57 protein-coding genes and 1 pseudogene (1 of these 58 only partly in view) are annotated in these 55,161 nt (G+C 65.2%); 22 read left to right on the top strand and 36 right to left on the bottom strand.

Annotation, left to right across the window (positions count from 1 at the left end; all coding sequences use genetic code 11):
* On the bottom strand, positions 1-70 hold the start of the coding sequence (locus tag H7A76_RS20465; protein ID WP_185700174.1) for a hypothetical protein. 260 nt of this gene lie to the left of the window's left edge; only the first 70 of its 330 coding nucleotides appear in the window; its start codon is at positions 68-70; the stop codon falls past the left edge of the window.
* Between the two features lie 170 nt (positions 71-240).
* Positions 241-1,125: a transcriptional regulator GcvA gene (gene gcvA / locus H7A76_RS20460; protein ID WP_185700173.1), complete on the bottom strand. Its 885-nt coding sequence runs from the start codon at positions 1,123-1,125 to the stop codon at positions 241-243.
* A 155-nt stretch (positions 1,126-1,280) separates the two neighbouring features.
* Between gcvA and H7A76_RS20455 the strand changes: the two genes are divergently transcribed.
* Positions 1,281-2,240 (top strand): DMT family transporter, encoded by a 960-nt coding sequence (locus tag H7A76_RS20455; protein WP_185700172.1) that lies wholly within the window; start codon positions 1,281-1,283, stop codon positions 2,238-2,240.
* Between the two features lie 11 nt (positions 2,241-2,251).
* Here H7A76_RS20455 and H7A76_RS20450 read toward each other — a convergent pair whose 3' ends face one another.
* Positions 2,252-3,727, bottom strand: coding sequence for a hypothetical protein (locus H7A76_RS20450; RefSeq protein ID WP_185700171.1), 1,476 nt, complete (start codon positions 3,725-3,727; stop codon positions 2,252-2,254).
* A 219-nt stretch (positions 3,728-3,946) separates the two neighbouring features.
* Between H7A76_RS20450 and yfcF the strand changes: the two genes are divergently transcribed.
* On the top strand, positions 3,947-4,579 hold the full coding sequence (yfcF, locus tag H7A76_RS20445; protein ID WP_185700170.1) for a glutathione transferase: 633 nt from the start codon (positions 3,947-3,949) through the stop codon (positions 4,577-4,579).
* A 20-nt stretch (positions 4,580-4,599) separates the two neighbouring features.
* Here the strand turns inward: yfcF and H7A76_RS20440 are convergent, their stop codons facing one another.
* Entirely contained in the window at positions 4,600-5,133 is a 534-nt protein-coding gene (locus tag H7A76_RS20440; protein WP_185700169.1) for a DUF1993 family protein, read from the bottom strand.
* Positions 5,134-5,305: 172 nt separating this feature from the next.
* Here H7A76_RS20440 and H7A76_RS20435 point away from each other — a divergent pair, with 172 nt between their 5' ends.
* Entirely contained in the window at positions 5,306-5,740 is a 435-nt protein-coding gene (locus H7A76_RS20435; protein ID WP_185700168.1) for a hypothetical protein, read from the top strand.
* Positions 5,741-5,759: 19 nt separating this feature from the next.
* Here the strand turns inward: H7A76_RS20435 and H7A76_RS20430 are convergent, their stop codons facing one another.
* The gene (locus H7A76_RS20430) at positions 5,760-6,221 is read right to left on the bottom strand and encodes a methyltransferase family protein (RefSeq protein ID WP_185700167.1); all 462 of its coding nucleotides are present in this window, start codon (positions 6,219-6,221) and stop codon (positions 5,760-5,762) included.
* 274 nt (positions 6,222-6,495) lie between these two features.
* Between H7A76_RS20430 and H7A76_RS20425 the strand changes: the two genes are divergently transcribed.
* Together H7A76_RS20425 and H7A76_RS20420 are read left to right on the top strand one after the other, a co-directional pair.
* Positions 6,496-6,897 (top strand): GFA family protein, encoded by a 402-nt coding sequence (locus H7A76_RS20425; RefSeq protein ID WP_185700166.1) that lies wholly within the window; start codon positions 6,496-6,498, stop codon positions 6,895-6,897.
* A complete protein-coding gene (locus H7A76_RS20420; RefSeq protein ID WP_185700165.1) occupies positions 6,894-7,235 on the top strand; it encodes a hypothetical protein in 342 nt (113 codons plus the stop codon). Before H7A76_RS20425 ends, H7A76_RS20420 begins: the two co-directional genes overlap by 4 nt.
* A gap of 9 nt (positions 7,236-7,244) precedes the next feature.
* Here the strand turns inward: H7A76_RS20420 and H7A76_RS20415 are convergent, their stop codons facing one another.
* The 8 genes from H7A76_RS20415 to H7A76_RS20380 all read right to left on the bottom strand — a co-directional run bounded on the left by H7A76_RS20415 (position 7,245) and on the right by H7A76_RS20380 (position 14,467).
* Complete coding sequence (locus H7A76_RS20415) at positions 7,245-7,865, bottom strand: cell wall hydrolase (protein ID WP_185700164.1); 621 nt, start codon at positions 7,863-7,865, stop codon at positions 7,245-7,247.
* Positions 7,866-7,997: 132 nt separating this feature from the next.
* Positions 7,998-8,444: an NUDIX hydrolase gene (locus H7A76_RS20410; RefSeq protein ID WP_185700163.1), complete on the bottom strand. Its 447-nt coding sequence runs from the start codon at positions 8,442-8,444 to the stop codon at positions 7,998-8,000.
* Positions 8,445-8,479: 35 nt separating this feature from the next.
* The gene (locus H7A76_RS20405; protein ID WP_185700162.1) at positions 8,480-8,878 is read right to left on the bottom strand and encodes a hypothetical protein; all 399 of its coding nucleotides are present in this window, start codon (positions 8,876-8,878) and stop codon (positions 8,480-8,482) included.
* An 8-nt stretch (positions 8,879-8,886) separates the two neighbouring features.
* Positions 8,887-9,528: a DUF4375 domain-containing protein gene (locus tag H7A76_RS20400; RefSeq protein ID WP_185700161.1), complete on the bottom strand. Its 642-nt coding sequence runs from the start codon at positions 9,526-9,528 to the stop codon at positions 8,887-8,889.
* 174 nt (positions 9,529-9,702) lie between these two features.
* Positions 9,703-10,542 (bottom strand): EcsC family protein, encoded by an 840-nt coding sequence (locus H7A76_RS20395; protein WP_185700160.1) that lies wholly within the window; start codon positions 10,540-10,542, stop codon positions 9,703-9,705.
* A gap of 118 nt (positions 10,543-10,660) precedes the next feature.
* The gene (valS, locus tag H7A76_RS20390; RefSeq protein ID WP_185700159.1) at positions 10,661-13,216 is read right to left on the bottom strand and encodes a valine--tRNA ligase; all 2,556 of its coding nucleotides are present in this window, start codon (positions 13,214-13,216) and stop codon (positions 10,661-10,663) included.
* 75 nt (positions 13,217-13,291) lie between these two features.
* Positions 13,292-13,561, bottom strand: coding sequence for a barstar family protein (locus tag H7A76_RS20385; protein ID WP_260498031.1), 270 nt, complete (start codon positions 13,559-13,561; stop codon positions 13,292-13,294).
* Between the two features lie 54 nt (positions 13,562-13,615).
* Positions 13,616-14,467: a hypothetical protein gene (locus H7A76_RS20380; RefSeq protein ID WP_185700157.1), complete on the bottom strand. Its 852-nt coding sequence runs from the start codon at positions 14,465-14,467 to the stop codon at positions 13,616-13,618.
* Positions 14,468-14,581: 114 nt separating this feature from the next.
* Between H7A76_RS20380 and H7A76_RS20375 the strand changes: the two genes are divergently transcribed.
* Positions 14,582-14,842 carry an AraC family transcriptional regulator gene (locus H7A76_RS20375; protein ID WP_260498030.1) on the top strand — a complete coding sequence of 87 codons (261 nt, stop codon included), beginning with the start codon at positions 14,582-14,584 and terminating at the stop codon, positions 14,840-14,842.
* A gap of 4 nt (positions 14,843-14,846) precedes the next feature.
* Here H7A76_RS20375 and H7A76_RS20370 read toward each other — a convergent pair whose 3' ends face one another.
* Positions 14,847-16,043, bottom strand: coding sequence for an MFS transporter (locus tag H7A76_RS20370; RefSeq protein ID WP_185700156.1), 1,197 nt, complete (start codon positions 16,041-16,043; stop codon positions 14,847-14,849).
* A gap of 245 nt (positions 16,044-16,288) precedes the next feature.
* Here H7A76_RS20370 and H7A76_RS20365 point away from each other — a divergent pair, with 245 nt between their 5' ends.
* The 4 genes from H7A76_RS20365 to H7A76_RS20350 all read left to right on the top strand — a co-directional run bounded on the left by H7A76_RS20365 (position 16,289) and on the right by H7A76_RS20350 (position 21,188).
* Entirely contained in the window at positions 16,289-17,179 is an 891-nt protein-coding gene (locus H7A76_RS20365) for a LysR family transcriptional regulator (RefSeq protein WP_185700155.1), read from the top strand.
* Positions 17,180-17,240: 61 nt separating this feature from the next.
* Positions 17,241-17,768 (top strand): AAA family ATPase, encoded by a 528-nt coding sequence (locus H7A76_RS20360; RefSeq protein ID WP_185700154.1) that lies wholly within the window; start codon positions 17,241-17,243, stop codon positions 17,766-17,768.
* 110 nt (positions 17,769-17,878) lie between these two features.
* Positions 17,879-20,083, top strand: a complete 2,205-nt coding sequence (locus H7A76_RS20355; protein ID WP_185700153.1) for an OsmC domain/YcaO domain-containing protein — start codon at positions 17,879-17,881, stop codon at positions 20,081-20,083.
* 382 nt (positions 20,084-20,465) lie between these two features.
* Positions 20,466-21,188 (top strand): FadR/GntR family transcriptional regulator, encoded by a 723-nt coding sequence (locus H7A76_RS20350; protein ID WP_185700152.1) that lies wholly within the window; start codon positions 20,466-20,468, stop codon positions 21,186-21,188.
* Positions 21,189-21,235: 47 nt separating this feature from the next.
* Here H7A76_RS20350 and H7A76_RS20345 read toward each other — a convergent pair whose 3' ends face one another.
* Genes H7A76_RS20345 through H7A76_RS20315 form a run of 7 tightly spaced genes read right to left on the bottom strand, consistent with a single transcriptional unit; the run spans position 21,236 to position 26,498 of the window.
* Complete coding sequence (locus H7A76_RS20345) at positions 21,236-22,060, bottom strand: transporter substrate-binding domain-containing protein (protein WP_185700151.1); 825 nt, start codon at positions 22,058-22,060, stop codon at positions 21,236-21,238.
* A gap of 60 nt (positions 22,061-22,120) precedes the next feature.
* The gene (gene lhpH, locus H7A76_RS20340; protein ID WP_185700150.1) at positions 22,121-23,128 is read right to left on the bottom strand and encodes a trans-3-hydroxy-L-proline dehydratase; all 1,008 of its coding nucleotides are present in this window, start codon (positions 23,126-23,128) and stop codon (positions 22,121-22,123) included.
* Between the two features lie 26 nt (positions 23,129-23,154).
* Positions 23,155-24,108, bottom strand: a complete 954-nt coding sequence (gene lhpI / locus H7A76_RS20335; protein ID WP_185700149.1) for a bifunctional Delta(1)-pyrroline-2-carboxylate/Delta(1)-piperideine-2-carboxylate reductase — start codon at positions 24,106-24,108, stop codon at positions 23,155-23,157.
* Between the two features lie 23 nt (positions 24,109-24,131).
* Positions 24,132-24,860: an amino acid ABC transporter ATP-binding protein gene (locus H7A76_RS20330; RefSeq protein ID WP_312026266.1), complete on the bottom strand. Its 729-nt coding sequence runs from the start codon at positions 24,858-24,860 to the stop codon at positions 24,132-24,134.
* A 41-nt stretch (positions 24,861-24,901) separates the two neighbouring features.
* Positions 24,902-25,636 (bottom strand): amino acid ABC transporter permease, encoded by a 735-nt coding sequence (locus H7A76_RS20325; RefSeq protein WP_185700147.1) that lies wholly within the window; start codon positions 25,634-25,636, stop codon positions 24,902-24,904.
* A 2-nt stretch (positions 25,637-25,638) separates the two neighbouring features.
* Positions 25,639-26,313, bottom strand: a complete 675-nt coding sequence (locus H7A76_RS20320) for an amino acid ABC transporter permease (RefSeq protein ID WP_185700146.1) — start codon at positions 26,311-26,313, stop codon at positions 25,639-25,641.
* Entirely contained in the window at positions 26,301-26,498 is a 198-nt protein-coding gene (locus H7A76_RS20315) for a hypothetical protein (protein ID WP_185700145.1), read from the bottom strand. The genes H7A76_RS20320 and H7A76_RS20315 overlap by 13 nt, the downstream gene beginning before the upstream one ends.
* A gap of 442 nt (positions 26,499-26,940) precedes the next feature.
* Between H7A76_RS20315 and H7A76_RS20310 the strand changes: the two genes are divergently transcribed.
* Both H7A76_RS20310 and H7A76_RS20305 read left to right on the top strand, forming a co-directional pair.
* Positions 26,941-27,636 (top strand): tRNA (adenine(22)-N(1))-methyltransferase TrmK, encoded by a 696-nt coding sequence (locus H7A76_RS20310; protein WP_312026265.1) that lies wholly within the window; start codon positions 26,941-26,943, stop codon positions 27,634-27,636.
* 183 nt (positions 27,637-27,819) lie between these two features.
* Positions 27,820-28,347 carry a glyoxalase superfamily protein gene (locus tag H7A76_RS20305; RefSeq protein WP_185700144.1) on the top strand — a complete coding sequence of 176 codons (528 nt, stop codon included), beginning with the start codon at positions 27,820-27,822 and terminating at the stop codon, positions 28,345-28,347.
* Positions 28,348-28,431: 84 nt separating this feature from the next.
* On the opposite strand, the gene H7A76_RS20300 is transcribed toward H7A76_RS20305, so the two are convergent.
* From H7A76_RS20300 to H7A76_RS20270, 7 genes are all read right to left on the bottom strand, one after another.
* A complete protein-coding gene (locus H7A76_RS20300) occupies positions 28,432-30,660 on the bottom strand; it encodes a TonB-dependent receptor (RefSeq protein WP_409519198.1) in 2,229 nt (742 codons plus the stop codon).
* 128 nt (positions 30,661-30,788) lie between these two features.
* Positions 30,789-31,784, bottom strand: coding sequence for a siderophore ABC transporter substrate-binding protein (locus H7A76_RS20295; RefSeq protein WP_185700143.1), 996 nt, complete (start codon positions 31,782-31,784; stop codon positions 30,789-30,791).
* On the bottom strand, positions 31,781-32,557 hold the full coding sequence (locus tag H7A76_RS20290; RefSeq protein WP_185700142.1) for an ABC transporter ATP-binding protein: 777 nt from the start codon (positions 32,555-32,557) through the stop codon (positions 31,781-31,783). The genes H7A76_RS20295 and H7A76_RS20290 overlap by 4 nt, the downstream gene beginning before the upstream one ends.
* Positions 32,554-33,498 (bottom strand): iron chelate uptake ABC transporter family permease subunit, encoded by a 945-nt coding sequence (locus tag H7A76_RS20285; RefSeq protein ID WP_185700141.1) that lies wholly within the window; start codon positions 33,496-33,498, stop codon positions 32,554-32,556. Before H7A76_RS20285 ends, H7A76_RS20290 begins: the two co-directional genes overlap by 4 nt.
* The gene (locus tag H7A76_RS20280; RefSeq protein ID WP_185700140.1) at positions 33,495-34,436 is read right to left on the bottom strand and encodes an ABC transporter permease; all 942 of its coding nucleotides are present in this window, start codon (positions 34,434-34,436) and stop codon (positions 33,495-33,497) included. Before H7A76_RS20280 ends, H7A76_RS20285 begins: the two co-directional genes overlap by 4 nt.
* On the bottom strand, positions 34,436-36,187 hold the full coding sequence (locus tag H7A76_RS20275; RefSeq protein ID WP_185700139.1) for an ABC transporter ATP-binding protein: 1,752 nt from the start codon (positions 36,185-36,187) through the stop codon (positions 34,436-34,438). The genes H7A76_RS20280 and H7A76_RS20275 overlap by 1 nt, the downstream gene beginning before the upstream one ends.
* Positions 36,181-37,971, bottom strand: a complete 1,791-nt coding sequence (locus H7A76_RS20270) for an ABC transporter ATP-binding protein (RefSeq protein WP_185700138.1) — start codon at positions 37,969-37,971, stop codon at positions 36,181-36,183. The genes H7A76_RS20275 and H7A76_RS20270 overlap by 7 nt, the downstream gene beginning before the upstream one ends.
* Before the next feature lie 187 nt (positions 37,972-38,158).
* On the opposite strand from H7A76_RS20270, the gene H7A76_RS20265 reads away from it, so the two are divergent.
* The 3 genes from H7A76_RS20265 (at position 38,159) to H7A76_RS20255 (ending at position 39,812) form a co-directional block, all read left to right on the top strand.
* Positions 38,159-38,782: a TetR/AcrR family transcriptional regulator gene (locus H7A76_RS20265; RefSeq protein ID WP_185700137.1), complete on the top strand. Its 624-nt coding sequence runs from the start codon at positions 38,159-38,161 to the stop codon at positions 38,780-38,782.
* Between the two features lie 46 nt (positions 38,783-38,828).
* Positions 38,829-39,242 carry a hypothetical protein gene (locus tag H7A76_RS20260; protein ID WP_185700136.1) on the top strand — a complete coding sequence of 138 codons (414 nt, stop codon included), beginning with the start codon at positions 38,829-38,831 and terminating at the stop codon, positions 39,240-39,242.
* A 75-nt stretch (positions 39,243-39,317) separates the two neighbouring features.
* Positions 39,318-39,812 (top strand): OsmC family protein, encoded by a 495-nt coding sequence (locus tag H7A76_RS20255; RefSeq protein ID WP_185700135.1) that lies wholly within the window; start codon positions 39,318-39,320, stop codon positions 39,810-39,812.
* Between the two features lie 83 nt (positions 39,813-39,895).
* Here H7A76_RS20255 and H7A76_RS20250 read toward each other — a convergent pair whose 3' ends face one another.
* From H7A76_RS20250 to H7A76_RS20235, 4 genes are all read right to left on the bottom strand, one after another.
* Positions 39,896-42,730, bottom strand: a complete 2,835-nt coding sequence (locus H7A76_RS20250) for a TonB-dependent receptor (RefSeq protein WP_185700134.1) — start codon at positions 42,728-42,730, stop codon at positions 39,896-39,898.
* Between the two features lie 98 nt (positions 42,731-42,828).
* Positions 42,829-43,794, bottom strand: coding sequence for a FecR domain-containing protein (locus tag H7A76_RS20245; protein WP_185700133.1), 966 nt, complete (start codon positions 43,792-43,794; stop codon positions 42,829-42,831).
* Entirely contained in the window at positions 43,791-44,297 is a 507-nt protein-coding gene (locus tag H7A76_RS20240; protein ID WP_185700132.1) for a sigma-70 family RNA polymerase sigma factor, read from the bottom strand. Before H7A76_RS20240 ends, H7A76_RS20245 begins: the two co-directional genes overlap by 4 nt.
* Positions 44,298-44,467: 170 nt before the next feature.
* Entirely contained in the window at positions 44,468-44,908 is a 441-nt protein-coding gene (locus tag H7A76_RS20235) for an Lrp/AsnC family transcriptional regulator (protein WP_185700131.1), read from the bottom strand.
* Positions 44,909-45,047: 139 nt separating this feature from the next.
* Here H7A76_RS20235 and H7A76_RS20230 point away from each other — a divergent pair, with 139 nt between their 5' ends.
* The 7 genes from H7A76_RS20230 to H7A76_RS20200 all read left to right on the top strand — a co-directional run bounded on the left by H7A76_RS20230 (position 45,048) and on the right by H7A76_RS20200 (position 52,400).
* Positions 45,048-48,095: an aminotransferase class III-fold pyridoxal phosphate-dependent enzyme gene (locus tag H7A76_RS20230; protein WP_185700130.1), complete on the top strand. Its 3,048-nt coding sequence runs from the start codon at positions 45,048-45,050 to the stop codon at positions 48,093-48,095.
* Between the two features lie 208 nt (positions 48,096-48,303).
* Positions 48,304-49,092, top strand: coding sequence for an ABC transporter substrate-binding protein (locus H7A76_RS20225; RefSeq protein WP_185700129.1), 789 nt, complete (start codon positions 48,304-48,306; stop codon positions 49,090-49,092).
* Positions 49,093-49,155: 63 nt separating this feature from the next.
* Positions 49,156-49,803, top strand: a complete 648-nt coding sequence (locus H7A76_RS20220) for an amino acid ABC transporter permease (protein ID WP_185700128.1) — start codon at positions 49,156-49,158, stop codon at positions 49,801-49,803.
* Positions 49,804-49,812: 9 nt separating this feature from the next.
* Positions 49,813-50,472, top strand: coding sequence for an amino acid ABC transporter permease (locus H7A76_RS20215; RefSeq protein WP_185700127.1), 660 nt, complete (start codon positions 49,813-49,815; stop codon positions 50,470-50,472).
* Positions 50,473-50,486: 14 nt separating this feature from the next.
* Positions 50,487-51,236, top strand: a complete 750-nt coding sequence (locus tag H7A76_RS20210; protein ID WP_185700126.1) for an amino acid ABC transporter ATP-binding protein — start codon at positions 50,487-50,489, stop codon at positions 51,234-51,236.
* A gap of 259 nt (positions 51,237-51,495) precedes the next feature.
* Positions 51,496-52,155 carry a hypothetical protein gene (locus H7A76_RS20205; protein WP_185700125.1) on the top strand — a complete coding sequence of 220 codons (660 nt, stop codon included), beginning with the start codon at positions 51,496-51,498 and terminating at the stop codon, positions 52,153-52,155.
* An 83-nt stretch (positions 52,156-52,238) separates the two neighbouring features.
* A complete protein-coding gene (locus H7A76_RS20200) occupies positions 52,239-52,400 on the top strand; it encodes a DUF2986 domain-containing protein (protein WP_185700124.1) in 162 nt (53 codons plus the stop codon).
* 34 nt (positions 52,401-52,434) lie between these two features.
* Here the strand turns inward: H7A76_RS20200 and H7A76_RS20195 are convergent.
* From H7A76_RS20195 to H7A76_RS20180, 4 genes and pseudogenes are all read right to left on the bottom strand, one after another.
* Positions 52,435-52,731, bottom strand: a pseudogene (locus tag H7A76_RS20195) (hypothetical protein); the annotation flags it as partial.
* 108 nt (positions 52,732-52,839) lie between these two features.
* The gene (locus tag H7A76_RS20190) at positions 52,840-53,388 is read right to left on the bottom strand and encodes a cupin domain-containing protein (RefSeq protein ID WP_185700122.1); all 549 of its coding nucleotides are present in this window, start codon (positions 53,386-53,388) and stop codon (positions 52,840-52,842) included.
* Positions 53,389-53,693: 305 nt separating this feature from the next.
* Positions 53,694-54,974: an FAD-binding oxidoreductase gene (locus H7A76_RS20185; RefSeq protein WP_185700121.1), complete on the bottom strand. Its 1,281-nt coding sequence runs from the start codon at positions 54,972-54,974 to the stop codon at positions 53,694-53,696.
* A 52-nt stretch (positions 54,975-55,026) separates the two neighbouring features.
* Positions 55,027-55,161: aldehyde dehydrogenase family protein (locus H7A76_RS20180; protein ID WP_185700120.1), on the bottom strand; the 135-nt coding region annotated here is incomplete at its 5' end.

Genomic DNA, 55,161 nt, shown 5'->3' with positions numbered 1-55,161 from the left:
CCCTGGCCTGGGCTGCGGCAGCCCCTCCCAGCAAGGCAAAGGAAGTCATCGCGATCAACATATGGCGCATATAAAGCTCACCTAACCACCTGAAAATAAAGCGATTTTGCCGGCCTTTCGGAATACACGGGGCCAGCACGGCACCTTATCCATCAAGGCAAAGTGCCTGCTCATGCTGGCCACCCGGGGTGATGCAACTGTGCCGGGCATGGCTGGAACACCGGCAATCGGGCCCCAGGTTCATCGCAGGCCGGCCTCGGCCAGCAGCCACTCACGTAGCGCCGCTATGGCCGGGCGTTCCAGGGCAGTAGGCGGATACACCAGGTAATAGGCCAGGTCGCTGGCGATACCTTGTTCCATGGGCGCCACCAACACCCCTTCGGCCAGTTCCCGCGCCACCAGCGAACGCCGTACCAGGGCCACGCCCAAACCAGCCTTGGCCGCTTCGATGGCACCGTTGCTGTCGACAAACACCCGCCCCTGGCGCTCCCCCAGCGCCGAGGCTCCTGCGGCCTCCAGCCACAGGCGCCAATCATGGCGGTGCTCATCATGCAGCAGGTCCAGGTCGGCCAGGGCGGACAACGCCAGACCCGCATCCTGGTCCAGCAATTTCGGGCTGCACACCGGAACCAGCTCATCGTCGAGCAAGCGCTCGCTGAGCAACCCGTCATAACGTCCAAAACCATGCCGAACCGCCAGGTCGATGCCCTCTCGTGCCAGATCCAGGACCCGGTTGCAGGCACTGATCCGCACATCGACTCCAGACACCTGGGCCTCGAAACGCCCCAGGCGCGGCACCAGCCATTGCGCAGCGAAACTCGGCGTGCAACTGAGCACCAGGACTTCCAGCCGCGCACGCGCCACCACTTCGGCAGTGGCTTGGCGAATCATGCGAAAAGCCGTGCGCAAGGTCGCGAAGTACTCCTCGCCCGACGCCGTCAGGACCAGACGCCGAGGCCGGCGTACGAACAGCGGCACGCCCAGCGCCGCCTCCAGCTCCTTGAGCTGCAAGCTCACGGCCCCGGGAGTCACGTTCAGCTCGCCTGCTGCCAGGGTCACGCTCAGGTGCCGCGCCGTGGCTTCGAATGCACGCAAGGCCCCCAGGGATGGCAAGGTTGCGCCCATGATTCAGTTCTCCTTAACCATCTGACGAAAAATGCTCGTTTGCCAGCATCAGCAGCTCCCAGAATAATTCGATCAAACAGGCTTGCAAGTGCGCAGGCCATTGCACCGAAAGGCGAACAAAACTAAATCATCGACCGGTCAAGGGAGCTCATGGCATGGGCACGCAAAACCTGATGGGGGCCTCGCAGTGGGGCCAGTTGCTGACGCTGTCCCTACTCTGGGGCGGTTCGTTTTTCTTCATCGGTGTCGCGGTCAAGGAACTACCGCCGTTGACCATCGTCATGCTGCGCCTGGGCCTGGCGGCCATCGCCTTGCTGGTCCTGCTGCGAATCATGGGCCTGGCATTGCCACGAGGGCGCCAGGCCTGGCTGGCCTTCTTCGGCATGGGGTTGCTGAACAACCTGATTCCCTTCAGCCTGATCGTCTGGGGCCAAACCCATATCGCCAGCAGCCTGGCAGCCATTCTCAACGCCACCACGCCGCTGTTCGCCGTACTGGTGGCGCATCGACTGACCCTTGATGAAAAGATCACCAGCAACAAGCTGGCAGGTGTGGTGCTGGGTTTCATCGGCGTGGCGATCATGATCGGCACCGATGCCCTGGCTGGCCTGGGCGAGCAGCTGGCCGCACAGCTGGCCATACTGGGTGCGGCCTTGTCATACGCCTTGGCAGGTATTTTCGGTCGGCGCTTCAAGACCATGGGCATCGCCCCATTGCCGAGCGCTACCGGTCAGGTCTGCGCTTCCAGCCTGCTGCTGACACCCCTGGCACTGTTGCTGGACAGTCCCTGGACCCTGGAGTTGCCGAGCCTGCCGGTCTGGGCGGCATTACTGGGGATCGCGTTGCTGTCCACGGCCCTGGCCTACGTGCTGTTCTTCCGGATTCTATCCAGCTCCGGAGCCACCAACCTGATGCTGGTGACCTTCCTGATTCCCATCAGTGCCATCGTCCTCGGCGCCCTGATGCTCGGTGAACGGCTGCAGACCAAGCACTTGCTGGGCATGGCCCTGATCGCACTGGGCCTGGCAGCCATCGACGGTCGCCTGTTCAAGCGCCTGGCACGAGCAAAGAAAAAAACCACGGATCGCGAGAGCTTTCTCGGCAAGGATATTTAGGGGCGCTGTTCTCATTTCAGCCCGTAGGAGTACACGCCCAGGTCATGGCTGTCGTACCAGTTGCCCTTGGCCCAGAACAAGCGATCCTGGACAGCATCGAAGCCCAGGCTCCCCAGGTAGCCATCCACGGCCAGTTGCCGCCAGGAACGCCCCCAATCCATGGAGTAGAAGACACCTTCGGCGGAGACCGTCGCCTCCCCGCCCCAGTACAGCCAGCGCGGTGGATGGTGGCGGCTGTGGGTGTTGATCACCAGGGCGCCATGTCCGGCCCAGAAGTTGCTCTCGCGCAGCCCGCTGGAAGACGACAGCGGCGCAAACACACTGGGCAGCTCCCCCTGCATCTGCCAGCTCAGTTGCTGGCGATCCAATTGGGCAACCTGCGTCGGCCCGTTACCGCTCGGTTCGAGCAGCGCGATGACCTGGCCATCCGGGCTTTCCACCAGTTCATCGATGAACGGCCCATCCTCTCGTTCCACCGCCACCACTCGCCATGGCCCGGCCTGGCGTTGCAGGCGCGCGCGGGTGGTGACGTTGAACACCAGGTTGCGTTCCTCGTGCTGCGGATCCTGGGTCATGAAACGTTGGGAAATCCAGATCACCGCGTGCTGCTGGTCCAACTGAGTGACATGGCTCTTGACCTCGCCGTTCGAGCCCGGCTCGTCGTTCCATGCGCCCGATTCGCCGCTGTGCTCGCTGGCATAGGCACTGTCCACCAGCAACGGCGCATCACTGAAGATCTCCTGGCTGCTGGCACCACGGTCAGCGGAGTAGAACACCCCGCTGGACATTGGGCTGACGTCGTCTTCAGCATCACCGCCAGCCTGGGGGCTGGTCCAGGCCCAGATCTCGTCCCGCCCATGGAAATAGGGCTTGAGGTTCCAGGCCACGCTGTTCGCCTTGGGAAACAATCCCTGGGGCAGCCACTTCCAGCTCTGCCCCTGGTCGTCGCTACGCAGGACCACCTTCTGGCTGAGCGGATCGCTGACTGCCGCGCCCTCTGGCCGGTCCAGGCCCGTCAGCAAGAACAGCGTCGCTCCATCAGGGCTGGCCACCAGGCACGCGGCCTCACCGACACGGGCGACCAGTTGGAACTGCCCCTTATCGTCCAGGCGGGAAACATAAGTAACCTGCGGCTCGCGCCCCAGGCCATAACCGAAGAACGAGCGCACCTCGCCCGGTTCTTTGTCCGCCGTCGGCTTGCCATAGACCAGGGCATCCAGGTCGATGGCCGTGGCCGGCAATTCCAGCTCCCGCGAACCACCTTCCATGCGCCCCACCAGCCAGGTGCCTCGCGGAGTCTTGAGCACGCCGGTGCAATACTGCTCCATGGCCCGTTGCTCGATGTGCTGCACCTGGCCCAGGGTCTGCTGGTCGGGGCTGGAGCCACCCCACTCGAACTTGGCGCTCGTGAGCATCCACATGTACCAGAGCAAGGCACCACCAACGAGCAGGGCCGGTAGGGAGAGCAAGAATTTCGAGCGAAGCATGTTAGGTCCGGGTCCATGGAAACGAGGGGGGCTTTTTCCCATGTCCATCGCCGCGAGTAAATGGCTTTGCACATCCGGGTTGCCGCCGTGACGGCATCGGCATCGGCCAGGCCACAGGCACATGGAGTATTCCAGCAAGGAATACGCCCATGAAAATCCTGCATTGTATTTCTCGCCCGCGATCTCTTAGCGTGTCCGCTCCCCCTTGGAGATCATGCCGTGACCGCTTCCCGCCCGCGCCTGTACGTCGATGCCCAGTTCACCAGCCCCTATGCCATGTCCGTATTCGTGGCGCTACGGGAGAAAGGCATCGATTTCGAAATGCTCCCGCTGGACCTCGACGCCGAACAGAACCGCAGCCAGGACTATGCCCGGCTGTCCCAGACCCAACGAGTACCGACCCTGGTCCATGAAGGGTTCGCGCTGTCCGAATCCTCGGCCATCACCGAATACCTGGAAGAGCTGTTCCCCCAGGTCCCGGTCTATCCCAAGACGCCACGCCAACGGGCCAAGGCCCGCCAGGTACAGGCCTGGCTGCGCAGCGACCTGCTACCGATCCGCCAGGAGCGCTCGACCCTGGTGGTGTTCTACGGCCAACGCGGCGAGCCGCTATCGGCCCAGGCCCAGGTGGCGGCGGCCAAGCTGATCGATGCGGCGCAGGCGCTGCTGGAGGACGGACGCCAGTACCTGTTCGACACCTGGTCCATCGCCGATGTCGACCTGGCGCTGATGCTTAACCGCCTGGTGCTCAACGGCGACCCGGTACCGGCGAGCCTGGCGGACTACGCCCAGCGCCAATGGCAGCGCCCGGCAGTGCAGGAATGGGTGCAGTTGCAGCGCCCAGCGCTGTAGGCGCTGGTCAAGGTCACGGCTCAGCCGGCGACCGGGGCCTGGCGCAGGTAGGCGAACATGTGTTGCGCGTACTCGGCCTTGCCCAGCGGCACACCGTTGTGACGCAGGATGTTGTAGGCGGTGACCAGGTGGAAATAGAACTGTGGCGTGGCCCAGTTGCGCGCGTACTCCTCGCCAGTCATGTCGAAGGCGATGGCATTGGGCAGTTCGATAGCCACGGCCCGCGCACCGCTGTCATCGATCAATCGGCCATCGGCAGCGGCGAGAAACGCCAGGGTCTGGCGGATCAGTGCCTTGGCCTCGGCCATGTTGGCCGGCGTCGGCAGTGTGCTGACCGCCTGACCGCTCAGGCGCTCCACCGCTTCCCGGGCCTGGGTACAGGTAAAGCGCACCTGCGCCGCCAGATCGTACATATCCGGGGCCAGGCGCGCATCCAGCAGGTTCTGCGGGTCGAAACCCAACCTCCGGGCATGCTCCTCGCCCTTGTCCAGCAGGGTCTCCAGGGTATGCAGCATCTGGGCGAAACAGGTGACGGTCACAGCATAAATCGACATGGGCTTCCTCTCAGACTCGGGGTGCGCCTGGGCGCACGATGATCACAAGGCTTGCAGCCTAGCAGGTGACCAGGCCGGGTTCGACGGGCCGACCGGTGACAAAGGTACCCGTGCGCCGATCGGGCTGTTATGGTGCGCCCCTTGAGAAATACACCGCCAGCCAATGAGGAAAATGACCTTGAGCAGTGAAGCAACAATGACCGGGGACCTGTTCGAAGTCGACAAGCGCCTTAGCCTCAAGCCCATCGTCGAGTTCAACGCCTACCTGCGCGCCGCCTTCGCCGACGGCCCCTGTGCCTGCGGCCGCTGCGTGGCCAGCCAGGGCGACGAGAGCGGCTACGAATACCGCCACAGCTTCGAGTTTTCCGGCCAGGTGGCCAGCCGCCGCTTTGCCTCCACCGCCGGTAGCGATGTGCTGCAAGCCTTGAAGAAGGCCTGGCTGTCCTACACCAAGGCCGAGCTACTGGTGCCTGGCGAACTGGAACTGGCCACCGTCAAGGAGTTCGTCGAACCGCAACTGCACCAGCGCCTGGTGCCGTTGTTCCTGGCCAGCGGCCTGGCCCGGGACGTCGACGGCCAGTTGCACCTGCAGGTCCAGGCCGCCTGAACCCACCCTGCACGTACGTTCACAGCCAGCGGCGCACCTGCTGCTGGTAGGTCGTGAAATCGCTGCCGAACAACTGCCCCAGGGCACGCTCCTCGGGGCCGATCTGCCAGCGGTTCATGTACAGCACGAACCCCGGTACGCCCAGCAGCGCCAGGGGGTTGGCCAGGTACAGGCCCCAGGCCAGCAGGCACAGGGCGAAGCCTGCGTACATCGGGTTGCGGGTGTAGCGGTAGATGCCCGAGGTGACCAGCGCCGAGGCATTCCCCGGCTTGAGCGGATTGACCGTGGTCCTGGCCCGGCGAAACGACACCACGCCGGCGAGCGCCACCCCTACGCCGGCGCACACCAGGGGCAAGGCCAAGGCCAGGCGTAGTCCGCGGCCCAGTTCCAGCCCCGGCGTCCCCCAGGCCACAAGCCCCATGAGCAGCGCGCACAGCAGTGCGATCGCCGGTGGTGGAATGCGATGTTCCAGTCCCTGCATGTTTGTCCCTCCCTTCACCCTGAGCCTGTGGCCGATGCCTACAGATTATCCGTCAGTGAGCCCGGTTAGAATGCCTGGACCTGCCTTGAAGCTGGAGCAGCTCCCCTGCGGCACCGATACCAGAATGGGCCGAGGGGGTTGAGGCGATGGAGTGCCTGGATCACTATGTCGCTCCCCACGGCGCGGGGACTGCCAGGCAACGGGCTCCAGCAAGACCTTGCCTGCCATGACAGTACCGGCCCCAGGGCCCTTCCCCTTCAAGCAAGAGATGAACATGCCCATCCCCCATCGAGGCAGTTGCCTGTGCGGCGCCGTGAGCTACCAGGTCCACGGCGAACTCAAGGCCGTTACCCACTGTCATTGCCGCAAGTGCCGCAAGGGCCATGGCGCCGCCTTCGCCACCTACGCCAGCACCCTGCGCGCCCACCTCGCTATCGACGACCCAGGCGCTGCGCTCAAGGCCTACGAGTCCTCGCCCGGGGTGCTGCGCCAATTCTGTGGGCAATGCGGCTCTTCACTGTTCTGGCACAACGCCGGGGGCCAGTTCGCCGATTGGCTGTCGATCGCCATCGCCACCCTGGACACCACCTTCGCCGCGCCACGGCAGAAGCACCACTGCGTGGCCACGAAAGCCGACTGGCACACCATCACCGATCAATTCCCCCAGCAACCATGACCCGGGAATTCAGCTATGTCTGGCTGCTGCCGCTGCTAGAGCGTCCCTGGTCCAGGGTCATGGCCGACCTGCCCGGCGCAGTGGCCGAGCTGAAGATCGATGCACCGCTGCCCGAGTCGCTATCGCTGCGCGAACTGCTGCTCACCGCCCTGGGCTCCGGCTCGCCCTACTGGCCACGGTGTGCGGCCCAGTGGCTGGACCAAGGGTTTCCCCTCGACCACGGGCTCTGCACAAGGCTGCTGGAGCGGGTGCATGGGAAAGTCTTCGAGCAGTCCGTCGGCCAGCGCCTCGGAGCACTGGCCAAGCGCTGGCAGCGCCAGCACCTGGCAACGCCCTAGCGCCGTGCGCTAGCGGGCCGCCAGATCCTTGGGCCGGTAGAACAGGAAGCTGCCGATCTCGACGGTCTTGATGTAGGCCCGGGCCCAATCCGGCGAAGCACTGCGATCGTGAAAGTACAGCGCACCGCCGGTGCGGTCCTTGAGCTGCTGGTTCAGGGCCTTGCGGGCAATCTCCTTGGCAACGCTGTAGCGCTGCTCTTCTTCCACCTGGTCCGGACGGCCATCGCACCACCAGGAGAACTGGCAAGGGCTCTTCTGCGAACCCTGCTTGACCACCTCGCACACCGTCCCGGGAAACCCCTCGTGGCCTAGGCGATTGAGCACCACATCGGCCACCGCCTCCATGTCCTCGGTCTCGCCGCCCTTGGCTTCCCAATAGAGGGTCCGCGACAGGCAAGTCAGGGCATCGTCCAGCGGTGCCTGGCCCGCCGGATCGACGGCCTGGGCTTCGCTCTTGCTCAGGGGAGCGGCCTGGGGCGCGGTCTTCGGGCTTTGCTGGTCCGCGACCTTCTGCTCCAGGGCCTGGGCCTTGTCCTCGGCAGCGGCCCGGACCGCCGGCGACTCGGCCGCCCAGGCTGAAACAGTCAAGGGCAGCAAGCAACAACAAATGATCCTGGCATTCAGGGGCATGCTCGATTCGTCCTGGTGAACCTTAACCACCCCGCCCCATCGCGTTGCTGGCAAGTCGGCGGGAGCCATCATGCTGAATCGACCATCGAACGGGTAAAACATTCCGCACCAGCACAACGCCCGGTTGACGGCTCAGTCGAGCAAGCCGGCCTGCTTGAGCAACTGCTCCAGGCCCTGGGGCACCAGGGGCGCTTGCGGGCCGAAGCTCGAACTGTCGTGCCAGCTGACGGTGAAGCCCATGCCGCTGGTTTCCTCGCCGTGCAACTGGCCACGGGAGTAGACACTGGCATCGTCGAAGCGTGCGTCATACACCTGGACGATTTCGTGCCCGGGCTGGCCCAGGTAGGTGAACAGGTTCTCCAGGGTACCCAGCAGGCGCAGCTGGCTGATGGACAGGCCGAGTTCTTCCTCCACCTCGCGGCGGATGGCCTGGTCGCTGCGCTCGCCGAACTCGATGCCGCCACCCACCGGGCGGAACACCGTCTGCTGCTGATGGGGGTCGTCGAACTGATGGACCAGGATCTTGCCCTGGTGATGGAAGACACAAAGCGCCAGGGCGCGGATACGCGGTTCAGCCATGGGAAAATCCGTTTGCCGGGGGAAAAAGCGCGGCATTAGAGCATGGGCACCGACACCTCGGCCAGGACCTCCCCGGCGAACCTTCGCAATTGCTCCGGGCTGAGCAGCAGCGAGGCGTTGACGTGCCAGTCGCTGGCGTCATCCGCGTTCGACCACAGGCTGACCTTGAGCATCCGCAACGGCTGCCAGTCGGCGTCGGCCGTCACCTGCAAGGCCAGGTCAAGGCACGCCGAGCGCCATTGCAACGGCTCCTCAGCCAACGCTTGCGCCGCTTGCAGAAAAAACTCGGCCAACCCGACACAGCCCTCCAGGGGTTCGTGGACGATACGAACATGGGCCTGGAAGCCGCTGCCCCGCAGGCCAACGTCAAGCAAGGGGCAGGCGCCGCCCTTCTCGGCGGCAATGGACAATTGCAGCCCATCGTCCTGGGCCACCACCGCGCTCATTCGCAGGCCGGCGGGTAGAAATGGCGGGCCGCCAGCGCCGGCACTTCTTCCAGCGCCGTCCACAATTGCTCGTCCAGTTCGCCACTGATCAGCTCATGCTGCTCATCGCTGAGCCGCTCGGGAATATCCCACAGGCGCTCCAACTGTGGATGGGCCTGCAGATCGCCGATCGTCTGCCGCTGGCGTTCCACCACCGCCCTGGCCTGGGTCGCGCCCAATGCCTGGAGTGCGTCCAGGGCCAACTGGTAGCTGCGCTCGCCCCAGTTGCAGAAGAACTGCAAGAAACCACCGTTGTAGCCATCGGCCTCCAGGCGCCACAGGGCGACGATGGCCTGGTCCCGCTCAGGCAGGCGCTCCAGGTCCCAGTCCAGCGCCCGCAGGCGCGCCATGGACTGCTCGCACACATGCTCCCAGATCCAGTCCGCGCCCTCGATCACCAGCCCCTGCTCGCCCAGCCCGGGCCACAGCACCGAGCTGCCCTGGGGCGCGATCCGCCAGGCCTGGCGCTGCTGCGCCGAGGCTTCCTGCAAGCGGCCATAACGCCCGAGGGATTGGCGCAGCAGCAAGCCATCGGCCCAGCCGAGACAGAGTTGGTCCGCTTCGAAAGCGACGTGGATGATGGGATTGGCGTTGGACAAGACAGACCTTCCTGGCAGTGGTTTCGATCAAAGACGGGGTTGCCCCGGGATGCTTCTACACCCATCCGCCCCACGGTGCCACCCTGCAAATGAGCGCCACCACAGCGGGCGCCGCTTGCCCAGCTCCAGCGGTCGACTCTGCCATGACAGGGTTCCACCAGCAGCACCTGGGCCTCAGTCCACCAGCCGCTTGCCCTTGAGCTCGGCATAGGCCGCCTTGATCGGCTCGAAACCGTACTGCTGCTCCAGGCGCTTGACGATGAAATGCCCACGGGCCATGTCCTGGTAGAAGTCGGTGAACAGGGTATTGATGGTGGCGCCGGTGACGGCACCGATCACGGGTACCGCCTGGGCCGCGAACTTGCTGGAGATGGTCACGCCATAGCGCGCCGCGACCTTTTCGATCAGCACCGCCAGCCATTTGCCCACCTGCCCCGGCGACAACCGGCTGACGGCATCGGCGCCCTGCTTGGCGGCGATGGCGGCCAGCTCCTTGGAGAGTTGCTGCATGGCCTGGGTGGTGAAGCTGCGGGTCAGGTAATAACCGGTTTCAGTGGCGTCGTCGGCCTCGCTGTTGCCGCCCATGGCGAACACTTCGATGCACGCCTGCTTGGTGGAAAAATCCTCCAGGTCGAACCCCTCGCTGCGTGCCACATCGGCCACCGAGCGCATCATGATGGTGGTGGACACCGGCAGCTCGACGAACAGCGAAGCAAAACCGAAGGCGCCCCCCAAGGCCCCCGACGCGGCCGCATACAGCTTGTGCAAGCGCGGCGAGGCCTGTTTCTTCGGCTGGTTGTCCAGGCTCCACAAGGCCGCATCGGCGGAACTGTGCAGCGCGGCCACCACCGCGCCGTTGATCTTCTGCGATACCACCGCCGGCAAGGCCTTGACCGCACTCTCGATGGGCGAGCCCAGCAAGCCCGACAGGCGTGCGGTCAACGATGGCGACTCCAAGAGGCCCACGGCGCGCTTGAGGTCCCTGTAGTCTTGCAGGTTGTCTTGGATATTCACTGGGGCTTCCCTTGGCAGGCGCTGGTACGGGCGAGCATTTTGGCAGCATCGACCCGGGAAAATAAACCGCCCGCCCAGCGCTGCAGGAACAGCGCTGGGCGGGCGGAAGTACAGGGGGTCAATCCTGCAACCAGACCCGCACCTGCCGCTCGGGGCCTTCGATGAACAGCAGTTGCGCCACCTGGCCCGCTTCCAGCAGGTCCTGGCGGGCCTCCTGCAAACGTTCCAGGGACGGCGCCTGGTCCACCAGCTCGACCCGCGCTACTGGCGCCTTCATCGATTGCCGGGCATCGGACTTGGCCTTGCGGATCGCCGCCAGCGTCGCGCTGACCGCCTCCAGCAACGACTCCACATCAGCCTCGACCGCACAGGCCTCGGGCCAGGACGCACGGTGCACCGAACCCGGCTGCCAGCAACGCCAGACCTCTTCGCAAACGAAAGGCAGGAACGGCGCGAACAGCCGCTGCAGGCTGCTCAAGGCTCGGGCCAGGGCGTTACGCGCCGAGTGCCCTTCGGGCCGATAGGCGCGGCGCTTGACCAGCTCGACGTAGTCATCGCAGAACCACCAGAAGAATCCCTCGATGCGTACCAGGGCAGCGCTGTAGTCGTAGCCTTCCAGTGCCTGCCGGGCCTGGCCGGCGACACTTCCCAGGCGTTGCAGCATGGCCTGGTCCAGCGCCTGCGACACCGGCCCGGCGGGGTCGCCGGGCAAGCCGAACACCAGCTTCGAGACGTTGAACAGCTTGAGCGCCAGGCGCCGGCCGATCTTCATCTGCTGCTCTTCGAAGGCGGTATCGCTGCCCGGCCGCCCCAGGGCCGCCCAGTAGCGCACCGCGTCGCTGCCGTACTGCTCGAGCAGCGCCAGGGGGGTGACCACATTGCCCCGGGACTTGGACATCTTCTTGCGGTCCGGATCGAGGATCCAACCCGACAGCGCCACGTGGCGCCAGGGCACGGCGGCCTGCTCGAAGTGACTGCGAACCAGGGTCGAGAACAGCCAGGTGCGGATGATGTCGTGGCCCTGGGGCCGCAGGTCCATGGGAAAGACCTGCTCGAACAGGCCATCGCCCTCCTCCCAGCCCGCGGCGATCTGCGGGCTCAGGGAGCTGGTGGCCCAGGTATCCATGATGTCCCGCTCGCCGATGAAACCGTGAGGCTGGCCGCGCTGGCCCGGCTCGTAACCCGGTGGGGTGTCCAGGGTCGGGTCCACCGGCAGCGAGTCTTCGCTGGCGGCGATCGGCCGGTCATGGTCCGGTTCGCCCCGGGCATCCAGGGGGTACCAGAACGGCAGCGGCACGCCGAAGATCCGTTGCCGGCTGATCAGCCAGTCGCCATTGAGGCCGCCGACCCAATGCTCGTAGCGGCTGCGCATGAATGGCGGGTGCCAGGCCAGGGCGCGGCCGCGCTCCAGCAGTTGCTGGCGCAACGCGGCATCGCGTCCGCCATTGCGCAAGTACCATTGGCGGGTGGCGACGATCTCCAGCGGCTGGTCCCCCTTCTCGAAGAACTTCACGGCATGGCGGATCGGCCGTGGCTCGCCGAGCAGGCCGCCGCACCCGTGCAGCAGCGGCAACAACCGCTGGCGTGCCTGGGCCAGGCTGCAACCGGCCAGTACGGCATAGGCCTGGCGTCCGGCGGGATCGGCCAGCCACTCAGGTGCCTGCGCCAGCAAGCGACCGTCGCGGCCGATGATGCAACGGGTCGGCAGCTGCAATTCACGCCACCAGAGCACGTCCGTCAGGTCGCCGAAGGTGCAGACCATCGCCAGCCCCGTGCCCTTCTGCGGATCGGCCAGGGGGTGGGCAAGCAACGGCACCGGCACCTCGAACAGCGGCGAGCGCAACGCCTGCCCGAACTGCCCCTGGTAGCGTAGGTCGTCGGGGTGCGCCACCAGCGCCACGCAGGCCGCCAGCAACTCCGGACGCGTGGTGGCGATGCGCAGCGCCTGCCCCCCGTCGCCCCGGAACACCAGGTCGTGCCAGGCTCCCGGCTGCTCGCGATCCTCAAGCTCGGCCTGGGCCACGGCGGTCTGGAAGGTCACGTCCCACAGGCATGGCGCCTGCTGGCTGTAGAGCTCGCCACGCTGGTAGTTGCGCAAGAGCGCGCGCTGGCTGACCCGCTGCGCCCGCTCATCGATGGTGGCATAGGTCAGCCCCCAGTCCACCGACAACCCCAGTTGCACGAACAGGTTGCGAAAGGCCTGCTCGTCGATGGCGGTCAGGCGATGGCACAGCTCGACGAAATTGCGCCGGCTGATCGCGACATACTCGCTGCGGCGCCGGGCTACCGTAGTCGGCGGCTGGAACTGCGGTTGGTACGTGGCATCCGGATCGCAGCGCACGCCGTAGTAGTTCTCCACGCGCCGTTCAGTGGGCAGGCCGTTGTCATCCCAACCCATGGGATAGAACACAGTCTTGCCGCACATGCGCTGGAAGCGGGCGATGATATCGGTGTGGGTGTAGCTGAACACATGGCCGACGTGCAGCGAGCCGGAGGCCGTGGGTGGCGGTGTGTCGATGGAATAGACCGCGTTCCGTGGGGCATTGCGGTCGAAGGCGTAGGTGCCTTCTTCGAGCCAGCGCTGGGACCAGCGTGTCTCGAGATGTTCAAGCGAGGGGGTGGGGCAAATCGTCAGGCTTTCACGTTTAACGGTGACATAGCTTCCTCCTGTCATCGGCAGATGGCGCGCAGTCGTGCGCGCCGCAAGACCGATTTATAGAGCAAGGACACGGATTAGTAAATCGCCCTTTCAAAGCCATTTCACCTGCGGCGCCCACTGCGGGTACTCAACGCGCATGCGCTCCAGGCACTGGGCCAGCTGCCGCGCATCGTCGGGCAAGCGCTGGCTCAATGTCGACCCGCCGTGGAACGACAATTGCCGTGGCATCTCCACCAGCCCGGTGATCGCGTCCCAGAACGCATCCCAGTTGCAGCCGTACCCAGCGGGAAACCCCAGGGCGTCGCGCAGCAGGATGTGCAATTCGGCCGAACTGCCCACCGCGCTCAAATCGATATCCAACCGCTGCAAACCGGTCACCTCCAAGCAACTACTGGATTCAGGCACCCGCACCGATCACTGGCGAACGTACTGCACCTGCTTGCCATCGAAGACGTAGCTGACGTCATCGGCATCGTCCATCTTGCGGGTCTGGGCGTCGCCCGCAGAGGTGGTGCCGCTGAACTTGACCAGCAAGCGCGGCATGGGTCCTTGGGCCGCCACGAAATTCAGCTCGCCCTGGTTGGCGATGCAGGGCATCACCGTGCCGTCGTCGCAGGCCGCCGAGTTGTCCTCGCCGGTGAAGACCTGGCCCAGGTAGCTCCAGACCCAGCCGTCCTGGTCCGGGGTCTTGTTCGGGTTGAACACGAACACGGCATAACCACTGATGCCGTAGCCGCTGTCGAAAGTGGCCGTGGGCACCGCCAGCACCAGGCGGCCATCGTTGGTGCGGTACTCCAGGGCCTCGCGGCTGGTGTCCACTTCCTCGGGCTGCTCGCGGGCACCGAAGAAACCGATCTTGCGCTCGATGCTGCGAATATCGTAAGGCTGCTTCTGACCCGGGCGAGCCAGTTCGAAGGTCGCGTCCGCCAGCCGCACCTTGACCTCCGGGGCGATGAAGTCTTCACCCTCACGGGCCGCGCGGTCGCGAGTGAACCAGGAGAACGTCGCGTAGTAGTGCTTGCCGCCCAGGTCGATCTCGCGGCCATACCAGAAGTTGGACACCACGCCATCTTCCAGTTCGAAGGTTTCGGCCTGGTCATCGATCTGGACGTTGTTGATCAGCGCCAGCACCGCGCCGGGCGGGATCAAGGGATCCTTGGCATAGCCGGCCAATGGCGCCGCGAGGGCTGCGGTGGCCAGGGCCAGGGCCGTCAGGGCCCGGCCCAGGCGGCCGGTCTTGTGCGCAGCGTCGAACCTGCTTTTCATGCGTTGAACATCCCTGTAGTGCCTTGCTGGACCGCCTGCCGAGGCGGCCTGCGGTATGGGGCTGGAATCATATAAGCAGGTTTTTGCCAGCCACAAGATGCTGGCACATGGCAATTGCGACGCCCGTTTGCGTCCAGGTGGACCGCAGGCCGCCAGGAAGCCGCCGGCCTGCAATGGATGTGGGTCGACAAGGCCAAGAAACTGCTGCTGGCCAGCGACATGTCGGTCAAGGCGATCACCTACGAAGCCGGCTACGAAAACGTCAGCTACTTCGTACGGCTGTTCAAGACCCAAGCAGGCCAGACCCCGGCCCAGGGGCGCCAGGGCGTCGCGGCACGAGAGCGGGAAACCAGGCCCTGGCCAGGCGACCACTAGCCCTTCAGCACGGCGAACGCCTGGTACGGGCCACAGTGCGCCCCGGCGCGACGGCCACCAGCCACCCCAGCAGCACCAGCCCGGCTGAGGCCAGCCCCGCCCCGGCCAGGCCCATGTGGGCAATCCCCAGCGCCCCCAGGGTAACGCCCCCCAGCCACGCTCCCAGGGCGATTCCCAGGTTGAAACCGGCGATATTGAGCCCGGCCGCCACTGCATGGGCATGGGGTGCATGCCGCTCGGCGATGCCGATCAACCGAGCCTGCAAGGCCGGCACCGCGGCGTAGGTGAACAGCCCCAGCAAGGCCACGCAGAGCGCCATGCCCAGGGCCGAATGCGCCAGCCCCCAGAATCCCAGCCCGCACCCGGCGATGCCGACGAGCACCATGAGGCTGGCCCGGTCGACACCCAGGCGATCGGTCAGCCGTCCCCCCAACAGGTTGCCGACTGCGGCGAGCACGCCATAACCGAGCATGAACAGGCCAACCGTGGCGATGCTGACCTGGGTCACCCCGGTCAACAGCGGCGCGATGTAGGTATAGGCGCTGAACGAGCCGGCATACCCCAGCACGGTCACCAGGGCCGCCACCAGCAAGGCTGGATGCAGCAACGCCCGAAGTGCCTGGACCACGGATTCGCCAGCGGCCTCTCCTGGGGTCCTGGCCGGCTCGACCATGCCCAGCAGCCCGAGGAAACCCAATGCACCGAACCCGGCAATCGCCCCCAGCACCGGCCGCCAGGACCACAGGCCGCCGAGGTAGGTACTGATGGGCACGCCAATGGCCATGGCCAGGGTGAACCCCGAGAACACCACCGCCACCGCACGCCCGGCCTGCTTCGGTCCGGCCAGGCGCGCGGCGGTGCTGGAAGCCACGGCCAGGAACAGGCCGTGGCCCATGCCCGCGATAAAGCGCGCCGCCAACAGCGCCCACAGGCTGCTGGCGAGGGCGGCGCCCAGGCTCCCGGCGCAGAACACCAGCACGGTGCCGAGCATCACCCGCTTGCGCGGCCAGCTTGCGGTCAGGGCCGTAAGGATCGGTGCGGCGCCGGTCGCGCCCAGGGCATACAGGGTGACCGTGCCACCGGCCTGCTCGAGCTTGAGGCCCAGGTCTTGGGCGATGACGTCGGTGAGGCCGATGGGCACGAATTCGGCAAGCCCCAGGGCAAAGGCGCTGAGGCCGAAGATATAGACGATGAAGGGCATGGACACGCGCTCCGAAGAGTTGGAAAACCGGCCTGGGGCCAGGGATGCGCGCAATCGTAGAGAGACCCTGTCATTTCAAAAAATTAACCTTTTGGCAGTCAGGCCAAATTATTTTTATACCTCAAGCAGGCTTGCCACTATGCTGGTCAGCCCTTGGCCGGCCAGCCAACGCGCCGCCGGACGCTTGTCCGCCAATCAACCGGGAACACTTCGCGAGGGCGCCCACCGCGGCGCGATACCGCTTCATGAGCCATCTGGACCATCTGCGTACCTTCATCGAGGCTTACCGCCTGCAATCCTTCTCCCGTGCCGCCCAGGCGCTGGGCATGACCCAGCCCGGCGCCTCGCTGCACATCCAGGCGCTGGAAGCCTTCGTCGGCAAACCGCTGTTCGTGCGGCGCTCGCGGGGCGTGACCGCGACCGAGGCCGCCGACGAGCTGGCCCGCGCCATCGGGCCGATGCTCGACGGGCTGGAAATGCGCATGGCCTCCTACCGCCAGAGCGATGAACTGAGCGGTACCGTGCACATCGCCGGGCCTTCGGACTTCATCCACGGCAAGCTGGCCTCGGGGCTCGCGCCCCTGCTGGAGCAGGGTTTGCAGATCCGCCTGCACACCGGCAACCGCGAGCGCATCTACAGCCTGCTGGACAGCTCGACCGCGGACCTGGCGATCACCGCCTCGCTGCCGGACGAACATGCCCATGGCTTCGCCCGGCTGCTGACCGAGCGGTTCCTCCTGGTGCTGGCCCCGGAGCTGGCCCGGAAACTGGGCAAGCGACCATCGGCCGAGGCACTGGCCGCTGTGCCGCTGATTGCCTTCGACGAAGACCTGCCGCTGATCCGCCCGGTATGGACCGCTCTATTCCAGTTCGCCCCGACCTTGCAGGCCGCACTGACCATCGCCGACCTGCGCATCATCCAGGACCTGGTGGTCCAGGGCCAAGGCTGGAGCGTGCTGCCCGACTACCAGTGTCGCGAAGCCCTGGCAGCCGGCCGCCTGGTGTCCCTGACTCCGCTGGAGGAGGCGCCCAGCAACGAGCTGTACCTGGTCTGGAACAAGACCGCGATGCGCAGTCCGCGCCTGATCCACGTACGCGACTTCCTCCTCGGGCTGTTTGCCAACAGCGTGCACTAACCCCCTGCCCGGCCCCGGGAGCCGATGCTAGACTGCGCGGCTTTTTCCCTGGGGCCAGGTTATGCAACGCATCGTGATACTGGGCAACGCCGGGAGCGGCAAATCCACCCTGGCCCGGGAGCTGGGGCGCCGTCTCGCAGTGCCGGTGGTGCACCTGGACCGGCTGTTCTGGGAGCCCGGCTGGGTCGAGGCCGATACACAGCTGTTCCGCAGCCGGGTCCGCGAGGCCGTCGCCACGGATGCCTGGATCTGCGAAGGCAATTATTCGCGGCGCACCTTCGACCTGCGCCTGCCCCGCGCCGAGCTGGTGATCTGGCTCGACACCCCGCGCACCACCTGTCTGCGCCGGGTGTTCATGCGCAGCCTGCGCAACCGTCCACGCGCCGACCTGCCGGCAGGTTGCCACGAGCAACTGAACCTGGAGTTCCTCAAGTTCCTGGGTTTCGTGTGGCGCTTCGACCAGCACAATCGCCCGGGCATCGAACAGGTCCGCCAGGCCGTGGCGCCCCAGGTGCCGGTGATTCATCTGCGAGGCGTGCAGGACATCGACAGCTGGCTCGAGACGCTGCCACCCCGCCTGCCGGGCTGAACGCGACAGCCTGGACCGGTCGGCGGCCATGGCGCAAAAGCGCAAGACTTCCGGGTGAAAAACCGGATAATGGCGGCCTTTTCGTCTTGCTCGTCATTCTGGTAGCTCCCATGGAAATCAAGGTCAACTTTCTCGACAACCTCCGACTTGAAGCCAAGTTCGATGACTTCACGGTGGTGGCCGACCAGCCGATCCGCTACAAGGGCGACGGCTCGGCACCGGGTCCGTTCGACTATTTCCTGGCTTCCTCGGCGCTGTGCGCCGCCTACTTCGTGAAGCTGTACTGCCAGACCCGCGACATCCCCACCGACAACATCCGCCTGTCGCAGAACAACATTGTCGATCCGGAAAACCGCTACAACCAGATCTTCAAGATCCAGGTCGAGCTGCCCGCGGACATCTCCGAGAAGGATCGCCAGGGCATCCTGCGCTCCATCGATCGCTGCACGGTGAAGAAGGTGGTGCAGACCGGCCCCGAGTTCGTGATCGAGGAAGTGGAGAGCCTGGACGCCGATGCCCAGGCCCTGCTGATGCCGAGCCTGGATGCCGGCACCAGCACCCGCATCCCCGGCAAGGACCTGCCGCTGGAGCAGACCATCGCCAACATGTCGGCGATCCTCGCGGGCCTGGGGATGAAGATCGAGATCGCCTCCTGGCGCAACATCGTGCCCAACGTCTGGTCGCTGCATATCCGCGACGCGCAGTCGCCGATGTGCTTCACCAACGGCAAGGGCTCGACCAAGGAAAGCGCCCTGGCCTCGGCCCTGGGCGAATTCATCGAGCGCCTGAACTGCAACTTCTTCTACAACGACCAGTTCTGGGGCCAGGAGATCGCCAACGCCGAGTTCGTCCACTACCCCGACGAGCGCTGGTTCCAGCCAGGGCGCAAGGATGCCCTGCCCAAGGAAATCCTCGACGAATACTGCCTCGGGATCTACAACCCCGACGGCGAGCTGCGCGGCTCGCACCTGTACGACACCAACTCGGGCAACATCGAGCGCGGCATCTGCTCGCTGCCCTTCGTGCGCCAGTCGGATGGCGAAGTGGTGTACTTCCCCTCCAACCTGATCGAGAACCTCTACCTCTCCAACGGCATGAGCGCCGGCAACACCCTGGCCGAGGCCCAGGTGCAGTGCCTGTCGGAAATCTTCGAACGAGCGGTCAAGCGCGAGATCCTCGAAGGCGAGCTCGCCCTGCCGGACGTGCCCCAGGAAGTGCTGGCCAAGTACCCGGGCATCCTGGCGGGCATCCAGGGCCTGGAGGAGCAAGGCTTCCCGGTGCTGGTCAAGGACGCTTCCCTGGGCGGTGAATTCCCGGTGATGTGCGTGACCCTGATGAACCCGCGCACCGGTGGCGTGTTCGCCTCCTTCGGCGCCCACCCGAGCTTCGAAGTGGCGCTGGAACGCAGCCTTACCGAACTGCTCCAGGGCCGCAGCTTCGAGGGCCTGAACGACCTGCCGCAGCCGACCTTCGAGAGCCAGGCGCTGATGGAGCCGAACAACTTCGTCGAGCACTTCATCGATTCCAGCGGCGTGGTCTCGTGGCGCTTCTTCAGCGCCAAGGCCGACTTCGAATTCGTCGAGTGGGACTTCTCCAGCCAGGGCGCCGACTCCAACGCCGAGGAAGCCGCGACCCTGTTCGGCATCCTCGAAGGCCTGGGCAAGGAAAGCTACATGGCGGTGTACCAGCACCTGGGCGCCACCGCCTGCCGGATCCTGGTGCCGGACTACTCGGAAATCTACCCGGTGGACGACCTGATCTGGGACAACACCAACAAGGCGCTGTTCTTCCGCGAAGACATCCTCAACCTGCACAGCCTGGACGAAGACGGCCTGCGCGGCCTGGTGGAACGCCTGGAGCAAAGCGAGCTGGACGACTACACCGACATCACCACCCTGATCGGCATCGAGTTCGACGACAACACCGCCTGGGGCCAGTTGACCATCCTCGAGCTGAAGCTGCTGATCCACGTGGCCCTGGGCCAGTTCGACCCGGCCAAGGAACTGGTGGAGATGTTCCTGCAGTACAACGACAACACCGTCGAGCGCGGCCTGTTCTACCAGGCCATGAACGCGGTGCTGGAAGTGCAACTGGACGACGAGCTGGAGCTGGCGGACTACGAAGCCAACTTGCGCCGCATGTTCGGCAACGAGCGCATGGACGCGGTGATCGGTTCGGTACGGGGCAGCGTGCGCTTCCATGGCCTGACGCCTACCAGCATGCAACTGGAGGGCCTGGACCGGCACCTGCGGTTGATCGACAGCTACAAGAAACTGCACGCGGCACGGGCCAGGATGGCTGGCCTGGCCAACTGAGGGCTTCGGCAGGAAAGCACCTTCGCAGGCTGTGGGAAAACTACTGCGTTTGGCAATACTGCGTTAAAAACAGGCTCAGAGCGCTCATTTACAGCCAGTAAACTCCGCTTCCTCGCCTGTTTTTGCCTTGTCTTGCCTTCACTCGCGACGTTTTCACACCGCCTGTTCGGGTGCTTTTTTGTTTCAGGCACCGGACTGCGGGGCTGCCCCATGTTCGCCACGGCTCAGCAACAATCTGACCAGGCAGCCACTGCCATCCGATAACAACAACGGAAAATGCCGCCCCCCCTGTTTCCCGTCTTCACGAGCGGTACCATGGGCTCCTGACATTCACGACCTGCCAAACCCAAGCCGACGGCTAGTGCCCCGAGAGACCGCCACCATGCAAGCAGACTTTCGCCCCAAGCAGATCTACGAGCAGGTTGCCGACCAGATCCGCGCCGGCATCCTGAGCGGCCAGTATGCCCATGGCTCGCGCCTGCCCTCCGAACGCGACCTGGCGCAGCGGCTGAAAGTCAGCCGGCCCGCCGTACGCGAAGCGATCGGTGCCTTGCAGAACGAAGGCATGGTGATCACCCGCCATGGCTCAGGCACCTACGTCGCCGATTGCCCGCTGCAGGTGAACGAAGCGGCACCGGATTATGCCGGTCTGCCACCGGTGGATGCCGACTTCAGCCCCATCAGTACCCTCGAAGTACGCTTGCTGATCGAACCGGCGATAGCCCGCCTGGCCGCCCGCCGTGCCCAGCGCGACCCATTGGCCGAGCGCTACCTGGAACAGATGAGCGATGTGAAGGACATCGGCGATCCGCTGCAACAAGCGCGCTGGAGCGAAGCCGACCGGCTGTTCCACCGCCAGCTCGCGATGATGACCGGCGATATCCTGATTACGCGGATCGCCGAGGAAATCAACAAGACCATGGAGCAACCGTTGTGGAACCGCCTGCGGGACGACGGAATCTACGACCCCGAACGCATCCAGCTGTATGCGGCCGAACACCGCCTGATCTACGAAGCGATCATCAGCGGCGACGAAGACGCGGCCGCTTTCTACGTCGAAGGCCACCTCAAGCGGGTGCGCCGTGATATCAGCTCGCGGGAATGAACGAGGGCCGGCATGGACGTGCCATGCCGGCCCCTCGCGCGCTGCGTTCAGCGCATCGGCTGGACCTTGAAGGAGCGCTGCATCCGGTAGAGGGTCTGGGCTCCCAGCCACTTGTCGAAGATGGCCTGCATCGTCCCCTCGGCCTCCAGCTCGCGCAACGCCGAATTCACCGCGACGAGCATGCCCGGCTCGTCTCGACGTATGCCCAGGCCCCAGACTTCCCGGCCGATGGCCGGTTGCAGAATGCTGTACTGCCCGGCCTTGTCACCCAGGCGGTTGAGCAACTTGTGCAGGACCTCCTGCGAAGTACTGAAACCCGTGACCTTGCCCTGGAGCAAGGCGGTGAAGGCGCTGGACACATCCTCGAAGCCGACCGCCGTCGCGCCCGGCAAGGCCTGCCTGATATAGGCCTCGCTGATGCTGCCCTTGACGTAGCTGATGCGCTTGCCATCCAGCTCGCCGAGGGCGGTGATGCCCCGACCGGCCCTGACCGCCAGCACGTTCTCGCTCACATAGTAGGCATCGGAAAATGCCACCTGCTCGGCGCGTAGCGGCGTATGGGCCAGCCCCGCGCCGAGCACATCCATGTGGCCCTGTTGCAACTCGGCGATACGCGCTTCGATGGATACCGGCTTGATCTCGACCTTCGCTCCCAGCTTGCCGGCCACCGCCTGGCAAACGTCCACGTCATAACCGACCACCGAGCGCGTCTTCACGTCCGTGTAGCCGAATGGCTCGAAGATATCCAGTACGCCGCAGACCAGCACTGCACGAGCCTTGATCTCGTCCAGTTGCGCGGCCTGGACGCCAGCCGCCCCCAGCAACAGGCAAGTGGCAATGGCAGAACCCCACGATGAAAAACCGCGTTTCATATCTGTGTCCCCAGGAAAAATAGGCATGGCAATGTTGTGCGCGCAGCAGCTAACGCCGCGCTAGCGGACCAGGAAGCCGTGCCGCTGCGGGTCACGCTCATCGATGATCCAGTTGCAGAACCCACAGATGTAGGCCGTGCCCGAGACTTCCGGGATAACCGCCTGGAATTCCCCCACCCGGGTTTCTTCGATGACCCTGGCGCTGAACACCGAACCTATGACCGACTCGTTGACCAGCACCTGGTCCCGGTCGATCTGCCCCCGCAGGTAAAGCTGGGCGATCCGGCCGCTGGTGCCGGAACCTGTGGGTGAGCGGTCCACCTCGCGGTCGGCGAAGATGCAGCAGTTGGCCTGGGTCGACCCGGGCAGGCGCGGCTCACCGTCGATGATGGTGCCGTAGATGTGGTTGATCTCGGGAATCTCGGGATGCACCACCGGGAACGCGGCATTGGCCGCGCGCTTCACCTCGGCCCCGAACGTCTTCAACGCCTCCACCGCCGACTCGCGGATTGGCAGGCCATGGGGCGCACCGCTGGTATAGAAATAGAAGGCCCCACCATAGGCGATATCGCCGGTGACCGGACCGTAGCTCGGGGTCTGGACCGTCACGTCGCGACGGTAGATGAACGACGGCACGTTGATGAAGTGCACGCTACCGGCATGCTGGCCATCCCACTCGACGAAGGCTTCGATGAAACCGCAGGGAGCATCGATGCCGACCCGGGTCCGTGGCGACGTCCGCTCGACCCAGCCCAGCTCCACGGCGGCGGTCGCCAGGGCGATGGTGCCGTGGCCGCAGTGGTCGCTGTAGCCTTCGTTGTGCAGGAAGATGATGCCGAAGTCCGCCGTGGGCGAGACCGGCTCGGTGAGGTAGCCGCCATACATGTCGGCATGGCCGCGCGGCTCGAACATCAGGGCCTGGCGGATATCGTCCGCATGGTCCCGTAGCCAGGCACGACGCTCGATGATGGTCTTGCCGGGCAACCTCGGCAGGCCGCAGGTCACGATCCGAAACGGCTCGCCGCCGGTATGGACTTCCACGGTGTTGATGCTGCGGGTGATACGCATGGTCGACTCCCCCTTGGACAATGGATTCAGGCGCGCTCGGCCATGAGGTTGGCGAGGGCTACACGGGCAGCCGCCAGGTCCCAGGCGGCGGTACCGACACTCTTGACCACCACCGGACGCCCAGGCTCGACGGCACCATCCAGCGCACTGGCCAGGGACCTCACCTGGGACCAGTCCACCGCCGCACGCAGCAGGTCCCCGGCCTCGTGGCGAGCACCGGCCGGGTCGTCGGCATAGATCAGGCTGCCGTCGAGCAGGGTCTTGCCCAGCTCGGCCATTTCCGGCTTGAAGGCGCCGACCCCGACGACCAGGCACCCGGCCCGGGCCGGTTGGTCGTAAACCGGCTCGAGGCTGGTGGTCAGGGTAATGACCGCATCGACCTCCGGCATGTCCTCATCCATCGCCTGCAACTGGCCATGCCACTGGCGATTGGCCTCGCAGAACTGCGTGGCGGACGCGAGGTCCAGGCCCCGTACCCAGATCCTGGCCTGGGGATACAGCGCGTTGATGGCCTGGACATGAAACCGCGACTGGGCACCGGTGCCGAAGATCAGGATCCGCTGCACAGGCTGGGGCAGGAAGGTGCGCAGGGCCAGCAGGGTGACGGCGGCGGTGCGGCGCCCGGTCACTTCCGGGCCGTCCAGCAGGCACAGCAGCCTGCCGGTGGCCGCGTCGCACACCGTGACATTGCCATGCAAGGTGGGCAGGTGGCGCCGGGCATTGGCCTGCTGCACGTTCACCAGCTTGTGGATCGCGATGTCCGGCGCGCTGGCCGGCATGCTGAGCAGCACCCCGCCCTCGCCCAGGGGCACCACCATGCGCTCCGGGCTCAAGATCGAACCGGCCGCCAGTTCCCGCACCGCCCGCCCGAGGGCCTCGACCAACTGCTCGAAGCCCAGCAAGGCGGCGGTCCTGGCCGGGTCGCAGACGATGATTCCGGGAGGGTTCGCCAGCATGGCGGCAATGGATGGATCGTTCATTCTGTTGCTCCTCTGTGGATGACTCAGCGGCGACCTATGTCGCAAAGGAACTGCTGCGCCCGGGGATGCCTGGGCCTGTTGAAGAACTCGCCGGGAGGCGCCACCTCCAGCAGGCGGCCCTGGTCCATGAACCACACCACGTCGCTCACCTCCCGGGCGAAGTGCATCTCGTGGGTCACGCAAACCATGGTCATGCCCTCGGCCGCCAGGGCCTTCATCACCGCCAGCACCTCGCCGACCATTTCCGGGTCCAGGGCGCTGGTGGGCTCATCGAACAGCATCACCGGCGGCTGCATGGCCAATGCCCGGGCGATGGCCACGCGCTGTTGCTGGCCACCCGACAGCTGGTTCGGATAGGCCCCGGCCTTGTGCCCCAGGCCGACCTTGTCCAGCAGGCCCAGGGCCAGTTCGCGGGTCGGCGCCGCTGCCGCCTTGCGTACCCACAGCGGCCCGCAGGTGACGTTCTCCAGGACGGACAGGTGGGGAAACAGGTTGAACTGCTGGAACACGAAGCCGATGTGGCTGCGCATGGCATTCACGTCCACCTGCCGGCCCTGGACGTCCTGGCCATTGACATGGATGGTCCCCGAGCCGATGGCCTCCAGGCGGTTCATGGTGCGGATCAAGGTGGACTTGCCCGAACCGGACGGCCCGCACAGCACCACCACCTGGCCCTTCTTCACCTGGGCGCTGATGTCCGTGAGCACCTGGTGTTCGCCGTACCACTTGTTCACCTTGTCCAGGGCGATGATGACGCTGGAAGCTGCCAGGGCAGCGTTGTGGTTGTGCATGATCAATACCCCTGGGCCGGAGCCGGGCGTGGATGGTGGGAAGTGGCGGGCATCCGCCCGTTGTTGCGGGCAAGGCGCGCCTCCAGCAGGCGGGCGGCCTGGGTCAGGGCGAAACAGATGGCGAAATAGGCCAGCGACAGCACCAGGAACACGCTGAAGGGCTCGGTGATCACCGTGCTGTTGACCTGGTTGGCGGCATAGGTCAGCTCGTTGACGCCAATCACGTAGCCCAGCGAGGTGTCCTTGATGGTGGTGACGAACTGGCCAACCATGCTCGGCAGCATGTTCCCCAGGGCCTGGGGCAGGATCACCCTGCGGGTCCGGGTCCAGTAGCCCATGCCCAGTGCCGCGGCGGCCTCGCCCTGCCCCTTGGGTAGCGACTCGATGCCCGCCCTGACGATTTCCGCCAGGTACACCGCCTGGAACACCACCAGCGTCACCGCCATGGTGGTGAAGCCGGCAACCGGTCGCCCGAGGATGATCGGCACCACGAAATAGGCCCCGAAGATCAGCATCACCAGCGGAATGCTGCGCAACAGGTAGCCGACGCCCATGGCCGGATAGCGCAGTACCTTCGCGGGGCTGAGCTGGGCCAGGGCCAGCAGCACGCTCAACGGGAACGCCAGGCCGATGCCGATGATCGACAGCAGCAGCGTGGCGACGATGCCGCCCAGCGGGCCATTGGGGTAGGACCCCAGCAGGAACAGCAACCCGTACTCCTGGATGATCTCCAGCATGTTCAGCGCCCCCTGATCCGCAGGTGCCGGCCCAGCCAACCACCGGCCAGCAACAGGCTCAGCGCCACCGCCACGTACAGGACGGTGCTGAGCCCATAGGTGGCGAAGATGCGGAAGGTGCCGCTGGCCACCTCCTTGGTGACGTAGGTCAGCTCCATCACCCCGATGACCATCGCCAGGCTGGTGGTCTTCATCAGCATCACGGTGTTGCTCAGCAAAGGCGCGATCGCCACTCGCAGCGCCTGGGGCAGGATCACCCGACGCAGGGCGCCGGCCCGGCCCAGGCCCAGGGCCCGCGCTGCTTCCTGCTGCCCCGCAGCGATGCTGCGCAGGCCGCTGCGGATGTCCTCGGCGAAGTAGGCGCCGTAGTACAGCCCGATGGCGATCAGCGCGAATACCAGCTCGCCGTGATGCTCGTTCAACCACTCCTGGAGCGCCTCGGGCAGCAGGCTGCTCACGCCGAAGTACCACAGGAACAGATGCACCAGGGGCGGGACGTTGCGCTGGTACTCGATGAACGCCATAACCCAGAGGCCGACGAAGCGCCCCCCGGCCAGGCGCAGCAACGTCACCAGCAGGCCGACGGCGAAGGCCAGCAGCCAGCTGCCCAGCGCCAGCATCAGGGTCACCAGCAGTCCCCTGGCCAGGACCTGCCCATATTCGTTCAGGAAGTCCATGCCAGGCTCCCGTTGCGTACGCCACCCGAGCCTGCTTTGGTGGGCTCGGCATCCGGCCAGGCATGCGAGCATGGCAGCCCCGCCCAACCCAGGCCGTGCCCTCGCGGATCGTCCCGTGGCGGCAGGTAGCGCCGCCGGAACACCGCCAGGGCCTTGAGGTATCGTTTTTTGTTGTTCTTGTTCATCACTGCTCTCCTGCTTGCCCTGGCAACCCGATTGGTGGTTCCAGCGAATACCTGGCGCTGGACCGGCAGATTCCCGGGTGGGTCTAGGTCATGCCTGGACGGTCAAACTGGTTCAACAAAAACCATTAACTGGTCAATTTCCGATCCAGACTGCTGCATTCTCAAGCAAAGCCCCAGGAAAAAAGATCAGAAACTTCCCAAACCCCGTTAAGATCCGGTCAGTCAAAGGCCGTAAAAGCGACGTATGTCCCTGGCTGCAAGGTGAATCCCGGAGAAGCAACTGGTCATCAACAATGACCAAATGATCGCCTGGCGTGGTACCGTCCCCATCCGTCGCCAGTGGGCCTGATCGCCTGCATTTGAAATACGCGGCGGCGCCCGACAGAATCGCCCCCCGATCCGGCCCGAGATGTGGCGGGCCCACGCAAGAAAGAGGTTGCAGTTGAACCAACAGACATTGTCCATGCGCCTGGAGCGCGTCGCGGCCCAGGTACCGGCTGGGGCGCGCCTGGCCGATATCGGCTCGGACCACGGCTACCTGCCGCTGGCGTTGCTGAGCCGTGGCGCCATCGAGAGGGCAGTGGCTGGCGAGGTGGCGCTGACGCCCTTCCACTCGGCCCAACGCAGCGCCCTCGCCAGCGGTTTCGGCCAACGCATCAGCGTGCGCCTGGCCAATGGCCTGGCGGCAATCGAGCCGGGAGACGGGATCACCGCCATCAGCTTCTGCGGCATGGGCGGCGAGACCATCCGCGACATCCTCGAGGCCGGCAAGGCACGCCTCGATGGTCGCGAGCGCCTGGTCATGCAGCCCAACGGCGGCGAGCAGCCGCTGCGTCAATGGCTGATGGACAACGGCTACGCCATCCTTTTCGAAGAGGTGCTGCGCGAGAACCGCTTCGACTACGAGATCATCGTCGCCGAGCGCGGCGCCAGCCCAAGCTACAGCGCCGAGCAGCTGTACTTCGGCCCGCTGCAGATGCAGGAGCGCAGCCCGGCATTCCTGGCCAAGTGGCAGCGCAAGTTGCGCCAGAAGCACAAGATCCTGGCCCACTTCGCCCGGGCGCAGCAGGCGGTGCCCGAGGAGAAACTGCAGGACACCCAGCGCAAGGCCCGCTGGATCAGCGAGCTGCTGGCCTGAGTCCGCAGCGCCGCTTTCACGGGTAAAACCCGCTGTGTATCATCGGCCCAGGTCGATGCTACCTGCCGCTCGCATCCGCAAGGAATGGTGAAAGCATCGCTGTCCCCCCTACCCTGTCGTCACTCTTGACAGTCGAGGCCCGGCAACGCGAGCACCCCTGCACCTCGGCGAACAGGAGCAACGATGATCACTCTCGAACACGCCAAGCAAATGGCCAAGCGCCTGCGCACCGCGCTCGCTTCCCACGACCCGTCGATCAGCCACGCCACTGCGCTGGAAAGCGTGGCCCGGCAACTGGGCTACAAGGACTGGAACACCGCCGCCGCAGCCCTGCCCCAGGAACAACCCCAGGGGATCAGCTTCGACAAGGCCATCCCGATCCTGCGGATGTTCGACGAAGCCAAGGCTCGCGAGTTCTACCTCGATTTCCTCGGGTTCGCCGTGGAGTTCGAACACCGCTTCGAAGCCGACCTGCCGCTGTACCTGGGCATCAGCCGCAATGGCCTGCAACTGCATCTGTCCGAGCACCATGGCGATGCCAGCCCCGGGGCGACGATTTTCGTGCCGATGCACAACATCGAACAACTGCGCGATGAACTGCAAGCCAAGCGCTACGGCTACGGCCGCCCCGATATCGTCGAAGAAGACTGGGGCAAGACCCTGGAAGTCTACGACCCCTTCGGCAATCGCATCCGCTTCTGCCAGGGCTGATCCTGCGCCAGCCATCCAGAGCGCAAACGATCCGCTCCACGGGCAGGCCCAGTGCCTGCCCGTGGACGCTCATGGGCTAGGGTTTCAGAAGTCCACCGAGGCGGACAGCTCGAAGGTGCGTGGCGCACCCAGGCCCAGGCTGGTGGTCAGCGGCATTCCCCAGTAGGCCTTGTTGGTGAGGTTGCTGACGTTGCCCCGCAGGGTCACCGGGCGGTTGGCGACCTGGGTGGCGTAGCGGGCGCCCACGTCGAACAGGGTGTAGCCGGGAATCGACTGCTGGTTGTCGGCGCTGATGTACTGCTTGGACAGCGCCGTGGCGTTGGCGGTCAGCGTCAGGCCCTGCAGCACCGGGGTATCCCATTCCACGCCGAGCTTGCCTTGCAGTTCGGGGTAGCCAGTGGCGTTCTTGCCGTCGTTGCGGCCACCCTCGGTCTTGGTCAGCTTGGGGTCGACATGGGCGACGCCGCCCATCAACCGCACGTCGTCCAGCGGCGCCCCGAAGAAGCCCCACTCCACCCCGCGGTTACGCTGTTCGCCCCCCATGGAGTAGAGGTTGGTGGCCGGATCGGTGTAGCTGCCGGGACGGGTGATCTCGTACAACGCTAGGGTATGGCTGAAGGAGCCCAGGTCGAGCTTCAGGCCGACTTCCTTCTGCTTGGTCTTGTAGGGCGCGAAGATCGCGCCGGCGTTGGCGGCGGTCAGCGGCGCCGTGCCGCCTTTGCTCAGGCCCTCGATGTAGTTGGCATACAGCGACAGGTCGTCGGTGGCCTTGAACAGCACCGCGGCCGCCGGGGTGGTGGCGCTTTCGTCATAGCGCGAGGTGCGCTTGCCGGTGCTGACGCTGAAGGTATCGCTGAGCACCTCCTGGCGGCGCACGCCCAGGGTCAGTTGCAGGCGATCGTCCAGCACCGCCAAGGTATCGGCCACGCCGTAGCTGCGCAGGCGGGTCTCGCTGTGCATGATCAGCGGCCAACGGGTGGACGCCTTGGGACCCCAGGTCGGGTGGTAAATATTGGTGGTCCAGTCGGCACCGGGCACCCAGCGACGCCCCCAATCCTTCTTCTTGTCCGAGTACTGGGTGGCGTTCAACGACCACTGGTGCTTGATCTCGCCCGCCTGGAACTGGCCCTTGAGGCCAGTTTCCGCCGAAACCTTGCGCACCTGGAACTTCAACTGGCCCATGCTGCTGCGCAGGTCGCCGGCATCGTTGATCACCGTGGCGATCATGGCGCCGTTGTAGGCGTAGTCGCTCTTGCTGCCACCCACCGCGGCATAGGCGGTCAGTTGTTCGCTGAGGTCGAACTCGCCACGCAGGATCGCGCCCTTGTCCTTGCTTTCCACCGTCGCCCAGTCGGGGTTGAGCAGCGAACCGGCCTTGGGCGGCCTGGGCACCGCAACCCCGGCAGCCAGGCCCATCCCACGGTTCTGGCCGGTGATGCGCTGGTCGGCGTCGTACAGGTCAAGGGACAACCGCGCGCGTTCGCCCCGCCAGTCCAGGGCCAATGACGCCAGGTCGGCTTTCTGCTTCTGGTGGTCGGTGGCCGCATCGCCTTCGCGGTGGACGCCGTTGAAACGCACGCCGAACTGCTGGTCCTGGCCAAAGCGCCGGCCCATGTCCAGATGCCCCCCAAGCTGCGAATCGGACATGTAGCTGCCGGTCAGGCGTGTCAGCGGTTCGTTGCCGGCACGCTTGGGCACCAGGTTGACCGTGCCGCCCACCGAGCCGCCTGGCGGCATGCCGTTGAGCAACGCCGAAGGGCCCTTGAGCACTTCGATGCGCTCGTACATTTCGGGGGACACGCGATAGAACGGCGCCATGCCGAACAGCCCGTCGACGGTCACGTCGCTGATGTCCGAGGCGAAGCCGCGAATCGAGTAGTTCTCGCTAAAGGTGCCGGTCAAGCCGTTGCTGAACACCGCCGGATCGGTGGCGGCGATCACATCGGTGATGCTCTTGGCCTGGCGGTCCTCGATGTATTTCTCGGTGTAGCTGATGGTGCTGAACGGGGTCTCCATGAAGTCCTTGTTGCCCAGCAAGCCGAGCTTGCCGCCAGAGGCCACCTGCTCCCCCGCGTAGGCCGGTGGCAGGCTGGAGACGGCTTCGCCCTGGATCGTGGTGGCGGGCAACGCCAGTACCCGGTCCTGGGTCGCTTCGGCCGGCTCGCGAACCTCTGCGCCCGCCGGCGCCGCGAGCGTGGCCAGGACCCCCAGGGCCAGCCCTGCCAGCCCGCGGTGGACGCCGACGGCCAGGGGTTGGGCGACCAAGGCCTGGGAAAGGTGTGCATTGCGATGGAAAGAATGACGGTGAGTCACGCTACAGCTCCGTTGAAGTGAGAAGGCAGTGTTTTTTTGGAGGGCCGGCTTAATTCAAATAAAAGAGCTAAGGCTGTTGATAATCACTTGCTATCGCATAAGTGCCCGCGAACAGCCCTTGGCTCGAATCAGGGCTGATAACCCTTGATGACGTCGTCGATCATCAGCCTCACCGAGGTCGGGCTGGCGGCGGTGACGTACCAGGCCTGGGCATCGGCGAAGACCACGCGGCCGTTCTTCCAGGCATTGGTCTGGCGCAGCAGCGGGTTGTCCAGGCTCTGGGCATCCAGGGCCGGGCGCCCCTCCATCACGGCGGTGCGGTCCACCACATAGAGGATGTCGGGATTGGCCTGCTGGATGAATTCGCTGGAAATCGGCTGGCCATGCAGGCCGCTCTCGCCCTCGGGGCTGGCCGCTTTCACGCCCAGCGCATCGAAGATGAAGCCATAGCGCGAATGCACGCCGAAGGAGCTGAAGGCGCCGTTGTTGTGCAACACGATCAGGGCACGCTCAGGGCGGCCTGCCGTGACCTGCCGGGCCTGCTGCACCTTGGCCTCCAGTTGCGCGACCTGCTCCCGGGCCTGTTGCTGCTTGCCGAAGATCTCGCCGAGACTCGCCAGGTGCTCCTTGATGACCTCGATATGCCGGCCCTGGCTGTCGCGGTAGTCCACGTCGAAATGCACCGTCGGCGCGATCGCGCTCAGCTCCTGGTAGTGGCTGGCCTGCAGCGAAGTGATCAGGATCAGGTCCGGCTTGACGGCGTAGATCCGCTCCAGGTTGGGCTGGACGATCGCCCCCAGGTCCTCGACCTGGGCCGCCTGCTTGTACCGGGCCAGGAAGTGCGGGATGAAATCCTTGGGCATGCCGGCCACGGGAATGCCCAGCTGGTCGAGGAAATCCACTTCGTTCATGTCCAGGGCCACCGTGCGCTGGGGCAATCGCTCCACCAGCGTGGTGCCCAGCTGGTGCCGGACCGTGACCGGGGCGTAGGCCGGGGCCTGGTTGGCAGCAGCCTGGCCCGTCGCGGGCGAGGTAGCGGTTTTATCCTGGCAGCCCTGCCCGGCCAGGATCGCGGCCACCAACAGGGCAAACGTCCCATACCTGCTTGCGTGATGTCGGGTCATTTCAGTTCTCTTGCGGGGTTGAAGTAGTTGCACAGGTAGCCGTGGGCGTCATGGCTGATGCTGAAATCCAGCCCGTAGAGCGCTCGCAGCCGCTCTTCGGTCAGCACCTGGGCGACGCTGCCGGCGGCGTGCACGGCGCCCTTTTTCATCGCCACGATGTGGTCCGAATAGTTGGCGGCGAAGTTGATGTCGTGCACCACCAGCACCACCGTGCGCCCCTGTTCGTCGCACAGCCGGCGCAGGGCGCGCATGATCTGCACCGCATGCTTGATGTCGAGGTTGTTCAGCGGCTCGTCCAGCAGCAGGTAGTCGGTCTGCTGGGCGATGGTCATGGCCAGGAACGCCATCTGCCGCTGGCCACCGCTGAGCTCATCGAGGAAAGCCGCGCGCAGCTCCTGCAGCGAGAGAAACGCAATGGCCTCGTCGATGGCCTGCTGGTCGGCGCGGGTCAGGGCGCCGCGGCTGTAGGGAAAGCGTCCGAAGGCCACCAGCTCCTCGACCGTCAGGCGCAGGTTGAAGTCCGGCGCCTGGCGCAGGGTGGCCACCGTGCGGGCGTAGTCGCCGATGGCCATGCCACGGGTATCGCGGCCCGCCACCAGGATGCTGCCGCGAGTCGGTTCCAGCAGCCGCGCGATCATCATCAACAGGGTCGACTTGCCCGCGCCGTTGGGACCGATCAGCGAGGTCAGGCGACGGGCCGGGAACTGCACGTTGATCTCGTGCAGCACAGTCTTGGCGCCGTAGCTCTTGTGAAGGTCGTGGACGGTGATCATGCAGCTCCTCGGGTACGCAGCATCAGGGCCAGGAAGTAAGCGCCACACAACAGGTTGACCAGCAGGCCCACGGTGGTCTTGTAGTTGAACAGGTGCTCGACCAGCAGCTGGGCGAGCAGGAACAGGCCCACGGCAATGGCGCAGCCCAGGGGCAGCGTGACCCGGTGGCGGAAGGTCCCGGCCAGGGCATAGGCGATGTTCGCCACGAATACCCCCATGAAGGCCACGGGCCCCAGGAGGCTGGTGGACACCGCCACCAGACAGGCGATCAATGCCAGTTGCAGACGCACGCAGCGTTGGTAGTCGACCCCCAGGGAGATCGCCTGGTCGCGCCCCAGCGCCAGCACATCGAGGGTCGCCAGGGTCTTGCGCCCGACCAGGCACAGCCCCGCCACCAGCCCCCCGGCATACAGCAACTGCTGGGACTGCACGCGGTTGAACGAGGCCTGGCTGAACCCCAGCAGCATGGAGAACTCCCCAGGGCTGGCCTGGTACTGGACGAACTGGGTGAAGGTGCCGATGACCATGGTCAGCACCAGCCCCACCAGCAGCAGCAAGAACAGGTCGCGCCGGCCATCGCCGAACAGCCAGCGGTGCAGCGCCCAGGAGTAGGCCAGCATCAGCAGCACCGACAGCCCGAAGTTGCCATGGGCGCCCAGCACCAGCAGGCCGGACATGCCCAGCACCGCCACCAATACCGCCTGCAACAGCAGGTACACCGCCTCGTAGCCCATGATCGCCGGGGTTAGGATGCGGTTGCCGGTCAAGGTCTGGAAGGCGATCGACGACCAGGCGACGCACACCCCGCCCATCACCATCGCCCCCAGCCGGACCAGGCGCCTGGGGATCACCTGGGCAAAATCCAGCCCCGAGCCCAGCAACAGGAACAGCAGCGCCAGGGCGCACACCGCAAGCCATACCCCATAGTGCGAAGGCTTCATCGGCGCCCCCGTACCAGCAGGCTCAAGAACAGCACGCCGCCGAGGCATCCGGCCGTCAGGCCGATAGGCACTTCGTAGGGGTAGATGACCAGGCGCCCCACCAGGTCGCAGACCAGCAGCAGCGATGCGCCGCCCAAGGCCACCAGCGGCAGGGTCCGGCCCAGTTGGTCACCGTGGCGCAGGGCGACCAGCTGCGGGATCACCAGGCCGACGAAGGGAATCGAGCCCACGGTGATCACCGTGGCCGATACGGTCACGGCCACCAGCAGCAACCCCAGGGCCACCGTCGCCGGATAATTCAGGCCCAGGCTCGCGGCCATGCCCTCGCCCATGCCCAGCACGGTGAAACGCTGGGCATACAGATAGGCCAGGACCACGATCGGCAGGATCAGGTAGATGATTTCGTAGTGGCCCTGGACCACCCGGGAGAAGTCCCCGAGCAACCAGCCCTGCATGCTTTGCAGCACGTTATGGCGATAGGCGTAGGACTCGGCGAGTGCGCTCAGCACGCCGCCGTACATCAGGCCGATCACCGGCACCAATGCTGCGCTGCGCAACGGCACGCGGCGGATGATCAGGACGAAGGCCAGGCTCGCGGCGAAGCACACCCCCAGGGCGAACAGCATGCGTCCCAGGGTGCCGGCGCCCGGCAGCAGCACCAGCGACAGCAGGATGCCCAGCTTGGCCGCATCCAGGCCGCCGGTGGTGGCCGGCTCGACGAACTTGTTGCGCACGATGTGCTGCAGGATCACCCCGCACACCGCCAGCCCCACGCCGCTGAGCACCAGCGCCATCAACCGTGGCAGGCGGCTGGCGGTGAGGGTCAGCCAGGCATCGCCGGCCCCGGACAACAGCTGCTCCAGGGAGAACTGCCGGGCGCCCACCAGCAACGAGGCACCACAGAGGATGACGAAGGCCCCCAGCCAGCTGGCTCGCATCAGCGGGACGCTCCGATCCGCCAGCCCTGGGCGGCGCCACGCTGGTCGAGCAAACGCGCGTAGTACCCCGGCCTGGCACGCAGCTCATCCGGCGCTCCCTGCTCCACCACCCGCCCCTGGTCCAGCACTACGATCTGGTCGGCCATGGCCACCGTCGACAGCTGGTGGGCAATGACCACCAGTGTGCACTGCCCGCGCAACCTGGCCAGGGCCTGGGCGATGACCGCCTGGTTTTCGCCATCCAGGGCCGCGGTGGCTTCGTCCACCAGGAGGATCGGCGCCTGCTTGAGCAGCGCCCGGGCAATGGCGATGCGCTGGCGCTCGCCTCCCGACAAGCGCGCCCCGCCCTCGCCTACCTGGGTGTCGATACCCTGGGCCAGGCGTTCGATGATCTCCACCACGCCGGCCTGGCGCGCGGCCTCCATGACCTGGGCGATGCTGGCCTCGGGGTCGCCCAGGCGGATGTTTTCGGCAATGCTGCCCTGGAACAGGTAGGAATCCTGGAAGATCTGGCTGATGTGCCCGGCCAGCTGCGCCTCGGACATCTGCCGCACATCCACGCCACCGACCCGCACGCTGCCCTGGTCGACCTCGAAGAACCGGGCGATCAGCCTGGCCAGGGTGGTCTTGCCCGAACCCGACGCGCCGATCAACGCAGTCATGCTGCCCGGCGCCAGGCGCAGGCTGACGTCCCGCAGGACCTCGGGCTGCCCAGGGCCATAGGCGAAGCTCACGCCTTGCAGTTCGATCGAGGCATCGCCCGGCGCCTGGGGCGACTGGGCCTGGGCCAGAGGCGGCACGGCGAGGATCCGGCTGGCCTCTTCGAGCTGGCCCAGGGCCCCGCGCAGGGTCTCGCCATAGCTGGCCAGTTCCAGCAGCGGATCGACGAAGCGGCTGACCACTACCAGGGTCACCGCCAGGGCGATGGCCGGGCCGGTTTCCAGGCCCAAGCCCAACAGACGTTCAAGCCACAGGCCGGCACTCACCAACAAGGCGGCGAAGATGCCCTGGACCACCCAGGTATTGAGCACCGAGGATAATGACGACAAGTAGATCAAGCGCCCGGCGGACTGGCGCTGCTGGTCGATGGCCTGGCGCAGCAAGCGCGTGCCGCCCTGCTCGCCGTTGAACGCACGCAGCACCGACTGGGCCTGGGCGAACTCCACCATGCGCTGGCTGGTCTTGGCGAAATGCGCATGGAAAGCGCTATCGGCGCGGCGCCCCAGGCGGGTCGAGAACGACACCGCAAGCGCCAGCAGCGGCAAGGCCACAAGGGCCAGCAATCCGGTCGGCCAGTGCAGCACGCCCAGGGCGACGACCATCGCCAAGGGAGTCATCGCGGCACTGATCAGGGGCGTGAACACATGGGCCGGCAACTGCGCGATGGCCATCATGCCCTGGGTGATGACGTGGCCCAGCCGGGCGTTGTGCTCGGGGGTGAACCAGCCCACCGGCAGCCGGGCGATATGCTCGCCCATGCGCAAGCGCACGCCTTGCAGGACGGCGACGCCTACCGCGACCCCGGCGCGCTCCACCCGGCGTCGCCAGAGCCAGCACAGCAGCACGCCGGCCAGCAACAGCGCCAGCCAACCGATGGCCGCTTGCGTGTCGCCGGCCAGCAAGTGGCCGAGCAACGGCACCAGGACGGTAATGGTCAGGCCGCTGAGCAGGCCATAGCCCACCGCCATCCAGGCATAGCGACGCAATACCGGGACATCCTCGCCCAGCAGTTGAATGAAGGTCTTCAGCATGGTTGTGCTACCTGTTCCTTGCGGGTATCGCCATAACCACCGAGCCTCCAGAGCCGTGCATACAGCCCTGCGTGCTCGAGCAACTGGGAGTGCCGGCCCTGTTCGCGGATACGGCCGTTGTCGAGCACCACGATGCGCTCGGCGTGCATCACGGTATCCAGTCGATGGGCGATCACCAGCAGGGTGCGGCCCTGGGAGAAACGCGCCAGTGCTTCCTGGATCGCCACCTGGCTTTCGGCATCCGCCGCGGCCGTGGCTTCGTCGAGCACCAGCACCGGTGGGTCGAGCAGCACGGCCCGGGCGATGCTCAGGCGTTGCTGCTCGCCCCCGGAAAAGTGCGCGTCCTCGCCCACCACCGAGTCGTAGCCCCGGGGCAAGCGCAGGATCTGCTCGTGGATATTGGCCAGGCGCGCGGCGGCTTCGATCTCCTGGCGGCTGGCCGAGGGTTTGCCCAGGGCGATGTTCTCGCCAACGCTGGCGTGGATCAGGCGCACGTCCTGCAATACGAAGCCGATATGGCGATAGAGGCTGGCGCTCTCGAGTTGGCGCAGGTCGACGCCCCCCAGGGTGATGCGCCCGGCGCTGGGATCGAAGAACCGCAGCAGCAGCCGCGCCAGGGTCGACTTGCCGGCGCCGGAAGGCCCGACGATGGCGGTGGTGGTGCCGGGTTCGAGCACCAGGTCGATGTCCGCCAGCACCGGATGCTCGGGGTCGTAGCCATAGCTCACCCGCTCCAGGCGCAGCTCACTGCCCTGGGGCTGTTGCCCGGTACCCGGGGCCGGCTGTTCCAGCACCGGGGTCTGCAGCAAGGCCTGCACCCGCTGGGCCGCGCCGGTGGCACTGCCCAGGTCGTGGAGGATGTAGTGCAGCAACAATACCGGCGCGCACAGCCCCGGGGTCACCAGGGCGAAGGGCAGCACGTCCAGCGGCGTGGCCCAGCCCTGGCTCACGAACAAGGTGCCGAAGGCCAGTACCACCCCCAGTACCGAGACCGGAGCGACCATCGCATTGGCGTTGGCCATGGCCGCCACCAGCGGCCGGGTGAAGGCGATGAAGGTTTGGGCGAAGGCGTCGATCGCCTCGCGGTAGCGCCCATGGGCCTGGCCACTGCTGCCGAAGGCCTTGATCACCGGGATGCCGTTGACGAACTCGACCACCGCATTGTCGATGCGCCCAAGGCCAGTGACGATCTCCTGCATGTTGGCGCCGCTGGACTTCATGGCCCGCCCCAGGAACAGGAAGAACCCGGGGAACGGCAGCAGCGAGAGCAACGCCAGGCGCCAGTCCATGGCGAACAGGTAGAGCACCCCGATCAGCAGCGCGCCACCAGCACGGCCCAGGGTGGTGAAGAAGTGCGCCGTCAGGTTGTGCAGCGTGCCGATGTCGTCCTGCATCGCCCGCTTGACCTCCCCCGAGGCGCGCTCGGTGAACCAGCCCAGCGGTACCAGGGCCAGGCGCTGGACGATCGCCAGGCGCAATTGATGGGTGATGCGGTTATCGGCCAGGTGCGCCTGCAACTCGCCGGCGCAAAGCAGCGCCATGCCGCAGAACAGGCTCGCCACGCCCACCAGCAGCAGCCAGCCAATATCGCCGACCACAGGGGTGGCGTCGCCCAGGGCCAGCCTGGCGATACGCTCGATAACCGCCAAGGGAACCAGGGTCAGCATCGATCCGCTGGCGGCCAGGACGGCCGCCGTGATCAGCCGACCGCGCACGGGAGTCAAGACCTGGCTGATCGGCCCCTGGGCCTGGGAGTTGGCCGAGGTCGCGTCGTGGGTGCTCATAGATGAAGTTTTCCAGACATTCGAAGACCGGCCTGCTCCGCGAACGGAGCCGGGAAAACCCTGGCCGGGGATAGCTCATGGATGGATCTGAGAATCAGAATCATATTTAGTTGCATGACTATAAACTAATTTGCCAAATCCAGACAAGGCAGCTACAAGTCATGCCTCATCGAGCCAGGACCTCTCCATGGAACCGCCACAGAAAACCCCGGCGCGCGGGCGCCCGCGCACCATCACCCGGGAACGGATCGCCGATGCCGGCATCGGCATCGGCCTGTCGAACATCACTTTCGTCGGCGTCGCCGCCGCCCTGGGCGTCAGCCATATGGCGCTGTACAAGCACATTGCGGGGCTCGAGGCGCTCAAGAGCCTGATCGCCGAGGAGCTGTTCCAGCGCTGGCAGATCCCCCGGGCCAACGCCGAGCAGCGCACCAGCCTCAAGGACTACCTGATCCTGTTCGCCACCTCGGCACGGGAATTCGTCAAGGCGCATCCGGGCTTGACGCCCTACATGATTCGCCGGTTGGCGGCGACCCAGCCGATGCTGGACAAGATCCACGAGCACCAGCTGCATATCGCCCAGGCCTATGACATCGACCCGCAGCAGGCCCGCTGGTTGCTGGCCACGGTGGCGTTCCACTGCTTCGCCGTGGCCGACACGGTGTATGCGGTGTCCGGGCGTGAACCCGAGCTCGAGGCCGAGCGCCTGGCGGAAGTGGCGGAGATGGAGGCCGAGCTGATCCAGGGCATGCATGCCCTGATCGTCGGCGCCCTGACCTTGCTGGAGGAAGGCCTGGTCCCAGGCAGCTGAAAACACCTGCCCGGCCGCCCAACGGCCTCCCGGAACGAGGACGAGCATGCTATTTCACGATTTCGCGCTAGGACACATCGAAGTGGAGGTACAGGGCCGCGCCTACGACCTGCACAACTTCTACCAAGCCGAGCCTATCCGGTACGACGTTACGAGCCGCACCCTGGCCCTGCACTTTCGCCGATGGCCAGAACCCTGGGTGCCTCCCGAGGAGCCCGAGGCGATCGACCTGTTTTTCAGCGGCGTGAGCTATTTCTCGGCCGATGGCCGTGATTGCGCCTGGGGCCCGGAGGACGATCGTTGCCTGCACGCCATCGGCGTGGTCCCGCAGGACGCTGCCACCAGTGAGTTCTACCTCAGCGACGACTTCCCCGCCGATCACCACCTGGTGATCGAGTTCCAGTCGGGGCTGATCCTGCGCCTGCAGGCCGAAGAGGCGCGGTGCAGCCTGCGACCCTGACGATCCGGGTTGCACGACCCTCCCGCACTCGCTACAAATCCAGCCATCGAACCTGCAAACACAAAGGAGCTGTGCATGTCCGAACATCTGCAATCACTGTTTCTCTCGAGCCAGGATTTTTTCCGGGCCAACCCGGGAAAGGCCACGGCGACTTTCTCGGTGAGCAGCAGCGGCGATGGTGCGCTGCATCGTCGGGTAAAAATCCGCGAGTTCGTCCTGGATATCGATGAACCGCAAAACCTGGGGGGAACGAACCAGGGTCCCAACCCCGTGGAGATCGCCCTCGCCTCCCTGGCGACCTGCCAGGAAATCAGTTATCACCTCCATGCGGCCGCCCTCGGGATACCGCTCAAGGAAGTCAGCGTCACCCTTGAAGGGACACTCGATCTCAGGGGGTTCTTCGCGGTCGATGATGAAGCCCGCCCCGGCTTCACCAACATACGCGGGACAGTCAAGTTCGATAGCACCGCCAGTAGAGAGGACCTCATGGCCCTCAAGGAAAGCGTTGACCACTCTTGCCCGGTCATGGACCTGTTCCGCAACCGGACGCCCGTTGAAATCGCCTTCTAGCCCCCGCACCGAGTGAGCGGCTGCGGCTCGTTCACCCTCCCAAGGAGCGCATCGGCCCACGCCGACGCGCTCCTTGCCCGTCCTTAGAACTTCGCCTGCATCCCCACCCGCAGTGTGCGCCCCGGCGCGGGCATGAAGCTCTGCGCCAGCGGGTCCAGGTAATAGCGATCGGTGAGGTTCTGCAACGAGACATTGAAGCTGGCGTGATCCTGCAGCTTGTAGTCGAGGAACAGATCCACCAGGGCAACTTCCCGGTAGTTCAACTGCGGGGTGGTGGCGCCGGTCTGCCAGGGTTTGTCGGCGGTGACGGTAGGCCCCGAGGTATAGGTGATGCGGGTACCGAGCGTCAGGCTCTGGTCGAAGAAGCGCAAGCCGGTGGTCAGGTTGCCGGCGATCCGCGGCGGGTTCTGGGTGTTGGTGTAGGAGCCCATGAAACTGCCCGGGGTACAGTTCGGCGTATCGGCAGTTGGCTGGTAGCGGTTGCTGGTGGCCCGCAACGTAGCGGCGAATTGCGAGTCGCAGGTTTCGGTCTTCAGGTAGTAGGTGGACGACAGGTCGGCGAACACCCGGCCAGCGTCGTAGCGGGTCTGCAGCTCCAGGCCGCTGGTCTTGAAGCTGTCGGTGTTGCTGAAGCGCATCAGGCCCCACAGGCCCGGGCTTGGGTCGTAGTAGCGAGTGATGTAGTTCTTGATGGTGTTGTTGAAGTAGGCGACCTTGATCGCCGCCGAGTCACCGTCCACCAGCAAGTCTTTCTGCAGCGTGCTGGCGCCGATTTCCCAGTTGCTCGAGCGCTCGGGCTTGAGGTTCTTGCCCGGCATGGTCTGCAGTACCCCCTGGCTGGTCTCGAACAGCGAAGGCATGCGCATGCCCTGGGTGTAGGAGGCGTAGACAAAGGTATCGGGGGCCACTTCCAGGTTGACGCCGAAGGCCGGAGCGAAGGCGCTGCCACTGTTGCGGTCCTTGCCGGAGTAGTCGTAGCCGGTGACCACCTCCCCCAACTGGGCGCCATAGACGCTGGTGCTGGTGGCGCCATACTGGTTGTAGGGCGTGCCTTCGAATGGGAAGTTGGTATTGGTGAACACCGTACCGTTGTTCAACCGCGGGTCGGTGGCATCGGTGTACTGGCCGTTCTGATCGGGGAACCACATCAGGTAGCCATAGCTGCCGGGCTTGGAAACCATCACGTACTTGTGTTCGAGCTCCTCGCGGCGGGCGCTGGCCTGGGGAATCTCATCCTTGGTGCGGTAGTAGGTGTAGCGTCCGCCGCCCCACAGGGTGAGGCTCTCCACTGGCTTGTATTCCAGCTTGCCGTTGAGGCTGAACTCCTGCCGCGAACCTTCGCGCAGCATGCGGTTGGCGTTGATGTCGTGCTGGGTGGTGGCTACGCCTTTCTGTGGCTTGAGGTCCTCGATCTGGAACGAACCGCCCAGGTCCAGCTTCAAGTCACCGTAGTCGGTCTTGAACCGTGAGCTGTTGTTCAAGTCGCCACCGATGCGCTGGTCGGCCTGACGGCTCCAGCTACGGTCCGAGCGATAGGCCTGGGAGGCCGGCGCCGCCACCGAAGTCAGCTGGCTGGTCTGTGCATCGGTCATCCACACGTTGGCGGTCAGGTCCACCAATGGGTTGTTATCGGGCAGGTAGTTGTAGCGCGCGGTATAAGTGTCGATCTTGGTCTGGCCCAACGGGTACTGGTAGATGCCGCCGGTGCCGAAACGGAAGATGTCCGAAGGCATGATTTCGCCAATGCGCCCGTCGTAGCGGCGATAGCCCAACTCGAAGGTGTGGCCGTCCGCCGGGCGCAGGGTGGTCTTGAGCAGGAACGACTCGGTCCGTGACGAGGAGTTGAGCACCTCCTCGCCGGCGTTGTAGGTCTTGGCTACGCTGCTCTCTTCGTCGCCATAGCGGTTGTAGACGCGGTAGCGGTGCTGGCCCTTCTTGCCGGCGAAGTAGTTGCCCTGGTTGCGCTTGGCATAGGCGGCCACTACGTCGAACAGGTCATGGCGATAGGCGAACGCGGCGCTGCCGGCTTCCGCTTCCGAACCGAACAGGCCACCACGGCTCTGGTGCGGCTCGGAGTACAGGTCCTGGGTCCTGGAATGACCATCGCGCGAGGCCGGCGCGACGCCGTTGCTCCACAGGTCGCCCTTCAAGCGCAGGCCGACATCCTTACCCTCGCGCAGGATGTCGTCGACGCCGATGGTGCGCATTTTCACCGTGCCGCCGATGGCGCTGGAAGTCAGGCTCGGCCCCTTGTCGATGCTGATGTCGCTGATCAGGTCGGGATCGATGTAGCTGCGCTGCTGGGTTCCGGCATAGCCACGATAGACGTCCAGTGCCTGCTGCGAACCGTCCACCGTCACCGCCACCCGACTCTGCCCCTGAATGCCGCGGATGTTCACATCCAAGCCACCGCCATTGCGGCTGTCACCTACCTGTACGCCGGGTTGGCCCTTGAGCATGTCGCCCACCGAAACCACGCCGAAGCGCTGCATGTCTTCGCTGGAGATGTACACCGAAGAACGTGGCGCTCGGTAGACCTCGTCCTGGTCAGGATTCTCGCCCCTGACCTTCTGCACTGGCAGGGCTACCGACTCCTGGCGCAAGCGCAAGGCATAACCACCGCCGGGCTGGCGCTGATAACCCAGGCCGGTGCCCTCCAGCAACTGGCTCAAGCCGTGCTCGGCAGTGAACTCGCCATGCAGGCCCCGGCTGCTCTTGCCTGCGGTGAGCAAGGCGTTGCCGGCCATGCTGAGCCCGGCCTGGGCTCCGAAGCGCGCCAGGACCTCATCCAGCGGTCCCGCGTCGATCTGGTACTGGCGCTCGCCGACGGCGAACGCCAGCTCGCTGCCCAGTGGCTGCAAGCTGAGAAAAAGCAGGGTAAGAGTGCGGGTGCGCAAGGCACGGGCGGGGAATGTCATGCAAGGCTCCTAGGGGGTTGGCACCCACCTGCCCCGGTGGGTAATACCTGGAGGCCCCGCCAGCTCGGCAAAAACTGCGCAGGAGAAGAAAAATATTTTCAGGCGGACACCAGGGTCACCCAGTAGCGGGTTCGGCGTTCGATACGCACGGGCAGCGTGCGGACCAGCAGCGCCAGGGCCGCATCGGTGTCGTCCAACTGGAAACTGCCGGTCACCCGCAAGGCCGCCACCGCTTCGCTGCACCGCAGGATGCCCGTGCGATAGCGCGACAGCTCGGCCAGCAATTGGTCCAGGCGCATGCGTTCGGCCGGCAGGATGCCTCGCAGCCAGGCCTGGGCCAGGGACGGATCGACCGGACTCGGCACCCCGACGCCACGGCTGTCGACCCGCGCCCGCCAGCCAGCCTCCAGGCTGAGGAATGCCGGGCGCTGCCGAGCCTCTACCTGCACCTGCCCGCGCAAAACCGTGACCTGTGTCCCCAGGAAATCATGGCGTACCAGCAGATGGGCACCATGGCCATGGAGCAACGCATCGGGAGTCAACAGTCGCAGTGCCGGAGCCTGCGCACGCACATCGAGCGCCAGCTCGCCCTCGATCAGTTGCAAGTGGCGTCGCTGCGCATTGAACTCGAGCTCGACCGCACTGGCGGTGTTCAGCCACAGCGCACTGCCATCGGCCAGAGTCCAGCGCCGCCGTTCGCCAATACCTGTGCGGTAGGTGGCCAGGGCCGAGCGCACCAGGGTCGAATCCGCCCCCTGCCAGCACACCCCGCCCAGCAACCCGAAAGCCAGCAGGCACTTGAGCAGTTGCCGGCGCCGCCGAGGATCGGCTCCGGCAGCCTCCAAGGTCCGCCGGGCCGTCGCATCGGCCAACAGCCCCACGCCAGGTTGCAACAACAATGGCAGGCTGCTGACCCGCTGCCAGGCCTGTTCATGTTCGGCGCAGGACTGCCGCCAGCGCTCCAGGGCCTGTTGCTCGCCAACGCTCATCAACCCGGACTGCGAGCGCACCAGCCAGTCGATGGCGCTGTCGCGCACCCGTGGATCGAGCGCCATGCCACTCATTCGAAACGGCTCGCGTAGCAGACACTGAAGGCCTTGCCCATGGCCCGCTGCACCTGGGCCACGCTCAGGTTCAACTGCGCGGCGATCTGCGGGTAGGTCAGGCCGTCGAGCTGGGACAGGAAGAAAATCTGCCGCACCTGCATCGACAACCCCACCAGCAGCGAGTCCAGCTCCAGCAGGGTCTCGATCATCAGGTGCCGCTCCTGCGGTGATGGCTCCTCGGCCACCGGTCGCGCCGCCAGGGCTTCCAGGTAAGCGCGCTCGATCGCCTGGCGCCGCCAGCGGTTGATCAACAGGCCGTTGGCGATGGTGGCGAGAAATGCCATGGGCTGGCGCAACTCATGTACGTCTTCCTTGGAGCGCAGCACGCGAATGAAGGTATCGTGGGCCAAGTCCTCGGCATCGGCACTGTGCCCCAGGCGCCGGTGCAGCCAGCCACGCAGCCAGCCATGATGGTTCACATACAACTGGGCGACGGGCGAGGCAGTGCTGTTGTCGTGCATGGGAGATTCGCATTAATGATAATGCTTCTCATTTTATTATTTGCCGACAAGGATTGTACAGGCCGCGAAGCCCACAATTGCAGCCAGGCGACAGGCCTGCCCCACAGCCCGGGCAACCGGGAGACCAGGCGGCAGGGCAGCCTGCCGGCCGATCTGGCCCGCGCGGCGAATCAGGCGCTTTGTCGATCGATATCACGACGCAGGACGACCGCCGTGGTGATGTCCTCGACCGATTCGTGAGTGGCCACGGCGTCCCGGACCCGGTTCAAATCATCGATGGTCCGCGCCTCGATCTCGATCACCAGGTCGAGCTGGCCACTGACCGAGGAGACGCGGCGCACCTGCGAGTGTTGCGCCAGGACGTCGAGCAAGCCCATGGCCGGCGTGCGCTTGAGGCTCACCAGCAAGATGGCGCGAATCACATGGGCATCGATTTCGCCGATATCGGCCCGGTAGCCCCTGATCACCCCACTGCGTTCAAGGTTGATGACCCGCTCGCTGGTGGCGCTTCGTGAAAGGCCGATTCGCGCGGCCAGGGCCTTCAAGGCAATCCGCGCTTCCTTGGACAGGATTTCGAGTATTTCGCGATCTTTTGCGTCGAGGTCGCGCATTGCAACTCCTCAAGTCCGCTACCGATTTTGTGCCGGTCGATTCCGACAATATGCCGGCCAGGGCCGACCGCATACCTACTGCCCACCCGGGCCGCGCATGCCAAGCTAACTGAAAAAAACCACTTGGAAAACCGCCGCCATGACCGACCTTCGCCATCCCGCCCCGCAGTTCTCCAGCAGCGCCGCCGAACAGCTGGCCGAGCAGTTGTTCAATGTCACCGGCACCGCCACGCCCCTGGCTAGCGAACGCGACTGCAACTTCCGCTTGCAGACAGGAACCGACGCGGGATGGATCCTGAAAGTGGTCAACTCCAGCGAACCGCGCACCGAAAGCGAGCTGCAAACGGCCCTCCTCGACCACCTCGCCAACAGCGATCCCGAACTTGCCGTGCCCCAGCTCAAGACCAGCCTTGCAGGCGACTTCCTCGCCTCTGCGCTGGCCCCGTCCGGCGAGACCCATGCGGTCCGCCTGGTCAGCTGGCTGCACGGCACACCCCTGGCCGAGGCCAAGCGCACGCCCGGGCTGATGCGCAGCCTGGGCCAGGCGTTCGGCAACCTGGATCGCGCACTGCAGGGCTTCATGCATCCGGGCGCGGTACGGGACCTGGACTGGGACCTGCGCCACGCCGCACGCTCCAGGTCACGCCTGCACTTGGTCAAGGACCCCGGTAAAAGAGCCATCCTCGAGCGCTTCATCGATGCTTTCCAAAGCACGGTGCAGCCGAAGCTCGCGCGCTTGCGCACCCAGGTCATCCACAACGACGGCAACGACTGGAACATCCTCGTCGACCCGCAGAACCACCAGCAGGTCGCGGGCATCATCGATTTTGGCGATGCGCTGCATACGGTGCTCATCGCCGAAGTCGCCATTGCCTGCGCCTACGCCATCCTCGACATGGAAGATCCGATCGGCGCGGCCGCGGCCCTCACTGCCGGCTTCCACGAGCGCTTCCCCCTGCAACCGCAAGAGCTGGATGTACTGTTCAACCTGATCGCCATGCGCCTGGTCATCAGCGTCACCTTGTCGGCATCGCGGCAAGAGCAAGTCCAGGACAACCCCTACCTGGCGATCAGCGAAGCCCCGGCCTGGCGCCTGCTGGAAAGGCTGGACCGCATGCCCCCGCGACTGGCGACGGCGATCCTGCGCAAGGCTTGTGGCCATGACGCCACGGAAGGCGCCGGCGAGGTGCGCCGCTGGGTCATGGACAACCGCAAGTCGTTCGCGGATATCGTACGGCCAGCGGCGGCGACCCTGAACAAGGTCATAGTGCCGTTCGCGGACGCCTCCCATGCGATGACGATCGCCTCGGCCGCCCAACGTCCGGCGGAGGCGGCCCAGTGGTGGAACGATTTCTCTGCCCGGCACAAGGTCCCCCTCGGCATCGGCCCCTGGGGCGAAGAGCGGACCATCTACACCGACGCCGCATTCGTCTCGCGCTTCATCGAAGGGCAACGCCGGATCATCCACCTCGGCGTGGACCTGATCATGCCCGCCGGCACCCCGCTGTACACCCCGGTGGCCGGCGTGGTGCGCAGCGTCGAGGTGGAATCCGAACCCCTTGGCTATGGCGGCTTGATCATGCTCGAGCACGCGCCGCAGGGTTGCCCGCCCTTCCTGACCCTGTGGGGCCACCTGGCCCACGAAGCCCTGGAGCGCCTGAAGCCCGGCGACCACCTGGAAGCCGGCGCACTGCTGGGCTACATGGGCGCGGACACGGAAAACGGCGGCTGGCTGCCCCACCTGCACCTGCAGATGTCCACCGACACCCGGCTCAAGGCCTGCGAGTTCATCGGCGTTGGCGAGCGGGCCTACCTGGATGTGTGGGCCGACCTGTTCCCCGATGCATCGACCCTGGCCGGCATCCCCGCGGAAACCTACAGCCAGGAGGGAAGGACCAAGGCCGAGATCGTGGCCAAGCGCAAGGAGCTGCTGCTGCCCAACCTGTCGATTTCCTATTCGGACCCGATCAAGTTCGTGCGCGGCGATGGCGTCTGGTTGATCGACAACTTCGGCCGGGCCTACCTGGACTGCTTCAACAACGTCTGCCACCTGGGCCACAGCCACCCGGACGTGGTGCAAGCGCTGGCGCGCCAGGCATCGCGCCTGAACACCAACACCCGCTACCTGCACGACACTATCGTGGAGTATGCAGAGCGGCTCACCGCCACCCTGCCCGCGGGGCTGACGGTCGCCTCCTTCGGTTGCTCGGGCAGCGAGGCCAATAGCCTGATGCTGCGCATGGCGCGCAATCACACCGGGCGCGACGAGGCCATCGTGCTGGACTGGGCCTACCACGGGACGACCCAGGAACTGATCGACCTGAGCCCCTACAAGTACAAGCGCAAGGCCGGCAAGGGCCGCGCCGCGCACGTGTTCGAGGCCAGCGTCCCGGATGTGTACCGCGCCGCCGACGACTGGCCGTTCGAGGAACTGGGCCAGCGCTTCGCGCAAAGCGTGGCCGAACAGATCCAGAGCATGCGCAAGCAGGGTCGAGCGCCGGCGTTCTTTCTGGCGGAGTCCATTCCCAGTGTCGCCGGGCAACTGTTCTTCCCGGAGAACTACTTGCAGGAGGTCTATGCCATGGTTCGCGCCGCAGGCGGCCTGTGCCTGGCCGACGAGGTCCAGGTCGGCTTTGGCCGGGTGGGCAGCCACTGGTGGGCCTTCGAGACCCAGGGGGTGGTGCCCGATGCGGTGTCCATGGGCAAGCCCATCGGCAACGGCCATCCGCTGTCGGCGGTGGTTACCACGCGGGAGCTGGCCGACAGCTTCGACAACGGCATGGAGTACTTCAACACCTTCGCCGGCAGCCCGGTCTCGTGCGCCGTGGGGCTTAGCGTGCTGGAGGTGATCGAGCGCGACGACCTGAAGCTCAACGCCCTGACCATCGGCAATTACCTGCTCGCAGGCTTTGGCCGGCTGCAACAACGCTACGAGGCCATTGGCGATGTGCGCGGGCTGGGGCTGTTCCTGGGCATAGAGCTGGTGACCGATCGCAAGAGCAAGCGCCCCGCCACCGAGCTGGCCCGGAAGGTCGCCGATGGCGCCCGCGAGCGCGGCATCCTGATCGGCACCGAAGGCCCCTACGACAATGTGCTGAAAATGCGCCCGTCGATGATCTTCAGCCAGAAGAACGCCGACTTCCTGCTGGAGGTGCTGGACGACAGCTTCCGGGCGGCGCTGCAATAAGCCGCCAGCAACGGCGCGGTAGCGACTGCGCCCAGTGGCCGGCGCGGGTTGCACGCGGCGCCGGCATAGTGCCGGCCAATTCCGGCAATGTGCCCGGCAGGCGGACACCTTGCCTGGTGCTTTCCAGGGTGGCCTGTGCAAAGCTTTTTGCGAGGCCTGGGTGAAGAGCCCGATAAAACAAATAAAAATTCTTCAAAGGTGCCATCCAATGCTAGCCAGAACGCTCAAGGGTCTGTTGTTCGCATCCACCGTCGCGGCCACAGCGCTGCTCTGTCCCACTGCCGCCCAGGCCGATGACCTGCAGACGATCCAGCAAGCCGGGGAAATCCGCATCGCCATGAGCGGCCAGTATTCCCCCTTCAGCTTCGCCAACGAGCAGAACCAGATCGTCGGGTTCGACGCCTCCATCAGCGAGGCCCTGGCTGAACGGCTGGGGGTGAAGGTAACCATTATCACCACGCCATTCGACGGGATCATCGCCGGGCTCCTGGCCAAGAAATACGACGCCATCATCGCCTCCATGACCATTACCCCGGAGCGTTTGAAGGCCGTGGATTTCGCCGGCCCCTACTACCACGCCGGGCGCACGATCGTGGTCAAGGATGACTCGCCGATCCACAGCCTGGACCAGCTCAAGGATGTGACGGTCGGCGTTACGCTGGGCGACGCCCACGACAAATGGGCCCGGGCCCGCGGCAACCTGAAGGTGAAGACCTACAAGGGCCTTCCCGAGATGCTGGTCGACCTGGAGGCCGGGCGGATCGACGCGATCGTGATGGACAGCGTCCCGGTGCTGGTGGCCGTCAAGGAAACCGGACAGAAAGTGCGCATCATCACGCCCCCGGACAGCGATGGCGGCATCGAAGGCATGGGCATCGCGCTGCGCAAGAACAACCCCGAACTCAAGGCGGCGCTGCAGAAGGCGCTGGACAAGATGCTCGCCGACGGCAGCTACGAAAAGATCTCCATGCAGTGGATCGGCAAGGATATTCGCTGACGCCCTCGCCGCCTGGCCCGACCCGGCGTCGAGCCAGTCCAGCTGACTTTGCCGAGCCTCGCCATGGACCTGACTCTCATACAACGCACGCTGCCGTTCTTCCTGGAGGCCGCGTGGATCACGGTGCAAGTGTCGCTGCTGGCACTGGCGCTCGGCTTGCTGATCGCCATCGTCCTGGTGGCGGCGCGCCTGTGCGGCAGCTTCATCCTGCGCTGCCTGGCCAGGCTCTATATCAGCGTGTTCCGCGGCACGCCCTGCCTGGTGCAGTTGTTCCTCATCTACTTTGGCGGTCCGCAAATCGGCCTGGAACTGGAGCCGTTCTCGGCCGGGGTCATCGGCCTGGGCCTGAACATCGCGGCCTACATGGCCGAGTCCATTCGGGGCGCTATCGGTAACGTCGATCCCGGCCAGGTGGAAGCCGCTCGCTCCATTGGCTTCAGCAGGGGCCAGACCCTCTGGCTGATCACCCTGCCGCAAACGGCGAAACTGATGATCAGGCCCCTGGGCGTGAACGCCGTGGCATTGATCAAGGGCTCGGCACTGGTGTCGACGATCTCCGTGGTCGAGCTGTCCTATACCGCGCAGCGGTTCATCAGCTCCACCTACAAGCCATTTGAAATCTTCATGGTTTCGGCCGCGCTTTACATCGTGATGGTCTACGCGGTGAGGTTGCTGGTCGACCACCTCGATCAGCGCTTCGCGGCCAAGTGAGACCCTCCAATGCCAAGCCTCGACCTGAGTATCGTGACACCTTATTCCGAACTGCTGGCGACCGGACTGTGGTGGACCGTCGTCCTGTTCCTGAGCTCCAGCGCCTTGAGCCTGCTGGCGGGAATCGCCTTCGCCCTGATCGTGCTCTACACCCCAAGGCTGGTATCGCTGCCCATACGCTTCATGACCTGGCTGCTCATGGGCACCCCGCTGCTGCTACAGCTGTACCTCATCTACTACGGCCTGGTGCAAGTGGGGATCGACATCCCGGCATTGATGGCCGGGATCATCGGCCTGAGCCTGCACTTCGCTGTCTACAATGCCGACGTGATCCGGGCCGGCGTGCTCTCGGTGGACCCGGGCCAGGTCGAAGGCGCGCGTTCCATCGGCCTGAGCCGCAGCCAGACCCAGCGCTACATCATCGTCCCGCAAGCCCTGCGCCGCACCATCGCTCCTCTTGGCAACAACCTGATCGTGCTGCTCAAGGACACCTCCCTGGTGTCCATCATCGGCATTGCCGAACTGGTCTACAGCGCCCAGCGCGCGGTGAGCGAGACCTACAGCCCATTCGAATTCTATCTGGCCGTCGCGGTGATCTATTACGCCGTCAATCTTGTTCTGGAAGCCGGCCTGCACCTTCTTGAAACCCGGGTAGAGATGTCACGATGACCACAGAAAAGCTCATGATCCAAGTCAAGGGGGCGCGCAAGGCCTATGGCGCACTGGAAGTCCTCAAGGGCATCGACCTGTCCGTCGCGCGCGGGCAGATCATCGCCATCATCGGCCCCAGCGGCTCGGGCAAAAGTACCCTGCTACGCTCGCTCAACCACCTTGAGGTGCTTGACGACGGCCAGATCTGGCTCGAAGGCGAACAGGTCAACCGCCCCTTGAAAGGCCGGGCCTTCGAGCAGCACATCAATAGCGTGCGCCAGCAGATGGGCATGGTGTTCCAGCACTTCAACCTGTTCCCGCACCTGACCGTGCATGAAAACATCGCCATCGGCCCGATCAAGCTCAAGGGGTTCAGCCAGCAATCGGCTCGCGAGCTGGCCATGGAATACCTGGAGAAAGTGGGCCTGGCCAACAAGCTAGACGAATACCCCTCGCGCCTGTCCGGCGGGCAGAAACAACGGGTGGCCATCGCCAGGGCACTGGCCATGCGCCCCAAGGTGATGCTGTTTGACGAAGCGACCTCGGCGCTAGACCCGGAGCTGGTCGAAGAGGTCAACCAGGTGATGAAGCAGCTTGCCGCCGAACACATGACCATGCTGATCGTCACCCATGAAATGCGCTTTGCCGGCGAGGTCGCCGACCGGATCATCTTCATGGACGGTGGCGTGGTGGTCGAGGAAGGAACGCCCCGGGAAATCCTGCAGAACCCGGTGCAGGAACGGACTCGTCTGTTCTTGAAAAAACACCTGCACGATCGATAGGTTGCCCAACCGTTTCACCGGCAGGCTGAAGACATCACCCACCAAAGCCTGGATAACCCGCAGGTCCAGCCGATCTACGAGACCTATCGGGCTCAGACCGGAGCCCGCCTGTGTGACGGATCTTGTGAGGACGCCCCGGGACCGAGTGATCGCAACATCCAGGCATGTCATGGCCAACCGTAACGCTGCTAAACTCCCGCACCCGAACCCACCTGCCGATGACCCCAGGCATTGGTCTCTCAATTGAAAGGATGCTTACATGAACAAGGCGCTCTACAGCCTTTGTGCCGCCACCCTGGCGCTGTCGCTCGACATGGCCCACGCCGCCTCCTTGGCCGAGGTCTTCACCGGCGACATGCTGGGCACCAACCAGCGCTACTTCGAATCGATCGCCGGAATCCCCCGGGAATCCAACGGCAATGCCCATGTGTTCAAGGTCCAGGGTTGCCAGATCACCGCGACGGTGGAAGGCGGCAAGGTCAGCGCCCTGCGCATGGAACTGGGACCCAAATGCCAGGCCGACCTGACCCAGTTCGTCGGTACCTATGCCCCTGCTCCCGGCCAGCCTCTGACCCTGGGCGCCTTCGAGGCCTCGTCCGGCGGCGGCCTGAGCTACAGCGCCGACTGCCTGAGCATGTGCGGCAACGCCGCGGACCCTTCGGTCTATGCGCTGTGGGAAGGTCCCCATGCCGTGGACTTCAAGCAGGTGCTGCTGGAAGTGACGCTGGTCTCGGATGCCGCGATCAACGCTGCCGACCAATGGGCGAGCCAGATGCAAAAGGCCGAAGGCGAGGACTATGTGATGGAGACGCGCTTCAACTGCGACCAGAAATACGCCGCCGCGGCCCAGAAGGCCTTTGAAAAGGTCCAGGTCACCGCGGTCACCATCGGCACCGGCCTCAAGGGCCCCGGCTGCTGAGACGACACGCGGCAACCCAAGCGCGTACGGGGATCCAGTTCAAGCTGATATCATCCGCGCGCTTGTCCCCCAGGTAGAGAACGATGAACCGTCGCAAGAAAATCAAGCAGCTGCTGGACGCCCACGCCAAGAAAGCCAAGGCCAAGCTGGCACCGAAAAACAAGCCCAGGTACATCTGCAAGGCCGACCGCTTGAAGCTGGCCGAAGAGACCGCCCGCGAGGCCCAGGCTTCGACAGAGGGCTGATACGCCCGTCCAGGCACCCGCACCGCTGGTTGGCTTACCGCCTGAATGTCCACTGCAGCAGTCGGTGAGCCGCCGTTTTCACCCTGCGCCCTACCCCCACGACTGACTCCAACTGGACATCGGCCAGGGATGCAAACGCCCTGCGCAGGCTCGCAATGCTTTCATCCACCGACGGTCCCTGGATGGCCGGCGGCTCTGGGCGCTCGCAGAACTCCCGCCAGACGAACAGGGTCAGCTCGGCGCCATCGATCTGGAGTCGAGGGCGTTGCCCCCCATCGAAAGACTCCAGTAGCCGATAGCGCTCATCCTCCCAGAACAACGCCTCGACCCAGCAGATGAATCGTGCAGCAATATCCATCTGTCATTGTCCTCTTCAGCGTCCACCGCCAGGTATCGACGTTGCCGGATACCGTTCCCAAGCCAGGGCCAGTACCCCGGCTCAGAAGTTCGCCGGGGTGTTGGCACTGACGATCTCGGCCTCATCCTGGCCAATGTTCCTGAAGCTGTGGGGCAAGGTGGTGGGGAAGTAGTAGCCATCGCCCGGATTGAGCACGCTCACCTGGCCATCCACCGTCAGTTCCACGGTGCCACGGATCACCAGGCCGCACTCCTCGCCTTCGTTGTGCACGATCGGCTCTTCGCCGGAGCTGGCGCCCGGGGCGTACTGCTCGCGCAGAAAGCGCATCTGCCGGTTGGCCAGGGGCGCACCGACCATCAACAGGCGCAGGCCGTCGCGGCCCAGGTCCGGTTGTTCGTTGGCACGGAATACGTATTGGTGCTCACGGGGGGGCTGGTCGAAGGTGAAGAAGTCGGCCAGGGACATGGGAATACCTTCCAGCAGCTTTTTCAGGGAACTGACGGAGGGGCTGACGCGATTCTGTTCGATCAGGGAGATGGTGGCATTGGTAACGCCGCTACGCCGGGCCAGCTCGCGCTGGGAGAGGTTGTAGCTTTCGCGAACGAGTTTGAGTCGGGTGCCCGTGTCCATAACAGCCTTATGTGAGAGGAACTGGAGGGAATCGTGTGGCGGTTGGGTCGCGAAAATCGCGATCTGGCTGCCCCTGGAGCCGGAAAGGCGGCTATTTAAACATGTTTGACGGCGGTGCTGTAAAGGCTGGCGACAAGGGGTTTACGGGGATTTTACGGTGGTTTTGCGGGCCCTGGGAGGTCCTGCGCCCGACCGCGAAGCGGGCGCCAAGCCTGTGGACCCGTGGCGCCTGGCAAACCGCGTCATCGTTCATCGCGAGCAAACTGCGCTCCTGCATAGAACAAGAGCGCGAGCGTCCTTTCGGATTAGATGCCGAAACGGTCACGCAGGGCGTAATAGGCAGCGCCCATGGCGGTCAGCGGCGCCTGGAAGGTGCGGCCGCCGATCATCGGCATGTGTGGCAGCGAGGCGAAGGCGTTGAAGCGCTCGGCATCGCCACGAATCATCTCGGCGATCAGCTTGCCCGCCAGGTGCGAGCAGGTCACGCCATGGCCGCTGTAGCCTTGCATGTAGTAGGCGTTCTTCTCGATCCGGCCGAATTGCGGCATGCGCGACATGGTCAGCAGGAAGTTGCCGGTCCAGCGGTAGTCGATCTTCACGTCCTTGAGCTGGGGGAAGGTCTTGAGGATCTTCGGCCGGATCAGTTGCTCGATGTCGTTGGGCTCTCGGGCACCGTAGACCACCCCGCCGCCGTACAGCAGGCGGTTGTCGCCGGTGAGGCGGAAGTAGTCCAGCAGGTAGTTGCAGTCTTCCACGCAATAGTTGTGGGTGATCAGGCTGCGGGCCAGCGCTTGCGGCAATGGTTCGGTGACCACGATCTGCGAACCGCAGGGCATGCTCTTGCGGGTCACGCGCGGGTCCAGGTCCTGCTGCAGGTAGGCGTTGCCGGCGATCAGCAGGTACTTGGCGCGCACCACGCCCTTGGCCGTGCGCACCACGTTGGGCTCGCCGTAGGTGATTTCCAGGGCCGCCGACTGCTCGAAGATCTTGCCGCCCAGGCCGATGATGGCGTTGGCCTCGCCCAGGGCCAGGTTCAGCGGGTGGATATGCCCGCCCTGCATGTCCAGCAAACCGCCGACGTAGTTGCGGGTACCGACTTCGCGGTCGATCTGCGCCTTGTCCAGCAGCTGGAGGTTGTGGTTGCCCAACCGTTCCCAGTTGCGCTTCTGCTCGGCCAGGCCCTTGAGCTGCTTGGGGTTCAGGGCGGCGAAGATACCGCCAGGACGGTAGTCGCACTGGATGTCGTAGTGCTGGATGCGCTGGCGGATGATGTCCGCGCCTTCGAAGATCATGCTGCCGAGCACCTCGGCGCTCTTTTCCCCGTAGCGCTCTTCGATCACATCCACGTCGCGGCTGTAGGAGTTGACCAGTTGCCCGCCGTTGCGCCCGCTGGCGCCGAAGCCGACCTTGGCCGACTCGAGCACGGTGACGCTGTAGCCGGCCTCGGCCAGGAACAGCGCCGAGGACAGGCCGGTATAGCCGGCGCCGATCACACAGACATCGCACTCCACCAACTGGTCGAGCTCGGGGTAGTCGACGGTCCGGTTGCGGGTCGCCGCGTAATAGCTGTTCACGTAGGTTTGCATGTCGTGGTTCTCCAGCAGGTGCGGCTCGACCGCCCTGCCGTTGTCATAGGTCTTAGAGCTTGATCCAGGTCGCCTTGAGCTCGGTGTACTTGTCGAATGCGTGCAGCGACTTGTCACGGCCGTTGCCCGATTGCTTGAAGCCACCGAACGGCGCGGTCATGTCGCCGCCGTCGTACTGGTTGACCCA

It is taken from the genome of Pseudomonas sp. MSSRFD41 (assembly GCF_014230245.1).
GTDB lineage: Bacteria > Pseudomonadota > Gammaproteobacteria > Pseudomonadales > Pseudomonadaceae > Aquipseudomonas > Aquipseudomonas piscis.
The sequence above is the reverse complement of the archived record's forward strand: the minus strand, read 5'-3'. Positions and strand labels throughout refer to the sequence as shown.

Excerpts from the sequence above, each read along its gene's own strand:
- H7A76_RS20360 (WP_185700154.1), top strand. The coding sequence starts at position 17,241 with ATGCAACGCATCGTGATACTGGGCAACGCCGGGAGCGGCAAATCCACC.
- H7A76_RS20210 (WP_185700126.1), top strand. The coding sequence starts at position 50,487 with ATGATCCAAGTCAAGGGGGCGCGCAAGGCCTATGGCGCACTGGAAGTC.
- lhpH (WP_185700150.1), bottom strand. The coding sequence starts at position 23,128 with ATGCGTATCACCCGCAGCATCAACACCGTGGAAGTCCATACCGGCGGC.
- H7A76_RS20325 (WP_185700147.1), bottom strand. The coding sequence starts at position 25,636 with ATGCTGGAGATCATCCAGGAGTACGGGTTGCTGTTCCTGCTGGGGTCC.
- H7A76_RS20185 (WP_185700121.1), bottom strand. The coding sequence starts at position 54,974 with ATGCAAACCTACGTGAACAGCTATTACGCGGCGACCCGCAACCGGACC.
- H7A76_RS20250 (WP_185700134.1), bottom strand. The coding sequence starts at position 42,730 with ATGACATTCCCCGCCCGTGCCTTGCGCACCCGCACTCTTACCCTGCTT.
- H7A76_RS20295 (WP_185700143.1), bottom strand. The coding sequence starts at position 31,784 with ATGACCCGACATCACGCAAGCAGGTATGGGACGTTTGCCCTGTTGGTG.
- H7A76_RS20415 (WP_185700164.1), bottom strand. The coding sequence starts at position 7,865 with ATGCCCCTGAATGCCAGGATCATTTGTTGTTGCTTGCTGCCCTTGACT.
- H7A76_RS20315 (WP_185700145.1), bottom strand. The coding sequence starts at position 26,498 with ATGAACAAGAACAACAAAAAACGATACCTCAAGGCCCTGGCGGTGTTC.
- H7A76_RS20410 (WP_185700163.1), bottom strand. The coding sequence starts at position 8,444 with ATGGCTGAACCGCGTATCCGCGCCCTGGCGCTTTGTGTCTTCCATCAC.
- H7A76_RS20190 (WP_185700122.1), bottom strand. The coding sequence starts at position 53,388 with ATGGACACGGGCACCCGACTCAAACTCGTTCGCGAAAGCTACAACCTC.
- H7A76_RS20350 (WP_185700152.1), top strand. The coding sequence starts at position 20,466 with ATGCAAGCAGACTTTCGCCCCAAGCAGATCTACGAGCAGGTTGCCGAC.
- H7A76_RS20355 (WP_185700153.1), top strand. The coding sequence starts at position 17,879 with ATGGAAATCAAGGTCAACTTTCTCGACAACCTCCGACTTGAAGCCAAG.
- H7A76_RS20425 (WP_185700166.1), top strand. The coding sequence starts at position 6,496 with ATGCCCATCCCCCATCGAGGCAGTTGCCTGTGCGGCGCCGTGAGCTAC.
- H7A76_RS20440 (WP_185700169.1), bottom strand. The coding sequence starts at position 5,133 with ATGTCGATTTATGCTGTGACCGTCACCTGTTTCGCCCAGATGCTGCAT.
- valS (WP_185700159.1), bottom strand. The coding sequence starts at position 13,216 with ATGACAGGAGGAAGCTATGTCACCGTTAAACGTGAAAGCCTGACGATT.
- H7A76_RS20260 (WP_185700136.1), top strand. The coding sequence starts at position 38,829 with ATGCTATTTCACGATTTCGCGCTAGGACACATCGAAGTGGAGGTACAG.
- H7A76_RS20345 (WP_185700151.1), bottom strand. The coding sequence starts at position 22,060 with ATGAAACGCGGTTTTTCATCGTGGGGTTCTGCCATTGCCACTTGCCTG.
- H7A76_RS20240 (WP_185700132.1), bottom strand. The coding sequence starts at position 44,297 with ATGCACGACAACAGCACTGCCTCGCCCGTCGCCCAGTTGTATGTGAAC.
- H7A76_RS20365 (WP_185700155.1), top strand. The coding sequence starts at position 16,289 with ATGAGCCATCTGGACCATCTGCGTACCTTCATCGAGGCTTACCGCCTG.
- H7A76_RS20320 (WP_185700146.1), bottom strand. The coding sequence starts at position 26,313 with ATGGACTTCCTGAACGAATATGGGCAGGTCCTGGCCAGGGGACTGCTG.
- H7A76_RS20235 (WP_185700131.1), bottom strand. The coding sequence starts at position 44,908 with ATGCGCGACCTCGACGCAAAAGATCGCGAAATACTCGAAATCCTGTCC.
- H7A76_RS20230 (WP_185700130.1), top strand. The coding sequence starts at position 45,048 with ATGACCGACCTTCGCCATCCCGCCCCGCAGTTCTCCAGCAGCGCCGCC.
- H7A76_RS20455 (WP_185700172.1), top strand. The coding sequence starts at position 1,281 with ATGGGCACGCAAAACCTGATGGGGGCCTCGCAGTGGGGCCAGTTGCTG.
- H7A76_RS20305 (WP_185700144.1), top strand. The coding sequence starts at position 27,820 with ATGATCACTCTCGAACACGCCAAGCAAATGGCCAAGCGCCTGCGCACC.
- H7A76_RS20420 (WP_185700165.1), top strand. The coding sequence starts at position 6,894 with ATGACCCGGGAATTCAGCTATGTCTGGCTGCTGCCGCTGCTAGAGCGT.
- H7A76_RS20370 (WP_185700156.1), bottom strand. The coding sequence starts at position 16,043 with ATGCCCTTCATCGTCTATATCTTCGGCCTCAGCGCCTTTGCCCTGGGG.
- H7A76_RS20200 (WP_185700124.1), top strand. The coding sequence starts at position 52,239 with ATGAACCGTCGCAAGAAAATCAAGCAGCTGCTGGACGCCCACGCCAAG.
- H7A76_RS20430 (WP_185700167.1), bottom strand. The coding sequence starts at position 6,221 with ATGCAGGGACTGGAACATCGCATTCCACCACCGGCGATCGCACTGCTG.
- H7A76_RS20265 (WP_185700137.1), top strand. The coding sequence starts at position 38,159 with ATGGAACCGCCACAGAAAACCCCGGCGCGCGGGCGCCCGCGCACCATC.
- H7A76_RS20205 (WP_185700125.1), top strand. The coding sequence starts at position 51,496 with ATGAACAAGGCGCTCTACAGCCTTTGTGCCGCCACCCTGGCGCTGTCG.
- H7A76_RS20280 (WP_185700140.1), bottom strand. The coding sequence starts at position 34,436 with ATGCGAGCCAGCTGGCTGGGGGCCTTCGTCATCCTCTGTGGTGCCTCG.
- H7A76_RS20435 (WP_185700168.1), top strand. The coding sequence starts at position 5,306 with ATGACCTTGAGCAGTGAAGCAACAATGACCGGGGACCTGTTCGAAGTC.
- gcvA (WP_185700173.1), bottom strand. The coding sequence starts at position 1,125 with ATGGGCGCAACCTTGCCATCCCTGGGGGCCTTGCGTGCATTCGAAGCC.
- H7A76_RS20380 (WP_185700157.1), bottom strand. The coding sequence starts at position 14,467 with ATGAAAAGCAGGTTCGACGCTGCGCACAAGACCGGCCGCCTGGGCCGG.
- H7A76_RS20215 (WP_185700127.1), top strand. The coding sequence starts at position 49,813 with ATGCCAAGCCTCGACCTGAGTATCGTGACACCTTATTCCGAACTGCTG.
- lhpI (WP_185700149.1), bottom strand. The coding sequence starts at position 24,108 with ATGAACGATCCATCCATTGCCGCCATGCTGGCGAACCCTCCCGGAATC.
- H7A76_RS20290 (WP_185700142.1), bottom strand. The coding sequence starts at position 32,557 with ATGATCACCGTCCACGACCTTCACAAGAGCTACGGCGCCAAGACTGTG.
- H7A76_RS20275 (WP_185700139.1), bottom strand. The coding sequence starts at position 36,187 with ATGCTGAAGACCTTCATTCAACTGCTGGGCGAGGATGTCCCGGTATTG.
- H7A76_RS20255 (WP_185700135.1), top strand. The coding sequence starts at position 39,318 with ATGTCCGAACATCTGCAATCACTGTTTCTCTCGAGCCAGGATTTTTTC.
- H7A76_RS20220 (WP_185700128.1), top strand. The coding sequence starts at position 49,156 with ATGGACCTGACTCTCATACAACGCACGCTGCCGTTCTTCCTGGAGGCC.
- H7A76_RS20270 (WP_185700138.1), bottom strand. The coding sequence starts at position 37,971 with ATGAGCACCCACGACGCGACCTCGGCCAACTCCCAGGCCCAGGGGCCG.
- H7A76_RS20285 (WP_185700141.1), bottom strand. The coding sequence starts at position 33,498 with ATGAAGCCTTCGCACTATGGGGTATGGCTTGCGGTGTGCGCCCTGGCG.
- H7A76_RS20245 (WP_185700133.1), bottom strand. The coding sequence starts at position 43,794 with ATGAGTGGCATGGCGCTCGATCCACGGGTGCGCGACAGCGCCATCGAC.
- H7A76_RS20450 (WP_185700171.1), bottom strand. The coding sequence starts at position 3,727 with ATGCTTCGCTCGAAATTCTTGCTCTCCCTACCGGCCCTGCTCGTTGGT.
- H7A76_RS20225 (WP_185700129.1), top strand. The coding sequence starts at position 48,304 with ATGCTAGCCAGAACGCTCAAGGGTCTGTTGTTCGCATCCACCGTCGCG.